The 57,671-nt window shown below is 58.1% G+C and carries 48 protein-coding genes, 1 tRNA gene and 2 pseudogenes (1 of these 51 running past the window's edge); 34 read left to right on the top strand and 17 right to left on the bottom strand.

The features are described from left to right. The 18 genes and pseudogenes from IPP88_15130 to IPP88_15045 form a co-directional block, all read left to right on the top strand. A protein-coding gene (locus IPP88_15130; GenBank protein MBL0123994.1) for an acetyl-CoA carboxylase carboxyltransferase subunit alpha crosses the window boundary here: on the top strand, nt 1-932 show its 3' portion. The gene continues 43 nt to the left of window position 1, outside the view; 932 of the gene's 975 nt are visible here — the last part of the coding sequence; the start codon falls outside the window, past its left edge; the stop codon is at nt 930-932. A 130-nt stretch (nt 933-1,062) separates the two neighbouring features. Continuing rightward, nucleotides 1,063-1,899: a tRNA lysidine(34) synthetase TilS gene (gene tilS, locus IPP88_15125; protein MBL0123993.1), complete on the top strand. Its 837-nt coding sequence runs from the start codon at nt 1,063-1,065 to the stop codon at nt 1,897-1,899. A gap of 218 nt (nt 1,900-2,117) precedes the next feature. Continuing rightward, the gene (gene ndk / locus IPP88_15120) at nt 2,118-2,543 is read left to right on the top strand and encodes a nucleoside-diphosphate kinase (protein MBL0123992.1); all 426 of its coding nucleotides are present in this window, start codon (nt 2,118-2,120) and stop codon (nt 2,541-2,543) included. Nucleotides 2,544-2,555: 12 nt separating this feature from the next. Further along, nucleotides 2,556-3,707 carry a 23S rRNA (adenine(2503)-C(2))-methyltransferase RlmN gene (gene rlmN / locus IPP88_15115; protein ID MBL0123991.1) on the top strand — a complete coding sequence of 384 codons (1,152 nt, stop codon included), beginning with the start codon at nt 2,556-2,558 and terminating at the stop codon, nt 3,705-3,707. Between the two features lie 10 nt (nt 3,708-3,717). Further along, entirely contained in the window at nt 3,718-4,530 is an 813-nt protein-coding gene (gene pilW, locus IPP88_15110; protein MBL0123990.1) for a type IV pilus biogenesis/stability protein PilW, read from the top strand. A gap of 38 nt (nt 4,531-4,568) precedes the next feature. Then, complete coding sequence (locus IPP88_15105; GenBank protein MBL0123989.1) at nt 4,569-5,684, top strand: helix-turn-helix domain-containing protein; 1,116 nt, start codon at nt 4,569-4,571, stop codon at nt 5,682-5,684. A 74-nt stretch (nt 5,685-5,758) separates the two neighbouring features. Continuing rightward, a complete protein-coding gene (gene ispG, locus IPP88_15100; GenBank protein MBL0123988.1) occupies nt 5,759-7,042 on the top strand; it encodes a flavodoxin-dependent (E)-4-hydroxy-3-methylbut-2-enyl-diphosphate synthase in 1,284 nt (427 codons plus the stop codon). 270 nt (nt 7,043-7,312) lie between these two features. Then, on the top strand, nt 7,313-8,608 hold the full coding sequence (gene hisS / locus IPP88_15095; GenBank protein MBL0123987.1) for a histidine--tRNA ligase: 1,296 nt from the start codon (nt 7,313-7,315) through the stop codon (nt 8,606-8,608). Nucleotides 8,609-8,676: 68 nt separating this feature from the next. Further along, the gene (locus IPP88_15090) at nt 8,677-9,378 is read left to right on the top strand and encodes a tetratricopeptide repeat protein (GenBank protein MBL0123986.1); all 702 of its coding nucleotides are present in this window, start codon (nt 8,677-8,679) and stop codon (nt 9,376-9,378) included. Beyond that, entirely contained in the window at nt 9,375-10,559 is a 1,185-nt protein-coding gene (bamB, locus tag IPP88_15085) for an outer membrane protein assembly factor BamB (protein MBL0123985.1), read from the top strand. Before IPP88_15090 ends, bamB begins: the two co-directional genes overlap by 4 nt. Before the next feature lie 23 nt (nt 10,560-10,582). Next, the gene (gene der / locus IPP88_15080) at nt 10,583-11,989 is read left to right on the top strand and encodes a ribosome biogenesis GTPase Der (GenBank protein MBL0123984.1); all 1,407 of its coding nucleotides are present in this window, start codon (nt 10,583-10,585) and stop codon (nt 11,987-11,989) included. A 236-nt stretch (nt 11,990-12,225) separates the two neighbouring features. Then, nucleotides 12,226-12,465: an RNA chaperone Hfq gene (hfq, locus tag IPP88_15075; GenBank protein ID MBL0123983.1), complete on the top strand. Its 240-nt coding sequence runs from the start codon at nt 12,226-12,228 to the stop codon at nt 12,463-12,465. Between the two features lie 155 nt (nt 12,466-12,620). Next, a pseudogene (hflX, locus tag IPP88_15070) lies at nt 12,621-13,924 on the top strand (GTPase HflX). 127 nt (nt 13,925-14,051) lie between these two features. After that, a complete protein-coding gene (gene hflK, locus IPP88_15065; GenBank protein MBL0123982.1) occupies nt 14,052-15,248 on the top strand; it encodes an FtsH protease activity modulator HflK in 1,197 nt (398 codons plus the stop codon). A 15-nt stretch (nt 15,249-15,263) separates the two neighbouring features. Continuing rightward, nucleotides 15,264-16,142, top strand: a complete 879-nt coding sequence (hflC, locus tag IPP88_15060; GenBank protein ID MBL0123981.1) for a protease modulator HflC — start codon at nt 15,264-15,266, stop codon at nt 16,140-16,142. Nucleotides 16,143-16,272: 130 nt separating this feature from the next. Further along, entirely contained in the window at nt 16,273-16,458 is a 186-nt protein-coding gene (locus IPP88_15055; GenBank protein MBL0123980.1) for a DUF2065 domain-containing protein, read from the top strand. Then, nucleotides 16,459-17,613, top strand: coding sequence for an ATP phosphoribosyltransferase regulatory subunit (locus IPP88_15050; protein ID MBL0123979.1), 1,155 nt, complete (start codon nt 16,459-16,461; stop codon nt 17,611-17,613). It begins immediately after the preceding gene. A gap of 27 nt (nt 17,614-17,640) precedes the next feature. Further along, nucleotides 17,641-18,933, top strand: coding sequence for an adenylosuccinate synthase (locus IPP88_15045; protein MBL0123978.1), 1,293 nt, complete (start codon nt 17,641-17,643; stop codon nt 18,931-18,933). A 102-nt stretch (nt 18,934-19,035) separates the two neighbouring features. Here IPP88_15045 and IPP88_15040 read toward each other — a convergent pair whose 3' ends face one another. Next, a complete protein-coding gene (locus IPP88_15040) occupies nt 19,036-21,336 on the bottom strand; it encodes a TonB-dependent receptor (protein MBL0123977.1) in 2,301 nt (766 codons plus the stop codon). A 259-nt stretch (nt 21,337-21,595) separates the two neighbouring features. Here IPP88_15040 and IPP88_15035 point away from each other — a divergent pair, with 259 nt between their 5' ends. The 10 genes from IPP88_15035 (at nt 21,596) to IPP88_14990 (ending at nt 31,178) form a co-directional block, all read left to right on the top strand. Further along, a complete protein-coding gene (locus IPP88_15035) occupies nt 21,596-23,284 on the top strand; it encodes a c-type cytochrome (GenBank protein MBL0123976.1) in 1,689 nt (562 codons plus the stop codon). 95 nt (nt 23,285-23,379) lie between these two features. Continuing rightward, nucleotides 23,380-23,967, top strand: a complete 588-nt coding sequence (locus IPP88_15030) for a NapC/NirT family cytochrome c (protein MBL0123975.1) — start codon at nt 23,380-23,382, stop codon at nt 23,965-23,967. A 56-nt stretch (nt 23,968-24,023) separates the two neighbouring features. Then, on the top strand, nt 24,024-24,917 hold the full coding sequence (locus IPP88_15025; protein ID MBL0123974.1) for a hypothetical protein: 894 nt from the start codon (nt 24,024-24,026) through the stop codon (nt 24,915-24,917). Between the two features lie 26 nt (nt 24,918-24,943). Next, nucleotides 24,944-25,276: a cupredoxin domain-containing protein gene (locus tag IPP88_15020; protein ID MBL0123973.1), complete on the top strand. Its 333-nt coding sequence runs from the start codon at nt 24,944-24,946 to the stop codon at nt 25,274-25,276. 233 nt (nt 25,277-25,509) lie between these two features. Then, on the top strand, nt 25,510-25,764 hold the full coding sequence (locus IPP88_15015) for a chaperone NapD (GenBank protein MBL0123972.1): 255 nt from the start codon (nt 25,510-25,512) through the stop codon (nt 25,762-25,764). Beyond that, nucleotides 25,761-28,307, top strand: coding sequence for a nitrate reductase catalytic subunit NapA (gene napA / locus IPP88_15010; GenBank protein ID MBL0123971.1), 2,547 nt, complete (start codon nt 25,761-25,763; stop codon nt 28,305-28,307). The genes IPP88_15015 and napA overlap by 4 nt, the downstream gene beginning before the upstream one ends. A 74-nt stretch (nt 28,308-28,381) precedes the next feature. Continuing rightward, nucleotides 28,382-29,251 carry a ferredoxin-type protein NapG gene (napG, locus tag IPP88_15005; protein MBL0123970.1) on the top strand — a complete coding sequence of 290 codons (870 nt, stop codon included), beginning with the start codon at nt 28,382-28,384 and terminating at the stop codon, nt 29,249-29,251. Then, nucleotides 29,230-30,141 (top strand): quinol dehydrogenase ferredoxin subunit NapH, encoded by a 912-nt coding sequence (gene napH / locus IPP88_15000; protein ID MBL0123969.1) that lies wholly within the window; start codon nt 29,230-29,232, stop codon nt 30,139-30,141. The genes napG and napH overlap by 22 nt, the downstream gene beginning before the upstream one ends. 59 nt (nt 30,142-30,200) lie before the next feature. Next, nucleotides 30,201-30,659 carry a nitrate reductase cytochrome c-type subunit gene (locus IPP88_14995; protein ID MBL0123968.1) on the top strand — a complete coding sequence of 153 codons (459 nt, stop codon included), beginning with the start codon at nt 30,201-30,203 and terminating at the stop codon, nt 30,657-30,659. Between the two features lie 141 nt (nt 30,660-30,800). Then, nucleotides 30,801-31,178 (top strand): nitrous oxide-stimulated promoter family protein, encoded by a 378-nt coding sequence (locus IPP88_14990; protein MBL0123967.1) that lies wholly within the window; start codon nt 30,801-30,803, stop codon nt 31,176-31,178. Nucleotides 31,179-31,261: 83 nt separating this feature from the next. On the opposite strand, the gene IPP88_14985 is transcribed toward IPP88_14990, so the two are convergent. Continuing rightward, complete coding sequence (locus tag IPP88_14985; protein ID MBL0123966.1) at nt 31,262-31,594, bottom strand: hypothetical protein; 333 nt, start codon at nt 31,592-31,594, stop codon at nt 31,262-31,264. A gap of 503 nt (nt 31,595-32,097) precedes the next feature. Here IPP88_14985 and IPP88_14980 point away from each other — a divergent pair. Then, entirely contained in the window at nt 32,098-33,852 is a 1,755-nt protein-coding gene (locus tag IPP88_14980; GenBank protein MBL0123965.1) for a c-type cytochrome, read from the top strand. A 16-nt stretch (nt 33,853-33,868) separates the two neighbouring features. After that, entirely contained in the window at nt 33,869-34,201 is a 333-nt protein-coding gene (locus tag IPP88_14975) for a cytochrome C (GenBank protein ID MBL0123964.1), read from the top strand. Nucleotides 34,202-34,624: 423 nt separating this feature from the next. Here the strand turns inward: IPP88_14975 and IPP88_14970 are convergent, their stop codons facing one another. The 12 genes from IPP88_14970 to IPP88_14915 form a co-directional block, all read right to left on the bottom strand. Beyond that, a complete protein-coding gene (locus tag IPP88_14970; GenBank protein ID MBL0123963.1) occupies nt 34,625-35,392 on the bottom strand; it encodes a Crp/Fnr family transcriptional regulator in 768 nt (255 codons plus the stop codon). A gap of 209 nt (nt 35,393-35,601) precedes the next feature. Further along, complete coding sequence (locus IPP88_14965) at nt 35,602-36,906, bottom strand: c-type cytochrome (GenBank protein MBL0123962.1); 1,305 nt, start codon at nt 36,904-36,906, stop codon at nt 35,602-35,604. A 92-nt stretch (nt 36,907-36,998) separates the two neighbouring features. Then, complete coding sequence (locus IPP88_14960; GenBank protein ID MBL0123961.1) at nt 36,999-37,835, bottom strand: hypothetical protein; 837 nt, start codon at nt 37,833-37,835, stop codon at nt 36,999-37,001. A gap of 3 nt (nt 37,836-37,838) precedes the next feature. Further along, entirely contained in the window at nt 37,839-39,308 is a 1,470-nt protein-coding gene (locus IPP88_14955; GenBank protein ID MBL0123960.1) for a cbb3-type cytochrome c oxidase subunit I, read from the bottom strand. Next, the gene (locus tag IPP88_14950; GenBank protein MBL0123959.1) at nt 39,301-40,884 is read right to left on the bottom strand and encodes a cytochrome b N-terminal domain-containing protein; all 1,584 of its coding nucleotides are present in this window, start codon (nt 40,882-40,884) and stop codon (nt 39,301-39,303) included. Before IPP88_14950 ends, IPP88_14955 begins: the two co-directional genes overlap by 8 nt. A gap of 6 nt (nt 40,885-40,890) precedes the next feature. Further along, nucleotides 40,891-41,412 (bottom strand): hypothetical protein, encoded by a 522-nt coding sequence (locus IPP88_14945; protein ID MBL0123958.1) that lies wholly within the window; start codon nt 41,410-41,412, stop codon nt 40,891-40,893. Next, nucleotides 41,405-43,357: a cytochrome b N-terminal domain-containing protein gene (locus IPP88_14940; GenBank protein ID MBL0123957.1), complete on the bottom strand. Its 1,953-nt coding sequence runs from the start codon at nt 43,355-43,357 to the stop codon at nt 41,405-41,407. The genes IPP88_14945 and IPP88_14940 overlap by 8 nt, the downstream gene beginning before the upstream one ends. Before the next feature lie 87 nt (nt 43,358-43,444). After that, nucleotides 43,445-44,314, bottom strand: coding sequence for an SCO family protein (locus tag IPP88_14935; protein ID MBL0123956.1), 870 nt, complete (start codon nt 44,312-44,314; stop codon nt 43,445-43,447). A 108-nt stretch (nt 44,315-44,422) separates the two neighbouring features. Beyond that, entirely contained in the window at nt 44,423-45,307 is an 885-nt protein-coding gene (gene cyoE, locus IPP88_14930; GenBank protein ID MBL0123955.1) for a protoheme IX farnesyltransferase, read from the bottom strand. Between the two features lie 44 nt (nt 45,308-45,351). Then, the gene (locus tag IPP88_14925) at nt 45,352-47,049 is read right to left on the bottom strand and encodes a cbb3-type cytochrome c oxidase subunit I (GenBank protein MBL0123954.1); all 1,698 of its coding nucleotides are present in this window, start codon (nt 47,047-47,049) and stop codon (nt 45,352-45,354) included. 10 nt (nt 47,050-47,059) lie between these two features. Beyond that, nucleotides 47,060-47,599 carry a cytochrome C oxidase subunit II gene (locus tag IPP88_14920; GenBank protein ID MBL0123953.1) on the bottom strand — a complete coding sequence of 180 codons (540 nt, stop codon included), beginning with the start codon at nt 47,597-47,599 and terminating at the stop codon, nt 47,060-47,062. Nucleotides 47,600-47,649: 50 nt separating this feature from the next. Continuing rightward, nucleotides 47,650-47,835: a hypothetical protein gene (locus tag IPP88_14915; GenBank protein MBL0123952.1), complete on the bottom strand. Its 186-nt coding sequence runs from the start codon at nt 47,833-47,835 to the stop codon at nt 47,650-47,652. Between the two features lie 209 nt (nt 47,836-48,044). On the opposite strand from IPP88_14915, the pseudogene IPP88_14910 reads away from it, so the two are divergent. Then, nucleotides 48,045-49,111, top strand: a pseudogene (locus tag IPP88_14910) (COX15/CtaA family protein). A gap of 16 nt (nt 49,112-49,127) precedes the next feature. Here the strand turns inward: IPP88_14910 and IPP88_14905 are convergent. From IPP88_14905 to IPP88_14895, 3 genes are all read right to left on the bottom strand, one after another. Next, entirely contained in the window at nt 49,128-50,339 is a 1,212-nt protein-coding gene (locus IPP88_14905) for an NnrS family protein (protein MBL0123951.1), read from the bottom strand. A 53-nt stretch (nt 50,340-50,392) separates the two neighbouring features. After that, the gene (locus IPP88_14900; GenBank protein MBL0123950.1) at nt 50,393-50,947 is read right to left on the bottom strand and encodes a hemerythrin domain-containing protein; all 555 of its coding nucleotides are present in this window, start codon (nt 50,945-50,947) and stop codon (nt 50,393-50,395) included. A 237-nt stretch (nt 50,948-51,184) separates the two neighbouring features. Continuing rightward, nucleotides 51,185-51,271 (bottom strand) — tRNA-Leu (locus IPP88_14895). Nucleotides 51,272-51,515: 244 nt separating this feature from the next. Here IPP88_14895 and rnr point away from each other — a divergent pair. The 3 genes from rnr (at nt 51,516) to IPP88_14880 (ending at nt 57,639) form a co-directional block, all read left to right on the top strand. Next, nucleotides 51,516-53,975: a ribonuclease R gene (gene rnr, locus IPP88_14890; GenBank protein MBL0123949.1), complete on the top strand. Its 2,460-nt coding sequence runs from the start codon at nt 51,516-51,518 to the stop codon at nt 53,973-53,975. Further along, nucleotides 53,972-54,718: a 23S rRNA (guanosine(2251)-2'-O)-methyltransferase RlmB gene (gene rlmB, locus IPP88_14885; GenBank protein ID MBL0123948.1), complete on the top strand. Its 747-nt coding sequence runs from the start codon at nt 53,972-53,974 to the stop codon at nt 54,716-54,718. The genes rnr and rlmB overlap by 4 nt, the downstream gene beginning before the upstream one ends. Nucleotides 54,719-54,888: 170 nt before the next feature. Continuing rightward, nucleotides 54,889-57,639 (top strand): insulinase family protein, encoded by a 2,751-nt coding sequence (locus IPP88_14880; GenBank protein MBL0123947.1) that lies wholly within the window; start codon nt 54,889-54,891, stop codon nt 57,637-57,639. Nucleotides 57,640-57,671 lie beyond the last annotated feature (32 nt).

Below are 57,671 nucleotides of genomic sequence, written 5' to 3'. Positions count from 1 at the left end.
TCGCCGAGCTGGAGGCGAAAATCGAGGAACTGCGCTACGTGCAGGACGATTCCGCCGTCGACATTTCCGCAGAAATCGACAAGCTGGCCCGAAAAAGCCAGACGCTCACCAAGGATATTTACGCCAAACTTTCCGCGTGGCAGATATCGCAGGTCGCCCGTCATCCACAGCGCCCCTACACGCTCGATTACATTGGCATGGTCATGACCGATTTCGAGGAACTGCATGGCGATCGCTCGTATGCAGATGATGCGGCCATCGTTGGCGGGTTGGCGCGATTCAACGGGCAAAGCGTGATGGTGATCGGCCATCAAAAAGGCCGCGATACCAAGGAACGCCAGTTCCGCAACTTTGGCATGCCGAAGCCGGAGGGCTATCGCAAGGCGCTGCGTATGATGAAGCTCGCCGAGAAGTTCGGCATCCCTATCGTTACTTTCATTGATACGCCCGGCGCATACCCGGGCGTCGGCGCCGAGGAGCGCGGGCAGTCGGAGGCGATCGGGCACAATCTCTATGTGCTGGCGGGACTGCGCGTGCCGATCGTATGCACGATCATCGGCGAAGGCGGTTCCGGCGGCGCCCTCGCGATTGCGGTGGGCGATGTGACCTACATGCTCCAGTACTCGACGTATTCGGTGATATCGCCCGAGGGCTGCGCGGCGATCCTGTGGAAGGATTCTGCGCGAGCGTCCGAGGCGGCCGAAGCTCTCGGCATCACGGCGCCAAAACTGAAGGCGCTGGGACTGGTCGACAAAGTATTGACCGAACCACTTGGTGGCGCGCATCGTGATCCACAGGCGATGGCCCTTACATTGAAGAAGGCAATTGCCGACTCACTCAAAACGCTTGCCGAAAAGACGCCGGACAAACTGGTACAGGATCGGCAGAAAAAGCTTCTTGAGATCGGGAAGTTCAAGGAGCTTTCGGATTAGTGCCACCTGATGATTGCCATCAAACTCTAGCGCGTGTGCGGTTTTCGGGAGGAAAATGTCTTGAAAGCCGCGCCAGTGCTAGGGTTTATTGTTCTGCTGGATTGCCGCGACATTTGTGTACGCTTGCGACATGAACTCGGCTCATTTGCTACCGGCAGCCATCGAAAACACCCTAATTAGACTTGAAGTGGCGGGACACCACGTCTGCATCGGTCTGTCGGGCGGCATGGATTCCGTCGTATTGCTTGAGTCGCTGGTGCGATTGCGTGAGGCACTTGGCCTGCAACTTTCCGCCATTCATGTCCACCACGGCTTGAGTCCTAATGCGGATCAATGGACGGCATTTTGCCAATCCCTTTGTGAGGCCCGGTCGGTGCCCTTGAAAGTTTCCAGGGTCGTGGTGGACCGATCGCGTCCCGGTGGCGTCGAATCGGTTGCGCGCGACGCGCGTTACGCCGCGTTTGACGCCGTCGATGCGGATTTCCTCGCGCTGGGCCAACACGCGGACGATCAAGCCGAGACCGTATTGCACCAGATTCTGCGCGGCACGGGATTGAAAGGCATGGCGGGAATGGGGGAGATCCGCCACCTGCGTGAAGGCTTGACGCTGATTCGCCCGCTGCTTGAAATTCCCCATGCTGACGTTGAAGCGTTTGCCAAAGCGAATGCACTGGAATGGATTGTCGATGAGTCCAACGCGGATACGGCGTACACCCGCAACTTCATTCGTCATACGTTGACACCGAAAATTTCGGAGCGCTTTCCTCACTATCGCGAATCGCTGGCACGTACCGGGCGGCATGCGGCGGAAGCCGATGAAATGTTGTCTGCGCTGGCCGAAATCGATCTGAAATGGGATGGGCGCAATGCCTACGCGGAAGCGCTCGACCAATTGCCGCTGCCACGACAAGTAAATGCCCTCTATCACTGGCTGCAATGGCAGCAAGTGCGTGGCGAACAGAAATAGTTCCTTGCCGTCACAGGCGCAGTTGGGCGAGTGGGCGCAACAGTTGTTCAGGCCATCTCCCAGGGACAAGCCGCATCAAGCTGGAGGGCATGATTTCGTCATTTTCCGGCGCAAAGATCTCCTCCTTGTCGAGTGGAAATAGCAGAAATTACCACCATCGTCATTGCCGTTCCGTGATAAAATTTAACGTTTTCATCAAGTTATCAAGGATTCCTCAAATGGCAATTGAACGCACACTCTCCATCATCAAACCCGATGCCGTCGCCAAGAACGTCATCGGTGAGATTTATTCCCGTTTTGAAAAAGCCGGCCTGAAGATAATCGCTGCCCGCATGACGCACCTTTCACGTGCTGAAGCGGAAGGGTTTTATGCCGTGCACAAGGCGCGGCCGTTCTTCAACGACCTCGTTTCGTTCATGATCTCCGGTCCCGTCATGATTCAGGTACTGGAAGGCGAGGGCGCTATCCTCAAGCATCGCGACCTGATGGGCGCGACTGACCCGAAGAAGGCGGCGCCCGGCACCATCCGCGCGGATTTCGCCGATTCAATCGATGCGAATGCGGTGCATGGTTCCGACGCGGCGGAAACAGCTGCCGTGGAGATCGCATATTATTTTCCCGCGCTGAACGTTTATTCGCGGTAACCAACTGAAACGATGGCCGTTCCCCAGCACGCCAGAGGCGAAAAGCCCAATCTTCTCGGCATGACCTTGCCAGAGATGACGGGTTTTTTCGCCGATTTGGGGGAGAAGCCGTTTCGCGCGAAGCAAGTGTTCCGCTGGATCCATCATTTTGGCGCGGACAATTTCGAGTCGATGACCGATCTCGCCAAGTCTTTGCGCGAAAAACTCCCTGGCGTGGCGACGATCACCCCGCCGATCCTGATGACCGAACAGGCATCGAAAGACGGGACGCGAAAATGGCTGCTGGATGTGGGTACCGGCAACGGCATCGAAGTGGTGTTCATCCCCGAGGACGACCGCGGCACGTTGTGCGTTTCTTCGCAGGTTGGTTGCGCGCTTGACTGCACCTTTTGCTCGACCGGCAAGCAGGGATTTAACCGCAATCTCACCAGTGCCGAGATCATCTGGCAGTTATGGTGGGCCAATAAGGCAATGGGCCGTGATCCGAAAGGTGAACGCATTGTCAGCAACGTGGTGATGATGGGCATGGGTGAGCCATTGGCGAATTTTGAAAATGTCACCGCCGCCATGGAGATCATGCTGGATGACCATGGATACGGCCTCTCGCGTCGTCGCGTGACGCTTTCCACCAGTGGTATCGTGCCAGCGCTGAAGCGATTGAAAGATCGTTGCCCGGTCGCACTGGCTGTTTCGTTGCACGCGCCGAACGACGCGTTGCGTAACGTATTGGTGCCGATCAACCAGAAATATCCGCTGGCCGAGCTGCTTGCCACCATTCGCGATTATCTTGATGCTGCGCCGCGTGATTTCGTCACGTTCGAATACGTGATGCTCGATGGCGTCAACGATTCGGTGCAACACGCGCATGAACTGGTCACGCTGGTGGGGGATCTGCCGTGCAAATTCAATCTCATTCCGTGGAACCCGTTTCCCGAAGCGCCGTACCGGCGTTCAAGCAATAACGCGATCCATCGTTTCCGCGAAGTGTTGCAGAATGCGGGTTTTGTGGTCACGATCAGAAAGACGCGCGGTGAAGATATCGATGCCGCCTGCGGACAGCTGGCAGGGCAGGTTGTCGACAAGTCAAATCGCACACAGGGCATGCCAGGTACGCAGGGTTCGCAGGTCATCAATGTGGTACATGTTGTGCGGGCCGCTGCGTGATCAACACAAAATGTTGACCGTCACTCGAAAGGACTTCGTGTTGAGAAAATTGTGGGGTGGATTAGTTGCGCTCTCGCTGGTTTCCGCGCTGCTGACGGGTTGTGTTTCGCAAACAACCGTGGAGGTGAAAGTCGCCGAGCAGGCAGGAAACAGCGGCCCGGCACAGCGTGCACAGATCCACACCGAGCGAGCCGGCGAGTATTATCGTCTCGGCAACCTGAGCGTCGCGCTCGATGCGGGTCAGCAGGCGGTGGCGGTATTACCGACGTATGCGCCGGCGTACAACATGCTTGGGATCATCTATATGCAGTTGCGTGAGGATGCGAAAGCCGCGCAGGCATTTGAGCAGGCGTTAAAGCTCGCCCCGAACGACCCGGAGACGCTAAATAACTTTGGCTGGTATGTCTGCCAGCGGCAAAACCCCGTCGAGGCGATGCAGTATTTTCGCGCCGCGTTGAAAGACCCACTTTACAACAGCCCGGAGCGGGCCATGCACAATGCCGGCGTATGTGCCCGCAAGGCCGGTGATATTGCGACGGCAGAAGCCCAATTCCGTGCCGCGCTTCAGCGGCAGCCTCGTTACGGTCCGTCGCTGCTTGAACTCGCCGAGCTCACGTTTGCGCAAGGCCGCGTCAAGGAATCCGAGGCATATCTGATTCGGCACATGCAGGTTATGCAGGCATCGAGTGCGGACGCGCTTCTGCTCGGCGTGCGTGTTGCGCGCGCCAACGGCGACAAGACCGCGGAAACAAGCTACTTGCAACAATTGCGTCGCCGGTTTCCCGATTCATCGCAATCCCGTGCGGCAACCGAAATACGCTAACCGAAGTTCGCAATATATTCATGCAGGAAAAACGCGCGATGTCCAACGTAACTGTAACGCCCAGTTCCGAAAATCCCGTGCCGGGCGGTTTGGAGGTGGTTGCCTCCAATGATTCGACAACTTCTGATGTGCAAGCGCGGGCGCTTCCCGCGTCAGCAGGAACCGCACCGGTTGCGCCCATGTCAGTGGGTGCGCTGCTGCGTGATGCCCGTGAAAAAGCAGGTCTTTCATCCGCGGACATCGCTACCAAATTGCGCATGGGCCTGAAGCAGGTTGTTGCACTCGAAAATTCTGATTACGCGGCCGTACCCACCGGCACCTTTCTGCGAGGGTTTGTACGCAACTACGCGAAGGCGGTTTCATTGAATGCGGATGAGGTGCTCGTGTTGCTCGAAAAGACACATAGCGGTGCCGCCGCCGTGAAGGCGTCGTCCGTGGTGGTACCCAGCCTGCAAAACATCAAGGTTCCGTCGCCGGGTGGAGAGCTGGCTACACCAAACGGTCGCGCGCTCGTTGTTGGCATCGTTGCGTTGCTGCTGCTGGCGGCCATCTGGTACTGGTGGGAATATGTGTTTCCGCATCGCAATGACGTTCAGCGCGCTAATGTGGATGCTGGTCAATCAATCGTTACGCCGTTGGCTTCACCGGCTTCGTCTGTTCCAGTCAGTTTGCCTGAAACGGTCGTCGTTGCCACAGGCACGCCGCAACCTGGCGTTGACAATGCGACACCAGTTCCGTCGCCGGAAATGCCACCCAAAGCGGCAGACGTTGCCAACGTCGCCACGACGCTTGCCACGGCGCCGCCGGTGGTAGTGGCAACTGTGGCCGCGTTGCCACCGCCTCTGACCATTGCCAATGAGCCGGAGCCCGCACCGGTTCGATCACTGCCACCGCCATTGCCGGCACCCGGTGCCCGCAGCGCAACCCTTGGTTTCACCTTCAGCGGTGAATCGTGGGTCGAAGTTGTTGATGCCAGTGGAAAAACCATTCTTTCGCGTCGATTCAAAGCCGGCGACGCCGAAGAAGTTTTCGGCCGCGCCCCGTTCTCGGTTATTGTCGGCAATGCAAAGTCCACTCGCATGGCGTTTAACGGGCGGGAATTCTCGCTTGAGCCGCATACACGCGTCTCGGTTGCGCGCGTGACCGTGAAATAGCCTGGCTCAATCTGGATCAGGCATCGCGCGCGCACTTTTGTAACAGCACCGCCATCGGCAGAGCAGGAATCAGCATGTTTGAGAACATTCTTCGTCGCCACTCGCGACAGGTCATGATTGGGCGAATCGCCGTCGGCGGCGGCGCGCCGATCATGGTCCAGTCAATGACCAATACCGACACTGAAAATATTGCGGCGACGATTGCGCAGGTTGCCGCGCTTGCGCGTGCGGGCTCGGAAGCCGTGCGCATTACTGTAAACACCTTGGATGCGGCCCGCGCGGTTGCAAAGATTCGAGTCGGTCTGGATGCAATTGGTGTTGACGTTCCGCTGGTCGGCGATTTTCATTTCAACGGTCACAAACTGCTCACGGAAGTGCCGGATTGCGCCGTGGCACTTGCCAAGCTGAGAATCAATCCGGGCAATGTCGGCCAAGGCAGCAAACGCGACAATCAGTTCGGCGCGATGATCGACGTGGCGATCCGCTTCGACAAGCCGGTTCGTATCGGTGTGAATTGGGGTTCGCTCGATCCGGAACTGATTGCGCGCATGATGGACGAGAATGGCAAGTCATCGCAGCCGAAGGAGGCCGACGCCGTGATGCGCGAGGCGCTCATTGTCTCTGCGCTGCAAAGTGCTGCCCAGGCAGAGGAGCTGGGGCTGGCGGGAAACAAGATCATCCTTTCCTGCAAGGTGAGTTCAGTGCAGGATTTGATTGCTGTCTATCGCGATCTTGCCCGGCGCTGCGATTATCCGTTGCATCTCGGGCTGACAGAGGCGGGCATGGGTTCAAAAGGTATTGTGGCTTCAACTGCTGCCTTGTCGGTGCTGTTGCAGGAAGGCATCGGTGACACGATCCGGATTTCGCTCACGCCGGAACCCAACGGCGATCGCACGAAGGAGGTGATCGTCGCCCAGGAAATCCTGCAAACCATGGGACTGCGCGCCTTTACGCCGATGGTGGCCGCGTGCCCGGGCTGCGGTCGCACGACCAGCACTTTTTTCCAGGAGCTCGCGGAAAAGATTCAAACCTACCTGCGTCATCAGATGCCAATCTGGAAGACGCAATTTCCCGGCGTGGAAGACATGCACGTGGCGGTGATGGGTTGTGTGGTGAACGGTCCCGGTGAATCCAAGCTGGCCGATATCGGCATTTCATTGCCGGGCTCGGGCGAACGACCCGTCGCTCCCGTATTTATCGACGGCGAGAAAGCGGTCACGCTTAAGGGTGACCGCATTGCCGAGGAATTCCAGGCGTTGGTGGATGACTATGTGAAGAAAAATTACGCTGCCGGCATGGCGCGCAAAGCCAAATCGCGCAAAAAGGAAATTCCGATCAAAGCCGTGGCGGGCGCGTGACGCCGCGACATTGTTTTCGGATTCACGGCGCGGAAGACAAATCCATTGAAACACTAGCGCTGACGCGCATCACAGGCTGAAAATAGCTGGAAAGTCGCGCCAATGCTTGAGTTTGGTGTTCATCTCAATATCCCGCTTTCACGCAACTTGGCACTCGACTTCCACGCGAAAACGCGCAATTCAGATAGCGGCCCAACACTAAAGCCCTGTAAAATAGCGTGTTTTCCCCGCACAACGCTATTTTTTCGCCGGCACGACAATCCGCATTAAATGAGCAAATCCCCGCAAACCCTGCAAGCCGTCCGCGGTATGAACGATCTGTTGCCGCAAGACGCGCCGCTTTGGCAGTTTCTTGAGGACACGACCCGTGAGGTTTTCGAGCAATACGGCTACCGCCTGATGCGCGCACCCGTGGTCGAGCCGACGGCATTGTTCGTGCGTTCGATCGGCGAAGTGACGGACATCGTCGAAAAGGAAATGTACTCCTTTGAAGACAGCATGAATGGCGACAGGCTGACGCTGCGCCCGGAAGCGACGGCCGGCTTGGTGCGCGCGGCCATCGAGCACAATATTCTGTATGAAGGCCCGAAGCGTATCTGGACTTGGGGGCCGATGTTTCGGCATGAACGCCCGCAAAAGGGAAGGCTGCGGCAATTTCACCAGTTCGATGTGGAAGCGATGGGCTTCGCCGGCCCCGATGTGGATGCCGAACAGATCGTGATGCTGTCTCGTTTGTGGACGCGCCTCGGTTTCAAGGACGTCGCGCTGCACCTCAATTCCATTGGTGATGCCGCCGCCCGTCAGGCGCACCGTGGTGCGCTGGTCGCGTATTTTGAAACGCATCAGGATCAGCTTGATGCCGATGCCGTTCGCAGGCTGCACACCAATCCGCTACGAACGCTGGACACAAAGAATCCTGCCATGCAGGAATTGGTCAATGCGGCGCCGAGGCTCATGGACTTCCTGGGTGAGGCGGAAAAGCTGCATTTCGACGGCGTGAAACAGAGGCTCGATGCTGCCGGGTTGAAATACACTGTGAATCCACGTCTGGTGCGTGGCTTCGATTACTACAATCGCACGGTCTTCGAGTTCATCGCCAAAGGCAGCAAAGGCGGTGAGTGGGAACTGACCATCGCGGGCGGTGGTCGATACGATGGCCTGATGGAACAACTGGGTGGCAAACCGGCGCCTTCCTGTGGATTCGGCTTCGGCGTGGAGCGTGTCATGATGCTGCTGGACGAGAACCCTCCGCCCGCAGTCGAGACGCTGGACGCCTATGTAATATTTTCGGATGGCTTCGAGCAGCAGGCATTTCGGACGGCGGAGCAATTGCGCGATCACGGCCTTGCCATTGCATTGCACGGTACGGCGGACGGGAAGGCGGCGAGTTTCAAATCGCAGATGAAGAAAGCCGATGCCAGCGGTGCGCGCTTTGCTATTATTCTGGGCGCGGATGAAGTGGCGGCAGGCAAGGTCAGCGTCAAGCCTCTGCGTGAGGACGGTGCGCAGGCATTGTTGACCGTCGACGAGGTAGTCAGCAAATTGTGGGATGGGGCAACCGCCTGAAGTGCGTGCTCCTTCGATGCAACGCGAAATCAATTTTGATCAAGCACAAACAGACTGGATAGAAAGTCATGACAGCTTACGATTTGGAAGAACAGGAACGCATCGACGCGCTCAAGGACTGGTGGGACAAGTGGGGCAATTGGGTTTATGCCGGCGTTGGAGCGTTTGTCATTGGCGCCCTGAGCATTCAGGGCTGGCGCTATTATGAAGCCAGGCAGAACGCCGATGCCGAAGTGTTGTTCAGGAGCGTTGAAAAGACTGCGCAGGAAGTGGCTGCCAGCAAGGAAAGCAAGAAGCTCTCTGAAGCCGCGACCGCGATGGCGGACGCCTATCCACGCACGTTCCAGGCAACTGATGCAAAGTTGCTGGCGGCGAAAGCGGCCTTCGATGCGGGCGACCTCGCATCGGCAAAAGCGCACCTGCAGTGGGTGGTCGACAATGGCCGCGATACGTTCAAGCCAATTGCACGAATTCGCCTGGCGGCTGTCCTGCTTGATGACAAGAAACATGATGAGGCGTTGAAATCACTGGAGCAAGTGAAAGACGAGGGCTATGCCTCGATGGTGGCTGATTTGCGTGGTGATGTATTGGCAGCACAGGGCAAGAAGGACGAGGCCCGGGCGGCATACCAGATCGCTGTTGAAAAAGCGACGGATCGTAGCCCGCTGAAGGCGATTTCCCAGGCGAAACTTGACGCCTTTGGTGGCAGCCCGCCCAAACAGGTCGACGCGAAAGTTGACGCGAAAGACAACAAAGGAACCAAGCAGTGAATCCCATGAAAACATCAGGTGTCCGGCCTGCAAACCGCCTGCTGGGCGTGAGGCGTGCGGGCGCGATTGCGCTATTGCTGAGCGTCGGGGTTCTGTCCGGATGCGCGTGGCTGGGATGGGGTGGCAGCGGCAAGAAGCCCGCAGTGCTCCCGGCAATTCCGGGGGTCAATGCCGCGACGGTTATCTGGTCGGCCAGTGTGGGTAAGTCTGGCGGATACCTGTTTACACCGGGCTTCGGTGACAAGCTGGTGTACGCAGCGGGTCGCGACGGTAGTGTTTACGCGTTGTCAGAAGAGGGTGGACGCGTCGTTACGCGCCTTGAAGCAAAGTCGGCGCTGACCGGTGGCGTGGGCGTCAATGACGACACCGTTGTGGTGGGTTCGGGAAAGGGTGAAATCATTGCGCTCGATTTCGCTGGCCGCTCTTTGTGGAAGACCTCGGTGTCCGGTGAGGTGCTGGCGCCGCCCGTGGTTGCATCCGGCAACGTGATTGTTCGCACGGCCGATGGACGCATCGTTGCCTTGAACCGGATCGATGGCAAGCGCAAATGGGTGTTCCAGCGCGCCGCACCGGCCCTCACGTTGCGCACCAACGCGAGCGTACTCGTTAACCGCGGCGTCATCTACGCGGGCTATCCCGGCGGCAAGGTGATTGCGATTGAACTCGACAGCGGTAAACCGATTTGGGAAACCACCATTTCGGTCGCGCGCGGCGCGACCGAACTTGAGCGTATCGCCGACGTGTCCGGTCTGCCGGTGCTCGACGACACGCGCATCTGTGCGTCGGTTTATCAAGGCCGCACGGGTTGCGTGGAAACACTGAATGGAAATGTACTGTGGTCGCGGGAAATTTCCAGCGCGGACGGGGTTGCGATCGATACCAAATATGTCTATGTCGCTGACACGGCAGGCAATGTTTTCGCGCTCGACAAAACCAACGGTGCAACGGTATGGAAGCTGGAAAAACTGCAACTGCGTGATCCGGGAACCCCCATCGTCGTCAAAGGCAAGATCCTGATTGGCGACAAGGATGGGCTCGTTCATGTCATGTCTCCGGAAAACGGCACGTTGATCGGGCGCGTGCTGACCGATGGCAGCCGGGTGATTTCACTTTCCGCAAGTGGCGATCGTGTCATCGCGCAAACCGACAAAGGTGGTGTGTTTTCCATCGCCGTAAAGTAGAAATCTCGCTTAAGCCCGGCTCAATGAAACCCACCATCGTCATCGTCGGTCGTCCCAACGTCGGCAAATCCATGTTGTTCAATCGCCTCACGAAGACGCGGGATGCAATCGTCGCCGACTTGCCCGGCCTGACGCGCGACCGCCATTATGGCCATGGTCGCGGCGGCTCCAAACCCTACCTCGTAGTCGATACAGGCGGCTTTGAGCCGGTTGTAACCGAAGGCATCATGCACGAGATGGCCAAGCAGACCCTGCAGGCCATCGCCGAGGCTGACGCCATTATTTTTGTGACTGATGGCCGCCAAGGGTTGACGCCGCAGGACAAGATCATCGGTGAGCGGTTGCGCAAAGACACGCAGTCGCGCGGTATTCCGCTCATTGTTGCCGTCAATAAGGCCGAGGGCATGGCCGAGGACGTGGTCTCCGCCGAATTCCACGAATTGGGATTGGGCAATCCCGTCGCGATTTCCGCGGCGCATGGTGAGGGCGTGCGGCAACTCCTTGAAGACATGCTCGCGCATTTTCCCGATGCGGTCGATGAATCCGAGCCGGATCATCCGAAGATTGCCGTGGTCGGCCGGCCCAATGTGGGTAAATCCACGCTGGTGAATCGTATGCTCGGCGAGAATCGAGTGATCGCCTTCGATGAACCCGGCACCACGCGCGATTCAATCTACATCCCGTTTACCAAGAACGACAAGCAATACACCATCATCGACACGGCCGGCATTCGGCGCCGGGGGAAAGTATTTGAGGCGGTCGAGAAATTCTCAGTCATCAAGACGCTGCAGGCAATCGAAGACGCCAATGTCGTGCTGCTGTTGCTTGACGCCCGCCAGGAGATTTCGGATCAGGATGCGCACATCGCCGGGTTCATTCTGGAGTCGGGCCGCGCGCTGGTGATCGGCATCAACAAGTGGGATAACCTTGACGAGTACACGCGAGAGCGCACCAAGTCAGAGTACGACCGCAAACTGCATTTCCTGAAGTTCGCGAATTTTCATCTGATTTCCGCGAAGGACGGCATGGGCGTGATGCCGATGTTTGCCTCCATTGATCAGGCATTTGCGGCTGCGATGGTCAAACTTTCCACGCCGAAACTCACACGCGCGCTGATCGCGGCCACGGCCAAGCATCAGCCACCGATGAATGGGTTGAATCGCCCCAAGCTGCGTTACGCACATCAAGGTGGACACAATCCACCAGTGGTGATCGTCCATGGAACGGGGTTGGCCAACTTGGCGGATAGCTACAAGCGCTACCTCGAAAGCGCCTTTCGCGATGCGTTCAAACTGAAAGGTACGCCGCTACGGGTCGATCTGAAGCAGGCGGCAAATCCGTATGCCGACAAGAAACCGCAGAAACTGACCGCCAGCCAGGAAAATCAGCGACGCCGCGGCCGAATTCGCTCCAAGAAGATGTTCAGTTAAGCTTTTTTTCAGGCTTTTCGACCGTGTGCGGTTGGTAGCCCTGCAAATTTGACAAAATTGCGCCGCTACCGTGCCGCATACCGGAACCCGGCGCAATTTGTGCTGTCTGTCATTAAGTAAAACTTGGCGCAATCGCAGGATTACGCTAAAGTAGTTTTTCGAACACCAATTTCGACCGGTTAATCGAGCCTGCTGGCTCGGGGCTTACGGTCAGGATGCAACTGGAGAATAAAAATATGAGTGCCAAAGGGCAATTACTACAAGACCCGTTCCTGAATGTTTTGCGCAAGGAACACATCCCCGTCTCGATTTACCTCGTGAACGGCATCAAGCTCCAGGGCCAGATCGAGTCATTTGATCAGTACGTGGTGCTGCTGAAGAATACCGTGACCCAAATGGTGTACAAGCACGCCATTTCAACTGTGGTTCCTGCGCGTGCGGTGACGATTCCGTTTGAGACACCAGCCGACGGTTAATCGCGTCGCGCTGATCGTCATGCGGCGCGTTGGACGCGCGCGGTCCGCGCATTGCCGGCTTGGCTTGTGAAATCACGGCAAATCCCCATTTGAGAGGTAAGCGATCAGATTCCGCCGGACATTTCCGTCGGCGGTGATTACGCGACCGATCATTCATGAAACCACAACATACCTCGAATCAACCTCTGCGCAGTCAGGCGATCGTGGTCGGCATGGATATCGACGATCCGTTATTCGAGGAACGTATGGCCGAAGCGATCGAACTCGTCACCAGCGCTGGCGCGGGCGTCGCGCAGACCATAACGGGCAAACGTGCGCGACCTGACGCCTCAACTTTCGCCGGCAGGGGCAAAGTCGAAGAAATCGCCGCAGCCGTTGTCGCGCATGATGCCAATCTGGTCGTGTTCAATCACCAGCTTTCGCCGATCCAGATTCGCAATATCGAAAAATCGTGGGCGTGCGGGTGATCGACCGCACCGATCTCATTCTCGACATCTTCGGCCAGCGTGCGCGCAGCGCCGAGGGTAAATTGCAGGTGGAGTTGGCGCAGATGCAGCACCTGATGACGCGTCTGGTAAAGGGCTGGACCCACCTGGAGCGGCAGCGCGGCGGTATCAGTGTGCGCGGTGGCCCTGGCGAGACCCAGCTTGAGCTTGACCGCCGCCTCGTCGGCGAGCGCATCAAGCGGCTGAAGGAAAAACTCAAGAAACTCGAACGCCAGCGCAATACGCAGCGTTCCAGCCGCCGTCGGGCGGGCGTATTCAACGTGGGCATCGTCGGTTATACCAATACCGGCAAATCCACTTTGTTCAATCGCATGACCCGTTCAGGCACGTACGTGGCGGATAAACTGTTTGCCACACTCGATACGACCACGCGCAAGCTCTACATTGAGCCGGGTATTCATGTGACGATGTCCGATACCGTCGGCTTCATTCGTGACCTGCCGCATGGGCTGGTGGCGGCTTTTCACGCCACGCTGACCGAGGCCATGGAAGCAGATCTCTTGTTGCATGTGGTCGATGCCGCAAGTTCAATGCGCGAACAACAGATTGCGGATGTCAATCTGGTACTGGCAGAAATCGGCGCGACAACCATCCCGCAGGTCATCGTTTACAACAAGATTGACATGCTTGAAGGCTTGCCGGTCGCGGCGACCCTGCGCAATGAAGATGGTAAAATCGCTGAGTTACGAGTTAGCGCGCTGGTGGGTATTGGCATCGATTTGGTGCGCGAGGCGATCAAGGAACATGCGATTGAGTCCGGCTTCTCTGCGTCGACTCAACAGGTCAACGAGCCCGTCAAAACTTTTGCCTCGGACGGGGCGGCAATAAACGAAGCACAAGAGAGTTCGATGTTCTCTCCTGCCAATCGGCATCGGGCGCCGGAAAGCGGGCTGGAATCACCGAAGAACCGAGATACTGATATCACCCGGAGTGAATTGAATGCGGTCAATTGATCGAAATGTATTGCTTGTATGGCTAGCGCGCCCTTTGGCGATTGCGGCGTTTCCCTACTACTTGGTGAAATATGGATTCAATCATCAGGCTGGCCAAAACGCAGGCATATCATCCGGCGTGTCAGAAATGGCCGAGGATCCTCAATGGGGCAAGCGCGGCAACAAAAACGACGGGCCGCCTGATCTCGAGGAAATTGTCAGGAAGTTCAAGCAGACGCTCGGCAACATATTTGGCCAGAAAGGCAGCGGCAATTCAGGCAACGTTCCAGGCGGTAATTCCGGCGGATCCGGTGGGCCCTCGGCGGCGATGATGGGTAGCAGTTTTGCGCTGGCGGCAGGATTGGCCATCTCGGTTTGGTTGGCGAGCGGCTTTTATATTGTTGAGCAGGGCAGCAAGGGCATTGAACTTCGGTTGGGCAGATATACCCAGACAACTGAGGCTGGGCCGCGCTGGCACTGGCCCTATCCGTTTGAAACCGCGGAAGTCGTGAATGTGCTGCAAGTACGCGCGATCGAGGTCGGTCATCGCAACAACCAGAAGACCAAGGTACGCGAAGAGGCGTTGATGCTGACCGAGGATCAGAACATCGTCGATGTGCAATTCGCGGTGCAATATACCCTCAAGTCTCCCGAGGAGTTCCTGTTCAATAACCGCAGCCCGGACGAAGCGGTGCGTCAGGTCGCCGAAACCGCGATGCGCGAAATCGTCGGCAAAAGCAAGATGGATTTCGTGCTCTATGAGGGGCGTGGGGATATCGCCGCGCGCGCCAAAGTACTGATGCAGAGGATTCTCGATCGGTACAAGACCGGCATCCTGATCTCGATCGTAAATTTGCAGAATGCGCAGCCACCCGACCAGGTGCAGGCAAGTTTCGACGACGCGCTTCGCGCCAAGCAGGATCGCGAGCGGCTCAAGAATGAAGGTGAAGCCTATGCAAACGATATTCTTCCCAAGGCAAAAGGCGCGGCCGCACGATTGATGGAAGAAGCCAATGGCCACAAGCAGCGGGTCATGGCGAATGCGCAGGGCGATGCGTCGCGGTTTACGCAGGTGTTGGCGGAATACGAGAAAGCACCTGGTGTGACCCGCGAGCGCCTTTATCTCGACATGATGCAACAAGTATTGCAGAGCACCAGCAAGGTTGTCGTGGACCAGAAGGGTGGAAATAGCCTGCTCTATCTGCCGCTCGACAAACTGATTCAGGCAACAGCCGCGCAAACGGCGGTCACGTCCGCTCCAGTGGACAGTTCCCCGCGTGCGGCAACCGTCGTTGAGCCCGCAGTCCCGCCGGTTGAAGCCCGTCGCGATCTGCGCAACCGCTAAACAGGGATATAAACCATGAAAAAGAACCTCCCTGCGATCATTGTCGTCAGCCTGCTTATCCTGCTCACACTGGTCTTCGCGGCCTACACGGTGGATCAACGTCAGGCAGCCATCCGTTTTCGCCTGGGTGAAGTCGTTGCGATCCAGACCGAACCGGGGCTGTATTTCAAAATTCCGCTGATCGAGAATATTCGCTTTTACGACACGCGTATCCAGACAATGGATACCAAGGACGCAGAACGTATCCAGACCAAGGAAAAAAATAACGTGCTGGTGGATTCATTCGTCAAGTATCGAATCATTGACGTCAAGCAGTTTTTTGTTTCAACGCGCGGGGATCAGACTGCCGCGGAAGTCCGTCTTGCGCAGTCGGTCAACAACGATTTGCGTGATGAATTCAGTCAGCGAACGCTGACCGAGGTTATTTCGGGTGAACGCGACAAAATCATGGAGAACCTGCGCGCCAAGACCGATCGTGATGCGCGAAGCATCGGCATTGAAGTGCTCGACGTCAGATTGAAGCGGGTCGATCTCGTGCCGGAAATCAGCGCGGACATCTATCGCCGGATGGACTCCGAGCGTAAACGTGCCGCCAACGAACTGCGCTCCACCGGTTCAGGGGAGGCCGAGAAAATCCGTGCCGATGCGGAGCGGCAGCGTGAAATCACCTTGGCGGAAGCCTATCGCGATGCGCAAAAGATCAAAGGAGAGGGTGATGCCGGTGCGGCGCGCATATACGCGCAGGCGTTCACCAGGAATCCGGAGTTCTATTCCTTTTATCGGAGCATGGAAGCCTACCGAAACAGCTTTCGCAACAAGAGCGACGTGATGGTGTTGGAACCCAGTTCGGACTTCTTCAAATACCTCAAGAATCCAAACAAAGGCGGGAAATAGTCGGAACCGGGCGGGGCACACAGAGAAATCCGGCAATCCCCGCTGACTTGCGTATAATTCGTCAACGGCGCGTCCCAAATTTGGGCGCGCCGTTTTTTGTTGCCATTTTTCTCTTACCGGGCGCCCGATCTTGACCGACATTCTGCTGGCAGGGTTTGCATTAATGCTGATTTTCGAAGGTCTGCTCCCATTGTTTGCGCCGCAGGCCTGGCGGGAAACATTTCGGCGCATCATCGAATTTAGCGACGGTCAGTTGCGCTTCATTGGTCTGGCTTCAATCGGCGTTGGAATTGTGCTTTTTCTACTGGTTAACTAATTGAGAACCTGGACGCTTCCCGAACACATCGAAGACCTGCTGCCGGCTGACGCCAAGAAGCTGGAACGGTTGCGCCGCATCGCCCTCGATCGCTTCGAGCGTTGTGGCTATGAGCTCGTTATGCCACCGTTGCTTGAGTATCTGGAGTCGCTGCTGTCGGGTACCGGGCATGATATGGATCTGGCGACTTTCAAGCTTGTCGATCAGCTGACAGGCCGCACCATGGGCGTGCGCGCCGACACGACGCCGCAAGTGGCGCGCATGGATGCGCATCTGCTGAACCGGCAAGGTGTCACGCGGCTCTGTTATGCGGGTAGCGTGTTGCACACCTTGCCTGCCGGCTTGGGCAAGAGCCGCCAGCCTTTTCAGGTTGGTGCCGAGATCTACGGTCACGCAGGAATCGAAGCGGATATCGAGATCCAGCAACTTATGGTTGATGTATTGCGCGAACTTGGCGTGGCCGGCGTGCAACTGGATATTGGTCACCCGGCAATCTTTCGTGCCTTGATCGAATCCGCCAATGTGACGCCGGAAGTGGCCGATCAGGCGTTTATGGCGACCGAAGCGAAAGACCTGCCGGCATTGCAGGCGCTGGCGCCCAATTTCGGTGTCGCAGCGAAGGCACTAATGGTACTGCCAAATTTGTATGGTGATGCAAGCGTGTTCAAAAAAGCCGCGACCATGCTGCCAAATGATGCGCGCATCGCGGGGTCCCTTGCGCAACTGGCGCAAATTCACGCGCATTTCTCAGCCCAAGGGATTGACGTGAGCATCGATCTGGGTGAACTGGGCGGATTCAATTACGAAAGTGGCATCACGGTTTCCGCGTATGCGACCGGCGCTTCGGATGCGGTCGCCCGCGGCGGGCGTTACGACGAGGTGGGCAAGGCATTTGGTCGCGCTCGCCCGGCCACGGGATTCAGCATGGATCTGAAGGTTCTTCTGCCGTTGACGGCTGATCTCCCCGTGCGCGCCGGTATTCTCGGCCCTGTTGATGCTGATTCGGCGGCGCTTCTCGAAATCGAGCGACTGCGCAATCTTGGCGAAATCGTCGTGGCGCGTCTGCCGGGACATGATGCGCACGCCGGTGAGCTCGGCTGCGACCGCGAACTCAAACATATCGATGGCCGGTGGGCCGTCGAATCACGAAAATAACTCTCCAGAAATCTCGAAGGAAACATCATGGCAAAAAATGTCGTCGTCATCGGCACCCAGTGGGGCGATGAAGGCAAGGGCAAGATCGTCGATTGGCTCACCAATGAAGTTGCCGGCGTGGTGCGTTTTCAAGGGGGGCACAACGCTGGTCACACGCTGGTCGTCAATGGCAAGAAGACCATCCTGCGCCTGATTCCGTCAGGCATATTGCATCCCCACGTCACCTGCTATATCGGCAATGGCGTGGTGTTGTCGCCGACCGCACTGCTGCAGGAGATCGACGAATTGACCGCTGCCGGACTCGATGTATTGGGACGCATGCGAATCTCGCCGGCCTGCCCGTTGATCCTTCCATACCACGTCGCGATCGATCAGGCGCGCGAAGTCAAGATGGGCAATATGAAAATTGGTACTACCGGGCGCGGTATCGGCCCGGCGTACGAAGATAAAGTTGCGCGTCGCGCGATCCGATTGCATGACCTGCTGTTCCCGGAACGCTTCCGCGAAAAACTGGTGGAAGTGCTCGATTTTCACAACTTCGTGCTCACAAAATATCTTGGCGCCGAAGCAATCGCCGTCGATGCGGTTTATGAGCCAACACTGGCGATGGCGGAACGTTTGAAGCCGATGATTGGCGACGTGTCGGCGGAGCTGCACAAGCTCATGAATGACGGCAAGCAATTGCTGTTCGAAGGCGCGCAGGCGGCGATGCTCGATGTCGATCACGGCACTTATCCGTACGTCACTTCCAGCAACTGTCTGGCGGGACAAGCCTCCGCCGGTGCCGGTGTCGGCCCGCAGGTGCTGAATTATGTGCTGGGTATTACCAAGGCCTATGCGACGCGCGTCGGTTCGGGGCCCTTCCCGACGGAACTCGAGGATGAAATCGGCGAACAATTGCGCAAGCGCGGCAATGAATTCGGTTCGGTCACCGGCCGCCCGCGACGCTGCGGTTGGTTCGATGCGGCGGCATTGAAACGCGCCGCGCAGATCAACGGCCTTTCCGGCCTCTGTGTGACCAAGCTCGACGTGCTCGACGGCCTGAAGACATTACGAATCTGCACCGGCTATCGGGTCAACGGCGCCGTCACGGATGTATTGCCCTATGGGGCCGATAACATTGAACGTTGCGAGCCAGTTTTTGAAGACCATCCGGGATGGAGCGAGAGCACCTACGGGGTGAAAACATGGGACGGGCTGCCGAAATCCGCGCAGGTCTACCTGAAGCGCATTGAAGAGTTGGTGGGTACGTCCATTGCGCTGGTTTCGACAGGCCCGGATCGGGAAGAGACGATCGTATTGCGGCATCCGTTTCGGTGATCGCTTGAATAGCAAACACTAGCACTGGCAAGGCTTTCATGGCATAAAGTGCCGGAACGCCGCGCCAGTGCTCGTGTTTGGTTACCTATCCCACAATAGCACTTAGAACTTCACCACCACTTCCGCCAGCGCCGTCGTTCCCGGCTGCTTGGAGAAATCGAAGTACTGCCGGTTCAGCAGATTGTCGACGGAGAGCGCAACGGTCACTTGCGGGCTCCAGCGGTAGGCGACCTTGGCATTCACCACCGTGTGCCGGTCGTAGGAGCCGAATACGCCCTGTGCTGTATTCGCGTTGATGTCATCGCCGGAACCGTAGATCGGGCCGACATGCGAGCCGATCAGCGATCCCGACCAGGCGTTGTGCGTGACTTCCACGCCGGCATTGAACATCACACCGGGCACATCAGTCAGCTTCTTGCCCACGCTCGCGGGAATAGCGGAATTCTCTGTCACCTCGTAGCGGGTCAGTTGCGTGGCGTTGGCGAACAGCGTGAGCGCCTTGTCGAATAACGGCTGGCGAATCGACAATTCCACACCTTCGACGCGGGCGCGCCCGGCGTTGGTGGATTGCGTCAGCGTGGTGGATTTCCGGCTGCGGTAAATGAGATCGGAAAGTGTTTGCGTGAACGCCGCGGCGCTCAGCGTCGCATGGTTCGGCAATTGCGCTTCAAGGCCAAGTTCATAGGCGCGAATGCGTTCGGCCTTCAGATCCGGCGAAGGTTCATTGACGCTGAAAACCCCCGCGACGGTGGTCGGAGAGACGGTGCGCGAATACAGATCCAGCAGTGTCGGAGGACGAAAGCCGCCGCCGTAGCTCGCGCGCAGCGTCAGCGTCTTGTTGACCGCATATACCACTGCCAGTTTCGGGCTGAATTGCTGTTCGCTGCGTCGCGAATAATTCGACACAAAGGCAGGAGCGGTCGTTTGGCTCACTACTCCCGACGTGCTGAATCGGTCAAAGCGCACGCCGGCGTGCAGTGTCAGCGTATCGATGGGAGCGTATTCGGCCTGACCGAACCATGCGGCCGTTTCGCTGGCGCCGAGGCCGCGCCCGGTTTGCGTTGTCCGCGAGTCAAAGTCACGCCAATTCGATGCTGTAAGGTTGCCGCGATCGAGGTGCTGCCGGTTGTAGGCCAATCCCGTGGTCAGCCAGAGCGAATCGCGCGCCATCCAGCGCACATGAAAATCGGCATCCGTGCGCCAGTTGGGTTGATCCGTCCAGTCGCCCGCGCCGCTGTCATAGCGCGCGCCCGCGCCAGGTTGTGCAAAACGAAAGCCGTGATTCATGTGGCCGACGTTGGCCACCAGCTTGGCTCCGCTGACGAGCCTTTTTTCCCAATGCGCAAAGCCGCGCCAGTCACGCTCCTGCGAGGGCGTGAGCGTGTAGAAATCAGTTTCGGCGAGTGTGACGCGCGCGAGCCCTGGCAATCCCGGCGCAACGCTGCCGGTTGTTACGGGCTGTCCGGCAGCGTTGTTGAGAAATGATTCGGGCGGCTGGTAGCCAACGCGATAGCCCGCGAAGGCGAGCCCCCCGGTAAAGACACCAGCTTCGCCGCCGTCGTGCATCATTTTCAGCTCGGCATTGCGCTGATCCCATGGCCGATTGCCTTTCACGCCGACCCACGCGGCTAGTCGATTGTCGGTGGTCGTCGTTGGCCGTGCGCCAGTGACCGGAATACCGCCGGTTCCGGCGCTGATGGTCTTGACGACGTAGTCGCTATCGTGCCATCCGCCGCTTTCGCGATAGCCGAGCGCCAGTGACCAGCTGAAGCCATTGTCCAGGCGATCACGAAACACAATTGAGCCGGCGGATGAGGACACGTCGCCGAATCCGCCTTCGATCTTTCCCTGAAATTCTCGTTGAATCGGTGTTTTCGTCAGGATATTGATCACGCCGCCCATTGCATTGCCACCATAGAGTGCGGAATACGGGCCGCGAACGATTTCCACCCGCCGCACGTTATCCAGCATGACGGATGAGAGATTGATGCCACCGGAAAGGGCATTGTTGATGGGCTGCCCGTCTATCATCACGAGTGCGCGGGTCGTACGAGGTACGCCGCGTATCGAAATACTCGCCTGGCCGGAAGAGGGAAATTGCGCGCTGCGGGTGTTGCTGCGGACGTAAAGGCCGGGCACTTCGCCGAGCACGTCGCCAATCCGTGCCGCGCGCCGCTGCTCGATCTGCGCCTCGTCGATGATAGTGACGCTGGCTGGCGCGTCGGAGACCGCGATGCCTTCGCGCGTCGCAGTGACCACGACGGGCAAGACAGCTTGCGAATCGAGCAATTCACCCGGTGTCAGGGCAAAAGAAGAGGTAGCGGTTGTCAGCAAGGCGAGGGCACCTGCCAAGCGGCGCGTACGCGTGGCATATAGGGGTTTACGGCGTTTGGGATAATTCAAGAACGACTCCAATTGAATACGGCCTGTGCGGCGATTGGCCCAGTCTATCGAGGCAGAAAGTGCAATCCTTAACCTGCCTTAAGGATTGCTGCACCGCAATGAAGGATGCTCTCACTGTTTGAGATTGGATGAAAAGCAATGGTTGGCGGGCGTGAAGCATACCAGCCTCAACGCGGTGAGCGCAGAGGTACGCTGTTGTAGTCATGGGGCGTCAACACGGGCCTAACACGGGATCACTCAAGACCAAAAGGAGAGAAGTATGAAACGGAAGTTAATGGGAATTTTTGCAGTATCTGCGATGGCCGCTGCGATGGGGAGTGCCTTCGCGCAAGATGCCGCACCTGCTGTCGCGCCGACGATGACCGCGGGTGAAAAAGAGACGGCCAAGAAAATTTACTTTGAACGCTGCGCGGGTTGCCATGGCGTACTGCGAAAAGGCGCCACCGGCAAGAATCTCGAGCCGCACTGGACCAAGGCCGGCAAGGATGGCGCAAAGACCGAAGGCGGCACGCTCAAGCTCGGCCAGTCGCGCATCGAAAAAATCATTGGCTACGGTACTGACGGCGGCATGGTGAATTTCGACGACATCCTGACAAAGGAAGAGATCGCCCTGATGGCCAAGTACATCCAGAACACACCGGATGTACCGCCCGAGTACAGCTTCAAGGATACGATGGACTCGTGGAAAGTGCTGGTGGCGGTCAAGGATCGTCCGACCAAGCAGATGAACAAATACAATCTGAAGAACATGTTCTCCGTCACACTGCGCGATACCGGCGAAGTTGCCCTGATCGATGGCGATACCAAGGAAATCCGCAGCATCGTCAAGACTGGTTACGCGGTGCATATTTCGCGCCTGTCGAAGTCAGGCCGTTATGTGTACGTGATCGGTCGCGACGGTCGCCTGTCGCTGATCGACCTGTGGATGGAAAAGCCCTCCGTGGTGGCGGAACTGAAGATCGGTTTCGACGCCCGCTCGGTGGATACCTCCAAGTTCAAGGGCTTTGAAGACAAATACGCCATCGCCGGTTCCTACTGGCCGCCACAGTACGTGATCATGGACGGTGACACGTTGAAGCCACTCAAAGTGGTCTCGACACGCGGCATGACCGTGGATGGCGAGTATCATCCCGAGCCGCGGGTCGCCTCGATTGTCGCGTCCGAGATCAAGCCGGAATGGGTGGTGAACATCAAAGAGACCGGCCAGATCCTGCTGGTGGATTACTCTGACATCAAAAACCTGAAGACCACCACGATCCCCTCAGCCAAGTTCCTGCATGATGGCGGGTTTGACGCGTCCAAGCGTTACTTCCTGGTGGCGGCGAACGCGTCCAACAAGGTGGCCGCGGTTGATCTCAAGACCGGCACGCTGGCGGCCCTGATCGACACCGCCAAAATTCCGCACCCCGGCCGTGGCGCGAACTTCGTACATCCGAAGTTCGGTCCCGTTTGGGCGACCGGACACTTGGGCGCCGATGTCGTGACCTTGATCAGCACGCCGTCTGACGAGGCGAAGAACGCCAAGTACAAGGAGTTCAACTGGAAAGTTGTCCAGGAAATGAAGCACGTTCCGGGAAACCTGTTCGTCAAGACGCATCCCAAGTCCAAGCACTTCTGGGCCGACGCACCGCAAAATCCCGACAAGGAAATCGCCGAATCCGTGGCGGTATGGGACATGGCTGACCTGTCGAAGCCGAAGAAGATCATCAATGTCGCCAAAGACTCCGGCCTGCCGGTAACCAAGGCAACGCGTCGCGCCGTTCATCCTGAGTACAGTGCGGACGGTGGCGAGGTGTGGATCTCGTTGTGGGGCGGCAAAACTGACCAGTCGGCGATCGTCGTGTATGACGACAAGACCTTGGCGCTGAAAAAAGTGATTACCGATCCGAAGATGATCACCCCAACGGGCAAGTTCAACGTCTACAATACGCAGCACGATATTTATTGATTTGGCGAATCAATGCGCGATAACGATAAAGGGGCGAAAGCCCCTTTATCAAAATAGCCCAAAAAGTAACATTAGATAAACTAGGGGTAGGGTTCATGACAGACAGTAAGTTATTCCGGTTCTTGGCGGCGATCCGGCGGCCCAGTGCCAAGTATTCGTTGTTCACCCTCGTGGTCGTAGGTTTCTTAGGTGGCGTTCTCTTCTGGGGTGGCTTCCACACCGCGCTGGAAGCGACCAACACCGAAACATTCTGCATCGGCTGCCACGAGATGCGTGACAACGTTTATGTGGAATACAAGAAGACTATCCACTACCAGAACCGAACCGGCGTGCGTGCCACCTGTCCGGATTGTCATGTCCCCAAGGAATGGGGCCCGAAGATGATTCGCAAGATTCAGGCCAGTGGAGAAGTCTGGGGTAAAATCACCGGCAGTATTGACACAAAAGAGAAGTTCGCGGCCAAGCGTCTGAAATTGGCCGAGAGCGAATGGGCGCGGATGAAGGCCAACGATTCGCGCGAATGCCGCAACTGCCACAGCTTTGATAGCATGGATATCGAAAAGCAGAAGGTACGCGGCGCGAAGTTGCACAAAATTGGGCGGGAGGAAAAGAAGACCTGCATCGATTGCCACAAGGGTATTGCCCACACGAAACCCCCGGGCATGAAGGAAGAAGACGATTAGTCGTCGAATTGACTGGTGTCCCCAGCATTGAGTCCAATTTCTGAGAGGAGTATTAGATGAAGTTTTCCATATTACCCAGCACCGTTGCCGGCATATTGCTTGCGATTGGCTCCCACACCGCGATTGCCGCACCTGACTGGAGCAAGGTGCCTAAACGTGATATCCAGGTTTTTCATACCGGCATTACGTCAATTGAATGGATGACCAAGAAGTCCTCTCACAGTGGTTCGGCTGGCATGCGCAAGGGCGAAAGCTGTGCGGGTTGTCACGAAGAAAAAGGCGCACTGAACGTTAATTTGAAACGGCTGGCGGACAAGGAACTGGAGCCAGTTGGCGCACCGAAGACCATGAATTTTCCGGTCAGCGTTCAGGCGGCCTATGACAAGGAGCACGTTTATATCCGCCTGAGCTTCAAGCCGCCCGCGGATGCCGCGGCTGGCGCAACACGCGAAGACAAAGACCCCAAGCATGAGGTCAAGGCCGCGATCATGTTCATCGCCGGCAAGGTGCCGGATGGCGACAAAGTCGGCTGCTGGGCGACCTGCCATAGCGATGTGCGTTCGATGCCGGGCGCCAATCCGGACAAGAAGAAATATGTCACTGGCGCGAATCTGGGTGGTGACATCTACACCGACTATATCCAGTGGAAAAGCGGCGTCGGCGGCAAGGGTTCGTTGCATCTTGATGGCCACGTCGCGGAAGCGCGCGTAAACAAGGATGGCAAGGCGCTCGAAAAAGCCGAAGGCGAAAATAAGGGCGGCATGTACACCGTTACATTCAAGCGCAAATTGGTGGGTGGCGCTGGCGACCTGACGCTGGCCGAGGGCAAGACCGTGCCATTCGGCATCGCGATCCACACCGACAAAACCGTATTTCGTTTCCATCACGTTTCCCTTAACTACAATCTGGGCATCGGTGCTGATGGAGACATCAAAGCAACCAAAATGTAGAAATTTTCCCGGTTTGGCAAGAGTGCATTTTGCTTGACTGGTCGCGGCAATCGAAACGAGTGCTGGCATTGCTGGCACTCGTTTCTTTTTCTGCCTCCGCACAAAAGGTGGTGGAAGTTGCGATCCGGGATTATCGTTTTTCCCCGCAGGAGGTTCGCGTCAAGGCGGGTGACACGGTGAAATGGACCAACCGCGAGAAGCGCACCAGCCATTCCGTGCTCTTTCCAGCCGAAGCGGGGCTCGAATCAGAGCGGCTATTTCCCGACGAGAGTTGGCAGCGCACCTTCAAACTACCTGGCACTTACCGGTATCGCTGTGGGCCACACGAGGAAATGACGGGTACTGTTATTGTCGAGTAGACACGTCTTCTATCCTGCCCGCCGCAAAATTGGCCAACTGCCTTTTTTGAAGCCGCTGTGGCGAGAAAGGTCCGCCTCATGGCCATGAATTTCCGTTCGGCTTAACAATTATCAAGGAAAGTTACCGCGCCGCAGCATAGGCTATGGGTTGAACCTTGAGTGCTTGTTCCTGAGTCCCGAGCCCGAAGTCATTCACCAGTTCCCTCCGCACTAAAAAGTGCCCGCGATACCAGATGAACATCTCCAGCGTCATTGTCAATGCACAGCCCGCCCGGGCATCCGTGGTGAGCGATGCAATTGAACAGATGGCCGGTGTGGAGATTCATGCCGCGACCGAGGAAGGCAAGTTCATTGTCACCATTGAAACCGGTACCGACGCCGAGACTGTCGATGTGTTCAACCACATCAATGCGATGGATGGTGTCATGTCCGTCGCGATGGTATTTCACCAATTCGAATCCGACCCTGAAGGGAGTGTCTGCACATGAAGCTGACCCGACGTGATTTCATCAAAAGTAACGCCGCCGCCGCCGCTGCATCGGTCGCCGGTGTATCGCTCGCCGCGCCCCAACAAGCGAAGGCGCCCGCGCCGCGAGCAGACGGTGTGCGTTGGGACAAAGGCGTGTGCAGATATTGTGGTACCGGCTGTGGCGTACTGGTTGGCGTCAAGGATGGGAAGATCGTCGCAACCCAGGGCGATCCCGACGCCCCGGTGAACAAGGGGCTGAACTGCATCAAGGGTTACTTCCTGGCGAAAATCCAGTACGGCAAGGATCGTCTCACCACGCCGCTGCTGCGCATGAAGGATGGCAAGTTCGACAAGGACGGCGAGTTCGCGCCGGTCACCTGGAAACAGGCCTTCGACATCATGGAAGAGAAGTGCAAGGCTGCACTGAAAGCGAAAGGTCCGACTTCGATCGGCATGTTCGGCTCGGGCCAGTGGACCATCTGGGAAGGTTATGCGGCGGTCAAACTTTTCAAGGCCGGTTTCCGCACCAACAATATCGATCCGAACGCGCGTCACTGCATGGCCTCTGCCGTCGCCGGCTTCATGCGCACCTTCGGCATCGACGAGCCGATGGGTTGCTATGACGACGCCGAGCACGCGGATGCGTTCGTGCTGTGGGGTTCCAACATGGCCGAGATGCACCCCATCCTCTGGTCGCGTATCACCAACCGCCGCCTGTCGGCGAAGCATGTCAGGGTCAATGTCCTTTCCACCTTCACACATCGTTCCTGCGAAGTTGCCGACTCGGAACTCATCTTCAAACCGCAAACCGATCTGGCTATCCTCAACTACATCTGCAACTACATCATCCAGAACAACGCGGTGAACGAAGACTTCGTCAAGAAGCACGTCAATTTCACCAAAGGCGTCACCGACATCGGATACGGCCTGCGTCCGAATCATCCGCTTGAACAGGTAGCCAACAATAACGGCTATCCCGGCGCGGATGGTAAACCGAAGGGCGCGCCGGACAAGATGAGCCCGATCAGCTTCGACGAGTTCAAACAGTTCGTGTCTGAATACACGCTGGAATACACGTCCAAACTCTCTGGCGTGGCACCGGAAAAACTCTTGGAACTGGCGAAGATCTACGCGGATCCGAAAACCAAAGTTACGTCGTACTGGACCATGGGCTTCAACCAGCACACTCGCGGCACCTGGGTGAACAACATGATCTACAACGTGCACCTGTTGGTGGGCAAAATTTCCGAGCCGGGTAATAGCCCATTCTCGCTGACCGGCCAGCCTTCAGCCTGTGGTACCGCGCGCGAGGTCGGCACGTTTTCGCATCGCCTTCCGGCTGACATGGTGGTGATGAATCCTGCCCACCGCGAAGCCACCGAGAAAATCTGGAAACTGCCGCCGGGCACGATCAACGGCGTGCCGGGCTATCACGCGGTATTGCAGAGCCGCATGCTGAAAGACGGCAAGCTCAATTTTTACTGGACCACCACCACCAACAATATGCAGGCGGGGCCGAACATCAACGGCGAAACCTATCCCGGTTTCCGTAATCCGGAAAATTTCATCGTCGTATCGGATGCCTATCCGACCGTGACGGCCCTCGCCGCCGATCTGATACTGCCTTCCGCCATGTGGATGGAAAAGGAGGGTGCCTTCGGTAACGCCGAGCGACGCAGCCAGTTCTGGCGCCAGCAGGTCAAGGCGCCGGGCGAATCCAAATCCGATCTGTGGCAGTACATGGAATTCTCCAAGCGCTTCAAGGTTGAGGAAGTCTGGCCGGAGGAACTGCTGGCCAAGATGCCCGAGTATCGCGGCAAGACGCTTTATGACGTGCTGTATGCCAACGGCCAGGTCAACAAATTTCCGCTCGACGAACTCGAGAAAACCAACGGTCACGCCATCAAGGGCTATCGCAACGACGAGTCGACAGCGTTCGGCTATTACGTGCAGAAGGGCTTGTTCGAGGAATACGCGGGCTTCGGGCGCGGTCACGCGCACGATCTCGCGCCGTTTGACTCTTATCACAAGACCCGCGGTATGCGCTGGCCGGTGGTCGACGGCAAAGAAACACTGTGGCGTTTCCGCGAAGGCTATGACCCATACGTCAAGAAAGGCGAGAGCGTCAAGTTCTACGGCAAGCCGGACGGCAAAGCGCTGATTATCGCGCTGCCCTATCAACCCGCCGCCGAAGAACCGGATGCTGAGTACGACTTGTGGCTTTGCACCGGGCGCGTGCTGGAGCACTGGCATACGGGCACCATGACGCGCCGCGTGCCGGAGCTCTACAAGGCCTTCCCGGATGCCGTCGTGTTCATGAATCCGAATGATGCGAAGAAGCGTGAGTTGAAACGGGGCGACGTCGTCAAGGCCGTCACGCGGCGCGGTGAGATCCAATTGCGCGTCGAAACCAAGGGCCGCAACAAGATGCCCGATGGGCTGGTATTCATCCCGTTCTTCGACGAGCACCGTTTGGTGAACAAGCTGACACTGGATGCGACCTGCCCGATTTCGAAAGAGACGGACTTCAAGAAGTGCGCGGTCAAGATCGTCAAGGTTTGATCGCATAGGAAATCTGGATGTGCGTGGGCGGGCAACGCAGGTTGTCCGCTGACAAACGAGACCTGGCATTCATCATGAAAGCTGAGAAAAAAGGCCAAACTGCCGCCGCGTCGCAAGCGGCGCGCCGGCAGTTCCTGCTCGATGGCGCGCGCATGACCTGTGGCGTGGGCCTGCTCGGGCTGGGCGTTGGCCTTTACGCCAAGCAGTCGAAAGCGCTGCCACCGCAGGCCCTTCGCCCGCCAGGGGCGCTGGCGGACAAGGATTTCCTCGGCGCCTGCATCCGTTGTGGTCTGTGCGTGCGCGATTGTCCCTACAAAATTCTCAGCCTCGCCAAACCAGAGGAAGCGGTCGCCACCGGCTCGCCCTACTTTATCGCGCGCCAATTGCCTTGCGAGATGTGCGAAGACATTCCGTGCGTCAAGGCCTGCCCGACCGGGGCGCTGGACCATCAACTGACCGACATCAACAAGGCGAAGATGGGCCTTGCGGTGCTGGTGGACCAGGAGAACTGCCTCAATTTCCTCGGCATGCGCTGCGACGTGTGCTATCGCGTTTGTCCGGTGATCGACAAAGCCATCACGCTTGAGCAGCAGATCAACCCGCGCACCGGCAAGCACGCGCTGTTTATTCCGGTCGTGCATTCCGAACACTGTACCGGCTGCGGTAAATGCGAGAAATCCTGCGTACTGGAAGCGGCCGCCATCAAGGTATTTCCGATCAGTATCGCCAAGGGCGAGCCGGGCAAGCATTACCGCCTGGGTTGGATCGAAAAAGACAAAGAGGGCGCCAGTCTGGTCGCGCCGGATATCGAGCATCACTACAATCTGCCCGAAGGCCAGCGCTACGAATCGGGGCGTGGGTTGAATCCGACTGGCGACACCGCGCCGGCGGCGCCCGGCACAAAGCCGCCGATGCCGCGTGCATTGCAAGGAAACAAGCTGTGAGCGCCGGCGCTGACGCCTTGGCCGCCAAGGGCTGGTGGGGCGCCCACAAATGGCTGGTGTTGCGGCGCGTGTCGCAGGTGTCGATACTCGGCCTGTTCCTGCTCGGCCCGTTGCTGGGCGTGTGGATCATCAAGGGCAATCTCACCTTCAGCTACACGCTGAATTTCCTGCCGCTGGCGGATCCTTACATCCTGCTGCAATCGCTTCTGACGCGGCATGTGCCCGAAACGAAGGCCTTCATCGGCGCGGTTATCGTGCTCGTGTTCTACATGCTGGTGGGCGGACGTGTGTTTTGCTCATGGGTATGCCCGGTGAACATGGTCGCCGACGCGGCGGGATGGTTGCGCGAGTGCTTCGGCATCAAGGGTGGTGCGCACATATCGCGGCAAACACGCTACTGGATTCTGGCCATGACGCTGGTGCTGGCATTGAGCACCGGCACGATCGCGTGGGAACTGGTGAACCCGGTCTCGATGTTCCATCGCGGCGTGATCTTTGGCATTGGTGCCGCATGGGCGGTCATTCTGGCGGTGTTCCTCTTCAGCCTGTTCGTGGTGAAGGATGGCTGGTGCGGTCGCTTGTGTCCGGTCGGCGCGTTCTACAGCCTGCTCGGAAAATTTAGTATCGTTCGCGTGACAGCCGCAAATCGCGCCGCCTGTAACGATTGCATGGACTGCGTGGTGATATGCCCGGAACCGCATGTGATCATGCCCGCATTGAAAGGGCTTAAGGGCGCGGGCCCGGTGATTCTGGATGTCAACTGCACCAACTGCGGACGATGCATCGACGTATGCTCGAAAGACGTTTTTACATTCGGCACGCGATTTGGCAACAGGGTGATAAATGTTTCACGCCCCGCGCAGGCGATGGCGCCGGTGGCGAGCAAATAGGAAAGTTTTCTTTGTGTCTTTTTCGAATTTCAACTTTTACGATGTGAAGGGAGACGATCATGAACAGGTCCGTCACGATTATTCTGGCCGCAGCACTGGCCGCGATTTCGGGTTGGAGTATTGCCCAGCAACCCGCCAGTGTCCAAACCCTGCGCGGCGAAGGCGCGGCGACGGTCGACAAGGCGCCCGTTGAAAAAGTCTATCCCGGCAAAAAGCCCGGCATGCAGAAACTCATCGTGCGAACCTTCAAGGGGCAGCCGCCACTGGTGCCGCATGCCACCGATAATTTCGATGAAATTACAGTGACGGAAAACCAGTGTCTCGATTGCCATGGCTTGGAAAATTATGTGGCGAAGAAGTCCCCCAGGCTTCTCGACAGTCACTTGACCACCAGCAGCGACGGCTTGAAGAAAGTCACCTCGATGGAACGCTACCAATGCAACACCTGCCACGTTGCGCAGGTCGATGCCAAGCCGCTGGTGGCGAATACGTTCGTTGGCAATATGGCGAAGAAGTAGGCGTTGATTTCACGACGTATTGAAGCCGTGGCCGGCGCGAGCGGGTTGCGGCTTTTTGTATTCTTGGCGCTTGAATCCAGGCGGATGCCACGCGGCCCCGGCGCATAATAATCCGCGAAAGACCGGGAACAGGACACATTCATGACCAATCAGATAATCGAATTCACCACCGATAAGCGCTTGGAGCGCCGTGCGCGCGAATTGAAAACGATAGACGCCATGCTGCGCATGTACTGCCGCGCCCACGAACACGAACACGAGCCGCGGGCGCCGCTTTGCGCAAGCTGTAATGAACTGCGGGAATACGCGAGCCGCAGGCTGGAGCGCTGTGTCTTCGGCGACGCCAAGCCGACTTGCACCAATTGCCTGGTCCATTGCTACAGCACCGGCATGCGCGAGCGGGTAAGGGTCGTGATGTGCTGGGCAGGACCGCGCATGCTGCTGCGTCACCCCATTCTGGGTGTCCTGCATATCATCGATGGTCGGCGTCCTTCGCCTCGCCTGCCGGCAAAGCCGTAGAAGGGCAAACACGCCAAGGCGTCAAAGCCAAGGATGGTCCGATCAAGGTCGAGCGGGTCAAAGCCCCGGAAGCCTGGCGCCGGTCAGTTGACGAAACGCTCGTGCATCACGCGCGAGTTGAGCAGCAGGCCCGTCAGCAAGCTGTACAGCGCGACCGCGCCGAGTATCGCCGCCGCGAGCGTCCAGCTCTGATTGAGTGACTGGCGCGTCTGAACCAGCTGCCAGGCGGTGTATAACCAGTTGGCGGCTGCACCGTAGGCGAAAGCCTGCAGAAAAACGAGGCTGAGCTTGCGCCGGTAGAGAAAGGTAAACGGTGCAGCGAGACAAATAACCACCAACACCCAGTTGCTGGCGCGCAGAAAATGCGCACCCAATAGCAGCGCAGCCAAAATGTACATGACGATACGAATTAACATGGACAAAGCAATCGAGGTAGTTGGCGCCGGCATCCGCCCGGTTATTGCCGAGGATCGATATTACACGGTTGGGGATAGTTACCGCTCAACCGCAGTTGAGCTTGCAGAATCAGGTCCCAGTACTGTTTGCTTAGTCACGGTTCGCCCTGAGATATCGAAGGCCTACCGGCTCAAATGCCCTTCGAATCTCAGGGCGAACGGAAATGTTGTCTCGAGAAGTATCGTAAACACAAGCACTGGTGCGGCGGTTGGGGCGAAAAGGCTTGAAACGGCGCGCCAGTGCTAGAGATTGCACATTCATTACCATCGTCCCTGCCTGCACTGAAAATACGAATTAGTGAGAACGCGCGAACCTTAAGGCATCTCAAGGTGAGCGCGCGCGCGATGAAGGATGCTTTGCCTCCGCGCGGCGATGTTCTTGGCAGTAGAAATTGAGACGGTTAACGCAACCGTTGACGCAACGGAAACGAAATTCCACTCACCACCCAATCCAGGAAGCCAATATGCCCAGCGTATTCAACCTCATGAAGTTCGCGCCTCTCGCATTCGCTGCGGCAGTCGCCGCCGGCGCCGCATTCGCGCAAGCGCCTGCACCCGCTCCGGCGGCCGATTCATCGAAAGGCCATGTATCACCCGCCGAAGTGAAGTATCAGGCTGGCGGCTCGCCATTGGCCGATGCCGACATGCATCAGAACGTCAATCCAAAAGCGCCGCAAATGACCAAGGCGGAGTTCGACAAGGCGCGCAAGATTTACTTCGAGCGTTGCGCGGGTTGCCACGGCGTGCTGCGCAAAGGTGCGACCGGCAAGCCGCTGACCACCGACAAGACGCTCGCCTCGGGTACCGAGTACCTCAAGGTGTTCATCAAATACGGCTCACCCGCCGGCATGCCGAATTGGGGAACGTCGGGTGAGTTTACCGATGATGAGGTTGACCTGATGGCGCGCTACATCCAGCAGGAACCACCTACACCGCCGGAATATGGCATGCCAGAAATGAAGGCGTCGTGGAAGGTCCTCATCGCTCCGGAAAAACGGCCAACCCGGAAATTGAACAAGTTCGATATCGACAACATTTTCTCGACCACGTTGCGTGATACCGGCGAAGTCGCGCTGATCGACGGCAACTCAAAGAAGATCATCACCATCATCAAGACCGGGTACGCCGTGCATATCTCGCGGATGTCCGCCTCGGGCCGCTACTTGTTTGTGATCGGTCGCGACGCGAAGATCAACCTCATTGACTTGTGGATGGAAATACCCGGCACCGTCGCCGAGATCCGCATCGGCCTGGAAGCGCGTAGTGTCGATACGTCCAAGTACAAAGGCTACGTGGACAAATACGCCATCGCCGGTGCCTATTGGCCACCGCAATTCGTGATCATGAACGGCAATACGCTCGAGCCGCTGAAGATTGTCGCCACCCGCGGCATGACCGTGGATACGCAGGAATACCATCCCGAGCCGCGCGTGGCAGCGATCGCGGCCTCGCACTTCAAGCCCGAGTTCATCGTCAACGTGAAAGAGACCGGCAAGATCCTGATGGTCGATTACTCCGACCTCGACAATCTGAAGATGACCGAAGTGCCGGCCGCGCGCTTTTTGCATGACGGTGGCTGGGATTCCACCAAGCGCTACTTGATGGTCGCCGCCAACCAGTCGAACAAGATCGCGGTCGTGGATGCCAAGACCGGCAAGCGCGCGGCATTGGTGGATGTGGGCAAGATTCCGCATCCGGGACGCGGCGCGAATTTCATTCACCCGAAGTTTGGTCCGGTGTGGTCGACGGGACACTTGGGTGACGAGACCATCGCCCTGATCGGCACTGACCCGGAGAAGCACAAGCAGTATGCGTGGAAGATGGTCGCGGAACTCAAAGGTCAAGGTGGCGGTTCGCTGTTCCTGAAGACCCATCCGAATTCGAAGAACCTGTGGGTCGATACACCGCTGAATCCCGATCCGAAAATCAGCCAGTCGATCGCGGTGTACGACATCAATAATCTCGACAAGGGGTTCAAGGCATTGCCGATCGCCGAATGGGCGGGCGTGACCGACGGCGCCAAGCGCGTGGTGCAGCCCGAGTACAACAAGGCTGGCGATGAAGTCTGGTTCAGCGTGTGGAGTGCCAAGAACCAGCAATCGGCCATTGTTGTGGTGGATGACAAGACACTGAAGTTGAAGGCCGTCATCAAGGACCCGCGCCTGATCACCCCGACCGGCCACTTCAATGTCCACAACACGCAGCACGACATCTACTAGCCTTCAGGAGTTACCAATGAAAAAAGTATCATTCGTCGCCGCACTGGTGGTGGCACTCGGCGTGAGCGCCAACACCTCCGCGGCAATCGATGCCAAGGCGGCCACTGCCATCATGGCGAAAGCCGCCTGCAACGCCTGCCATCTGCCGGACAAGAAACTGGTCGGTCCCGCGTACAAAGACGTATCGGCCAAATACAAACCCAATGCGAAGGCGGTTGACCTGCTGATGCAAAAGGTGCGGACCGGGGGCGCGGGTGTGTGGGGTCCGATTCCCATGCCGCCGAACCCGAAAGAAAAAATCAGCGACGAAGATCTGAAGAGCCTGATTGGCTGGATCCTGACGCTCTGATTGACGTTGAAGTGAGTGATTTGGAAGCAATCGGCTCTCCCGCCGGTTGCTTCCATTCTTTTTGTGTGCCGAGGCAGCGCGGCAGTATGTCGTCCCTGCGCAGGGTAAGACAGGGGTTTCGCGTCCCGTGGGACGTGCCTGACGAACCGGAAACAGATGCAGCGGTTTCCGTGGCAGGACCCAGTCCTCCCAAGATCTTGACGAGACAAGCGGACTGGACTTCAGCCCGCGCTGGAATGACGAGCTTATAAGTTTTCCAATGAAACTCAAGCACTGGTGCGCCTTTCGGGCATGAAACGGCCTGAAAGCCTCGCCAGTGCTAGTGTTTTGTAATTGCACGCAATTTCGTGCGCTACATTTGTTGCGTGGCGCCGGAGGGATTTGCTGCAGTCGCCGCCTGCAAACGATCGAGAAATCCCGACGTCAGCCCTGGAAATCGCGCAAGCGCTTCAAATCAGGCACGTGGATCGTTTTTCCGCTGACCTCGATGAGCCCGGCGGCGGAAAGGTCGTGCAGGATGCGCGAGAAATGTTCCGGTGTCAGATTGAGTCGCGAGGCGATGGTCACTTTGCTGGCGGGCAACGTTACCGTGGCCTCGTTGCTCTCTTCATCGTTTTCACTGGTGTCGTTACGCATCAGGAAGCCGATGACCCGCTCGGTACCCGAACGCATTGAATACGACTCCACATCGCGAATCAGGCCGTGCAACCGGCGGCTCAGGCCGGCCAGCATTTTTCGGGCGAAAGCCGGATTGCGCTCAAGCTCGGCAAACACGGTTTTCTTCGAAACATGCAGTAGTAGCGAATCGGCCAGCGCGTGCGCGTTGACCACGCAAGCGGTCTCGGTGAACATGATGGCCTCACCGAACGTCAGGCCCGGGCCGACGATTTCGATGACCTTTTCCATTCCCTGTGGCGAGGTGACCAACAGCTTTATCTGCCCATAAAGCACAATCCAGAAGCCCTCGCAAGGATCGCCGCGCCGGAACAGCGCTTCGCCTTTTTGCGCGTAAACGCGCCGGGTGCCGGCGGCCATGCGCTCGATCTCTTCTGGCGACGCATCTCGCAGCAGCGGAATATTGGCCAGAAAGTCATGGACGGGAATTTCGGGACTGGTGGTCAAATGCGCTCCGGTGCAGTGTCGCTCTTCGGGCTGGATTGCGGTGTGGACGACCGCTATTTTCGGGGACATTATGCCTCATTGTGGCGTATAAGACGGCGGTCTGCCGGTGGCCACGTCAATTTGACCGGGTTCACGTCGTAGTCTTCATTTCCACCGGACGTTCGCGTTGGCCATCCTTGCGATGTCTTCCGGGTTGGGATGCGAAATGAAGCTGGCTCCCATTGCGGGAGCCGGTGAGAACATTGTCGGGCAAATACTGCTGGTGGGTAGTTCGTGGACTAGCGGCTTTCCGGAAACCCCTGCACGTGCGCGAGGATATCCAGCAGCAATGGCATGCCCAGTTCTCTCAGCGCGGGCATCTTTTCGTCGGGATGACCGTTGACGATCGTGTGCAGGCTTCCCCACGGATTCGTCTTGACCGACCGGCCAAGAGGCCGTGTGGCGATAAGGTAGCCATCGACGCCGTGGCAGTTGGCGCAGAGGGTAACGTACGGCGCACCGCCACGCGCGGCGTCGCCGCGTATACGACGGCTCTGACGGTCGATGGCGGCATTCATGTCGACCTGTCCGGCACTGACGAAATTCGCCAGGTCCTGCAGGTCGCGGGTCTTCAGCACGGCGCCATATTGGTGTTTGGGATCGCGCAGGATAGTGGCGATTCGTGCCGGATCGGCGCCCACCATGCCGCGAATTCCTTTGATGCCGGTGGCATGGTTTCCACTCGCATAGTCGCCTTGGTTACCCTGGTAGTCAAAACCATGGCATTCCTTGCAGCGCCAGGTAAGCTGTGCGTCTTTGGCAAAGTACGCAGTCGCGGGATACGCGGGATGCGGCAATGACTGGCGCCGTGCGCCCGCTTCGACCTGCCAGTCGTCGTACAAACGGCCTCCGCGCGCGATTGAGGCGGGCAGATTTACCGACGGCAACGTTTGCACGTATGCCAGCATCCGCGTTGCGACATCCGGCCCCAATGCGCTGAGGGCGGGCATGGCGCCGCCGGGATGCCCGTAAAGGATTACATGCAGCACTTCGTAGGGTCGCTGCCGCGCAGAATCGCCGATCGGCATGGCCTCGCGCAACTGCGCACCGTCGAGGCCGTGACAGCCCGCGCAAATCGTACTATAGGTCTTCACCGAGGACGCGTCCGGTGTTTTTCCGCGGCGCCCTGACTCGATGGCGGCCTTCAGGTCGGTCTGTCCGCGGCTGACGAATTTCGCCAGGTCAAGCAGATCACTTTCGCGCATCAGGTCTGCGTAGCGGTGCGTCGGGTTTTTCATCACCGACACAATCGCGGCGGGATCACTGCCGACGCGGGCGCGAATGCCGACGAAGCCATGATTGCCCTTGTAATCCCAGCCGTGGCATTCGGTACAACGCCACGTGTCTGAGACATTAGGGACGACGCCGGGTTTGGTGGCGAAGCCCGGATGCGACTCAGCGGGGAGTTGTTCCTTTGCCTCCCGGATCCAATTGTCGTACAGGCGCCCACCGCGCGCAATCGACGCTTCGTCGATTGGTGCTGCGTGTGCCGCCACAAGATTCCCCATCAATGCCGCCAATGCGGCCAACGCCAGCTTTTTCATACGTCACCTTCCTCAAAGACCCTCGTGATCGTGCATTTCCTGTCGTTACATCTCGACTCTATCTACTTGTTTTTCCGCTACCTTGCGTTGCATCAAATGCCATGCTCGTTTTTCGGCGAATCGCGCGCCGCCATTGATGCAAGGGGGATCGCGAGTAACGGCGAAAGCATGCCATGCACAAAAGCCAGCCAGGTCGGCCGCGCGCCAAGCCACATCATTAGAAAGCCGAGCATCAGCAGCGTTACCGTCAACCATGCGGTCACAGCGACGCGCCTGGCCATCAATCGATCACACCGCCTGTACCACAATGTAGCGCCAATGAACATTGTCGATAACAGGGCGGTCCCAAGATGCAGGAAAGCGAACCAGCGTATGCCGTGCATTTCGCTGGCGCTCGCGGCGGCACCGGTGGCGACATGCAGCAAGAAGACGAAGATAGTGGCGCGAAGCAGGGGCTCGATCGGCTTGCGCGGCCGTGGATCGAAACTCACTGACTCCCGTAGCCACACGAACGCCATCAGCAGTACCATGCCGCCCACCACGTTGCTGACCGTCACCGCGGTGATCTGGTAGCCCGTTGTCAGTGGGCCAATCACGGCGAGGAAAACCGTTGCAGCCACCATCCATGCGATCGGCTTGACCAATTGCGATGGTAACGGCCGGCGAGTCCAGCACAGGATCACGGTATATATTGCCAGCAAACCAACGCCGGATGCAGTCAGGCGGTGCGTCAAGCGCAATGCCCCCTCAAGTTGCGGCGACAACGTCGTAATTGAATGGCCATCGGTGCCGAAAAAAGTCGCGAGGCGCAGCAGCATGCTGGTACCGAGAATGGCCAGCGCCAGCAATGCGCCAATGGTGCCGGTAGTCCGAAGCCCGCGCGTCGACGATTCGCCGGTTGGTGCTGAAGATGCAGGTAATGTCTCCATCGCTCAGCTCGCTTCCTGTCGGCGCAACGAACGCAGAACGATGAGCAGGAACATCACGCCGCCTATGATCGCAATCAGGCCGCCGAGTCCCATCAGCCCCATGCCAAAGGTCTCCTGCGTGGTACGCAATACCTGATCGGCACCGGCGACCTTGCGCTGCACGCCGTAGCCACCCGACCAGACCAAGCCGACAATGTGCATCAACTGGCCGGCGCCGTAGATGACGGGCTGCCAGATCGCGGCCAGCGACTTGGGCGCCGCAAAACCGAGACGCGGCAGCAGGTGATAGACAACTCCCATCATCGCCAGTGTGACGCCGACGATACAACCATGATAGTGCGCGGGAATGCGTACGTTGTTACCGGTGATCAGGAATCCGATGATGCCGCCCGCGGAAAACAACACCAGCGAGGCAATGAGGGAGGTGCGCAACGGGCGCATTTCAACGGACATGCCCTGTGCCGACCGCAGGGACCACAACACCGCCAGCGCAATCGGCGCAATGACCAGGCCGCCGCCGAAGCGCATCAGCAAAGTCTGCATGCGGTGGTGCTCGACGGAGGTAACGTCGTACGCAAGATAGGTGATTGGCGTCAGGAACACGGCAAGCAATGCGATGGCAAATAGCAAGGTTACGACCCGCGGAGACAATGGAAAACGCGTGGAAAAACGCATGGATAAACGCGAGGTCGCGCCTGTATCAAGGGCCGATGCAAGCCAGACCCAACTCACCAGCATCAGCAATGTGTAGGCGAACTGGAGTACGTGGCCGCCTCCCCAGAACACCAGTTCATAGTAGATCCGCGCATCCAGTTCCCGCGGGACCACGGCCCAGGACCAGGCAAACGCGAACGCCGCGACCGCGCATGACACCAGTGCCGCATTGAGCCCGAAACGAAGTGCACCGTCCCCGCTGATTCGCAACCCCACCGGTGCGGCTGCCAGCATAGAGCGCAGGCAGAGCAGCGCGATGCCTGCGCCGAACAATATGAGGCCGGCGAGAAACACCGGCCCATCCAGTACCGGCACATAGTTGGCCATTACCGGCGTGGCGCGCTCGACAAACGGTGCCGCGCTCATGGTGATCGTGCCGAGCGCCGAGAGGGCGAACGCACACCAGGCCAATGGAGTGAAACGTGGTGTGCCGCTCATGGTCCAGAGCGCGCCGCCGAAAGCGAGAAACCACACCAGCACCGAGAGATCGACGTGCACGACCAGCGCCACACGAAAAAAATCGGCCACCGGAAAAAGCGTCTGCAACTGTGGTGTGCGCGATAGCACCAGCAGGATCGAGAACAGGCCGGAGGCCAGCAGCGCCAGCATGCCGAGGCCAAGCCAGGCCATCGCCATCGGTTTTCGCGAATCCTGCGGCATGGCAAGATCGAAAAGAAAATTCGCCTCTGATGCTGCGAATGTATTTGAAGCAGTGGTTCCGTTGCCGAATGCCGCCTGGAGTGATCTGGGGTCAATCATGCTGTACCTCGTTGAAGGCAACTGCAGGGCCGGTCGCTGGATTCATTTTGGCGGGATTCAATCGGGCGTCGGCATGCAATGTTGCAATGGCGGCTTTGACGCGATCGATCTCGCGCCCCGCCCAGACTACCGCAAAACGGTCGCGCTGCGCGGCGGCGCGCAGCCTCGGCGCGCGAGCGCCCCTCAAGCGCTCTTGCACCCATAGGTCGCCCAGCCGATATTCGCAATCAGCTTCCCGGCAGCCTGCTACCACCGTGCCTGATGCGCCCATGCGGGTGGCGTATTCGAAGAACGATGGCGGCAACATGCCGGCACACTCCAGCGGTATCACTGTCGTCGAGGTGTCGGCCAGCGATTCGAAGTTCGCCGCCAATCGGCAGGCGAAAACCACGACCTTGCTACTTCCACTCAGGCCGGCAAGTTTCTGCTGCAGTTGCTGACGCAGACCGGCGATCGGCATATCGGGCATCTCGATGCCGGAAACGATATCTTCGATGCGCCGGAATGGCGTTGACGAGGGGCACGCACCCACACAGATGCCACATGCCGCGCATAGATCGCTGATTACTGACGCCTGTTGCGGGTGGTTGCGCTGATCCTGCCGCGGAATCATCACCACCGCGCCAAATGGACAATCCGCCGCGCAGCGCGCACAACCGTTGCAATTGGCCAGGTCGACGCGGGCGGCCCGGGCCAGCAATTCCTTCTTCGCGCCAGGCCGGCGAACCCACGGCAATATGGCTAGCGCGACAGTCAGTACTGCGGCCAACAGCCAAACCCATTGCGCGGAAATCGCATCGACCAGGGGATGGGGGAAGAGATAAAACCAGTCAAGCGAGAGCTGCGCGACCGCGTGACCGGTATCGGCTGGACCCAGGCTTTCCGCAGGCACCGACAACGCAAGCAGTGCGAGCATAACGAGGCTCCCCGTCGTCAGAGAACGGGGCGGCCAAATGCGCGGCAGGGAGATGCGCTCCACATGTACCCATACGGCCGCGAGTAACAGTAGCGGTACGCCGATATGCACAAACAGGATTAGCGAGAAGAAGCGATCGTTGAGGGTGTCCGCGGTGAGAAAGTTTCGGGCCAGCAGATCCGATGAGAGTGGCAGCGCCTGAAGCCACTCGGCCGCCGCGGTCACGCTGTAAAGCGCGCGTTCATCCCAAAGCAGCCACAGGCCGGTAATGCCGGTAAGCCACAGCATCCATAGCAAAGGAACGCCCGTTAGCCATGAGAACCAGCGGACGCCGCGATAATGCCCGCGCAACGCTTCGCGCACGAGGTGCAGTACCGTCAACGCCATGAACGCATCGGCCGCATATCGATGCATACCGCGCAGCAGCCGGCCGAGCAGTAACGGATCGTTTTGCAGTCGCAAGCCTGAATCGTATGCGCCGGCGACGCTGGTGTCGTATAGCGCAAAGGCAATGATTCCACTGACCACCGAGATGACCAGGCAAAGAAATGCCAGGGCGCCCAGATGCCGCCACGGGTTGTTGGCGGGTGCAAAGGCGCGATCGAATACGCCGGTCAGGCCTTCATCAGCGATGCGCAGTGCGGAAAGAGCGGTGGCCATCGCCACTCATTTTCCGTGCGTAAACACGAATCCCCCACTGCCGGTCAGAAAATCGACGATCAGCACCTGGCCGGGCGCCAATTCCATGGTGGCTTCGTGACGATGATCGAATGACCCGGTCGGCCCGTCGGCAAGTCGTGCAAGGAATACGTGCCGGCCCGCGGGAATGGACAGGCGGCGGTAGACCGTGGCGGCGCCATCTTTGTGCAATCCCGAGGGCGGCGTGTCGATGCGATAAAGCGACTTGCCGTCCATGTCGAGTTCGACCGCCACGTTGGCCCGTTCGCGCGGGCAGTCGAGCTTGGTTCGCATATTTGGCGCAAGCTTGGCCAGTTCCGCCTCGCTTCGCTCGCGGCAAACCTGTTTCAATTGCGCGGAGTGACTAAACGAGAGCTTCACCACCGCTTCGTCGTCGGCAAGTTGTCTATAAACAGGCGAGGTTGAAAAGTAGCCGATGAAGGCAGCAAATGCGGCATAGGCGAGCACCTGCAGGAGATAGCGTACTGGTGCCGGTAACGGGCTAGACATTCGAGCCTCCGAGTTTCACCATTTCCGCGTTGCCGGCATTAAGCGGACGCTGAGGGGCCAAATGAAAAGCATCCGAGAAACAATCGTCGCTTGAAATGCCACGTTTGACAAAGGCCGGGTACGCGGCTTCGACCATCTGTACCGAACCGCATGCATATACCTGGTGCCTGGAAAGATCCGGGAAGTCGGCGAGGATCGCCTCATGAACCAGACCGGTACGGCCGGTCCATTGGTCTTCGGGATGCGGCTCGGACAGCACCGGCACGAAGGTGAAATTGGCGTGCTCGCGTGCCCATTGTCCGGCCAGTTCGCCGAGGTAAAGATCGCGCCGGCTGCGCACGCCCCAGTACAGGATCATTTGGCGTTTCAGATCGATTTGGAAGGCATGTTCGAGCATGCTCTTCACCGGCGCAAATCCGGTGGAGCCGGCAACAAAAACAATGGGCTTGTCGCTGTCTTCGCGCAGCGTGAAGGCACCCATCGGCCCCTCGAATTTGAGCGCGTCGCCGACCTGCATCGTCGCGAAAACCTGTGTCGTGAATCGGCCGCCGACAACCCGCCGCACATGCAGCTCGATTTCTCCTGCACGGGTGGATTCGGGTGAGGTCGCGAACGAGAAGCTGCGTTTTGCGCCATCGGCAAGTACGATGTTGATGTACTGCCCGGCGTGGAAATTAAGTGGCGTGCCGCCTTCAATCTGCACGCAAAGGCGCATGACGTCTTCCGCGAGAAGTTCAAGCTTTGTTACCCGGGCGACATATTGTCTGACCGGCAATGCCCTCGCACCGGCCTGCGGCACATATTCAATCTCGACGTCACTCAACGCCTCGGCGCAACAAAGCAGCGTCTTGCCAGCCGCGCGCTCGTCTTTGGTCAGCACCGATTCCTGATACGGTTGCAGGGCAACCTTGCCGTGCAGCAACGTACATTTGCAGACACCGCAACCGCCATTGCGGCATTCGAACGGCATCGGCAACCCCTCGCGCAGTCCGGCATCAAGCAGGGTCTCGCCGGTGCGCACGGCGATAATGCGGTCATCAGGATGCAATGCCAGGTTCCATTGCTTTTGCTTGCCGGCAAACCGCGGGGGCAGCCACGGCAGCGCAACCAGCAACAGCGTGCCGCCGATGGCGAGCAGCCAGGTCTTTGTCGGCCCCCAGCCATCGATGAGTGCATACGCAGGCAGATAGAACCAGTCGAATTCAACCAGGGCCGGCATGGTCGACATATCCGCGTGGGGCAGGCTGACCGCGGGCTTGATAAAGGAAAGGACGATCATGGTGGCGACAATGCCGTACATGAGCGGGCGCGGCGGATTGGTCCTGGCGCCGGGAACGCGCTGCGTGTGAATCCAAAGGACAGCCATCACCGTGAGCGGGAGTCCGATATGAATAAACGAAAGCAGTGAAAACAGCCGGTCGCTGACATTGGCGTTGGTAATGAAATTGCGTGTCATCGAGCCGCCAATCACTGGCAATACATCGAACCATTCCGTGGTGACGGTGACCACGAACTGCGCAAGACGATCCCACGGCAGCATGTAGCCGTTGACGCCCGAGGCATAGGTGAGCCAAAGCAACGCCACACCGGAAACCCAGGAAAACCAGCGGAATCCGCGGTGGTGATCAAACGTGAAGTGGCGGAAGAGGTGCAAAACCATACCCAGCACCAGTGCGTCCGAGGCGTAGCGATGAACGCTGCGCATGACGCCGCCGATGTAGCGCTGACCGTGGGTCAATGCCTCCACCGAGGCATACGCGTTGACTACGCTGGTTTCAAAGAAAGCGTACAGATAAAGGCCGGTAACGATCACGATCCAGAGCAGAAAATAGGTGATCGCGCCGAGGTAGTAGAACGGGTTCAGCCGTTCACCAAAGAATGCGTTAAAAATTCGTTCAACGGTGAGAAATGCGCGCTGCGTGACGGACTGAAGTATGTTGAGCATGGCTGATTTGATTGCCGGTCGGAAACCCGACCGGGATGACACGCTACTGAAAGCCGTGATTGATTTAATGGGTCAGATTGACGGGCATCAAGCTGGCGCTTCAGTTTTTGTTACGCGCGGATTGCGTTGCGCGCGCCGCGCAAGCCAGCGCGCACGCCATTCGGCGAGAAAAAACCAGAGCATTGCCAGCGCGAAGGTGACGCCGCCCGCGATTTCGATGATCAAATCGTATTTGTATCGGTATTTGCCGGTCTTGGGGTCGTACACGGTGCACAGAATACGCACACGATCGATCAGGTCTTCCAGCTTCAGTTGCTGCGCGACCGGCGCATTGCGCATCAATTGCACCAGCGGTTCGCCCAATGAATCGGCGTTGAGCTCTTCGCCATAGATCTGCCGATAAACTCGACCTTCTGCGTCAAGCATGGTCACCTGGAGCACATGATCAAAACCGGCAGGGGTTGCCGCGTAACTGAAACCGAATTCGCGCGCGAGTGATTCGACGATTGAGGCGTGGGGACTCAGAAACTCCCAGTTGGGTTGATTGATGCGGTGCTGGAGGGCGAAGGCCTTCAGGGCTTGGGGTGTATCCGCGGGCTGATTGAAACCGATACTGACGATGTTGTACTGATTGGTGCCGAACACATCGCGGCCGGCTTCGACCGCGCTTTGCAGCGATCGGGTGGTGAGAGGACAGACTTGAAAGCACGCAGTGTAGATAAAGCTCACCAGCAGCGGTTTGCCGCGATAACTTGACAACCGGACCGGCCGGCCTTCACGGTCGAGTAACGTGAAATCGCTGACCTTGCTGCCGATCGCCGCCTGGCTCATGCGCAATGCGGCGGTCTGCTCGAGTCCGACGGTTGCGGGAGTTTCCCCTTTGGTTGCCGAAACGGATGCAGAATCAGGGACCGCACTGCCATTTTCTGACGGCGCGCCATGGGCGGGACAGGCCATGAAGGCAATGGCCAGCAGATTCATTGCCAGCAGTCTCGCGCATATGAATCGCGTACCCTTGCGAGCCGCGTTGAGCTGAACTGACATGGCCGCTGTCTTGCCGCGCGTTTAGCGCAGGAGGCTGTCGAGCGTCGCGGCGGCGAGCAGCAGGCTCAACTGTACCAATGAGGCAAAGAATGACCCCATCGCGGTCTTGCGGGTCGGCGCATGCGCCAGCCGCCACGCTTTGTGAACGAAGTGTCCGCCGCCGACGAGTGCTCCGGTAAAGTAGATCACGCCTGCACCGAAAAACACCGGTAGCAGGGCGGTCACGGCGAGTGCGATTGTGCTCCACAACACGATGCGTGCGGCGCGTGCGGTACCCACCACCACCGGCAACATCGGCACGCCCGCGGCTTCATACTCGGCCTGATTGGCAATCGCGAGACTCCAGAAATGTGGTGGCGTCCACAGGAACAACACCGCCGCGAGCAGCCACGGAAGTGGGCCGAGCGCAGGATTGACCGCCGCCGCGCCGGCCAGCACTGCAAAGCTGCCCGCCAGTCCGCCGATGACGATATTCCAGCAACTGCGGCGCTTCAGCCAGACGGTATAGACGATGGCATAGAAAAACGCGCCAAGAAAAACGAATGCCGCCGAGACCGGATTCAGCAACAAGCCGGCGGCGCCGACTGCAACTGCCAGGAGCAGCGCAATCAGTACCAGCCACGCGGGCGAATGCGGCAGCGCACCGGTGACAAAGGCACGGCCCCGCGTTCGAGCCATCAGGCGATCGCTATCGTGTTCGTAATATTGATTGAACGCTCCTGCACTGGCCGATGAAACCATCACGGCCAGCGCTTTCGACAGCCCCAATGCTTCACCCGGTGTTACCGCCAGGCCGACCAATGCGGTAATCATGATCATGAACCCGATGCGCAGCTTGAACAGTCCAAGCACGTCGCGGGCGATGCGAATTGCGGATGCCTCCGTGACATTCTTTGTGCTCAGCATCGTGTTCATGGTCGTGGGTCTCCGGTTGGTGTGAGGCACAAGACCTAGCTAAGGCCCCAGACCTGCGACAGATATTTCCAGTTGATGAAGTAGTAGAGCACGAACGAGACCAGGAACACCATCGCCATCACGAAGGTGCCGGGTGCGGCAAAGCCGGCGGAACCGTACGATTGCGCAACAATAGTTGGCGCGGTTGGCGGGATCGGCGTGAACTTGGCGCTTACCGCACCGGTGTCCAGTTTCTTGCCCCAAAGCAGCGAGCCGACCGTGATGTAGATGTAGATGGCGCCTCCAGCAATGGCGGCAATACCTGCCACGCCAACCAGCCCCATCATCAGGTATGCCGCGCCCGGCCACTCGTATGCCATGGCGGCACCGCTGAAGGCCATATCCCAGTGGCGCCGCGAAACGCCCAGCGTACCCGCACCCATCATGACCAGGCAGAAGAAGTACATCGACAGGCCGAACATATAGGGCTGGAACTTGGCGAGACCAGGATTGATCATTTCGCGCCGGAACAGCACCGGGATCAGGAAATAGGTCAGGGCCATGAACGACAGCGTGGTGCCGATAACGACGGTGGCGTGGAAGTGCCCCGGCACGTAGATCGTGTTGTGAATGATCATGTTGAGCTGCTCGGTACCCATCATGACGCCCGAGATACCACCCAGGAAGCCGAAGCCGATAAGCGATATGAACATGCCGGAGAACACCGGATTGCCCCATGGCGCTTTGCGCAGCCATTCGAACAAGCCGTTGTTATAGCCTTTCGCGCGTTGCGCAACTTCGATGGCGCCCGGAATGGTGAGGCCATGGATCATCGATGCCAGCACGGCGAAATACATGAAGTAGCTGGTGTTGACGACCTTCCATGCCGTGCTGACACCCGGATCAGCGAGCAGGTGATGTGCGCTCGCCAATTGCAGGAACAGGATATAGAGCAGGAACGCACCACGACTCACGCGCTCGGACATCGGCTTTGCGCCAAAGGCAATGGCGGCGACCGCGTACCAGATCGATATGTGCGCGGCAACATTGATCTGCTGCGAAGAGTGGCCGAACGCCCACCAGATCGTCCGATATACCAGCGCATCCACATGCTGGATCACGCCCACTGACATCAGAAATGTCGGAATGAGGATGATGGCACCAGAGGTGATTGTAAATACTGCGATGATGGCAGCGGTGATGGCGCCGAAGGTCACGAGTGGCACCGAGCCCTGGTAGGTTTTCTCACGCTTGGCGATAACCAGCGTGCCGAAAAAGATGAAGCAGGCAACCAGTGCGCCAACCGCAAACAGGATCAGACCGAGATAAAAGGTGGGTGCGGCCATCATCGGCACATAGGACGTCATCATGACGCTCGAACTGCCCTGGAACACGGCAATGTTGTTCATTACCGCGCCAACCAGCATCAGCACAAAGGCCAGCCAGGCAATCCTGGGCGTGGCAATTCGACATCGAAGAAGCGTGGATGAGCAGAAATACAGTACCGCGACCTCAAAGAAAATGATCCAGAAGATCAGCATGTCGATGCCATGCGCGGTGAGCACCATGTAGAAAGTGTCCGCCGCCAGCCAATGGATGGTCGGCCAGCGTGTGAGTACCACGCCAACTGCCAGAATTCCGCCGACCAGCAGCGCCACAACGGCGGTCACGGCATTCACAATCATCAGTTTTTCGGCTTGGGACTCAAATTGCAGCCCCGAACGAGGGCAGGTCCGGTAAGTGGTTGTTGTCATGTTTACCCCCTTATTTCACGTAAATCCGGCTCACCATCGTATGATGGTTGATGCCGCAGAACTCGTTGCACACGATCGTATAAGTACCCGACTGGTTTGGCGTGATCTTCACCACATGTTCATAGCCGGGCACGATCTGAATATTGATATTGACAGGCTGTAGCGAAAAGCCGTGGTTATAATCCATCGAGGTCAGGTGCAGGCGGTAGGTTTTGCCTTTTTCGAGCTCGATCAGCGGCCAGAAACTCCATAGCCTGGCGATAAGATAAACATCGCTGCCCGGCGGTGGCGCGACCACCGGAATTTTCTGGTCGGTCTCGGTGCGCACGGTGTACTTGTCGACCATCGCCTGTGTCTTGTTCGAAAATTGTTCCGGCGTGGTCTTGTAAGTCTCGGTGGAAAGATTCTGCTTGCCGTAGACATGCCAGCCGACCATCATCGTAAACATCGTCAGACACCACACCAGTGAGATGACGATCCAGGTACCTTCGACGCGATCAAGCGGGTGCTTCCACCACAGCCGTTCGGATGGGGGCAATATTGCACTCATGTTTTCTCCTCCGTGTTTGGCGCGGTTGATTCCGGCCGGATGGGTGAAACTTACTTGGCGAGCGGGACGGTCAAGATGTCGATGACGCCCCAAAGCGAATAGACGACCATCGGAATCAGCACGCCGAGGAACAACAGCAGGAATGGGTTGTCCAGCAACTGTTGCATCATTGGCACCGGTTCATTGGGATCGTCGGATTGGTGCGGTGCGGCACCGGTGATGTTGGTCTCTGACATGGCGTTCTCCTTGGACGAAATATCGTCGGCCTCCATGCTGAAAGCGCGGGCCGGCGTGTGCCCACACTTTAGGGAGATGGGTGCGGGATTTACTTGATGTGCCTTAAGAAAACCACAGTTCCACTGTGATTAACTGGCTTCATGCAAAATGCCGGTCTTGGCGCGGATTGGCGCAAATTCCCACGGCGTTGTTTTCGACGATTGAAAAAATGAACAATTCCACTGTTGTCAATAAACCGCTTTCACCTTCTGGCAGACTTGGTGCCGTGCCCGCATCCCGGGCAGTCGCGATCTGGCTGCTGCTTTGCTGTGCCATGTTGTTTGCCATGGTCGTCGTGGGCGGGGTAACCCGGCTCACCCATTCAGGGCTTTCGATTGTCGAGTGGCAGCCGTTTGTCGGTACGATTCCGCCACTCAATGATGCCGAATGGCAGGCGACATTCCAGAAGTACCAGCTGACGCCGGAATTCAAGCAGCGCAATTTCAACATGGGCGTCGAGGAATTCAAGGGCATTTTCTGGTGGGAGTATTTTCACCGCCTGCTGGGGCGCCTGATCGGCGTGGTGTTCTTCGTGCCATTCGTCTATTTTCTGTGGCGCGGTAATGCGCGCGGCACGCTGGCATGGAGGCTTGGCGGCATTTTCCTCTTGGGTGCTTTGCAGGGGGGAATGGGCTGGTACATGGTCAAGAGCGGGCTGGTGGACGAGCCGCGGGTCAGCCACCTACGGCTGACCGCGCATTTGGGCTTGGCCTTTGTGATATTCGCGGCGCAGTTCTGGGTGGCGATGGACCTGCTGTTTCCGCGTCATTTGCGCGAGCAAGCGCCCAGAACCCTAGCCCGATTCTCGCAGTGGCTCGCCAGCCTCGTTTTTCTGATGGTGTTGTCCGGAGGGTTAGTGGCCGGTTTGCGGGCGGGACTGGCGTACAACACGTTTCCACTCATGCATGGCCACTTCATCCCCCCGACATGTTTGTCATCGACCCCTGGTACGCAAACTTCATCGGCAACATGGGTACCGTGCAGTTTGATCATCGCTTGATTGCCTGGGCGCTGACGATACTGGTCCCAGTATTGTGGTGGCGCGTGTCGCATTCAATGGTTTCCCGGTCGGCGCGTATCACTTCGCATCTGCTCGTCGGTGCGCTGGTCATTCAGTTTTCGCTGGGTGTCGCAACACTGCTGATGTTCGTACCGGTCGCGCTGGGTGCCGCGCACCAAGCTGGCGCGCTGGTGCTGTTTGCGGCTGCGTTAGCGGTGGCGCACGAGTTATCTTAAGGTCTCGCGCGGCGCACTAGCCGGGCATGCCGTCTTCCCTTGGTGCAAGATAAATCCGCGCATTTCGCCAAACCCATGTGCCGAAGCAGGCGCACCAGATTGCTGACGCAATGACAATCAAACCCGTGTAGTAGCCGGGAAATGCTTCCGCCGCGACCCGAGAGATGGTCGCTAACTGGAAAACGAGAAACAAGCCCCACGTGATATTGTCGGCTGCGAGCATGCGACCGGAGTGTCCGCAAGTGACACGGGTCACCATGGCGATGGTAATTGAAGCGAGAAAACCGATCGATACCGCATGCATCGGGCCCAGGCCGAGTACGTCAATGCCCGCGTGCGCGAGTGACGCTTGCACGAACGACAGCGTGTAGGCAATGGCCAGCCATACGAAGCTCAAGTGGAGCATGGCAAGCAGCCGGTTGCGCAAACTTTGAATCAGGCCCCAGCGCCACACCATGGTGAAACATATGAACGCCATTGGTCCGTCAACGATCCAGAGCCAGCGTGACGCACCCGAAAAATCCAGTATGCCGTGCAGCCACGATCCTGAAACCATGGCGCCGAGCAGCCACCAAGGGCGCCAGAAAAAGTGACTATCCAACGCCGATGCGGTGAAGAACGGCAGCATGCGGTGGCAGACGGTGCAAAACAGCGGCACCAGGAATCCCCAAACACCCGCGCTGCGCACGGCATCGCGCCACTCGTGGCCGGTCGCAATGCCTGTGATGGCGTAGAGCAATGTAGTGCCGCCAATGGCGAGGCTCAGTTGCACAAGGCGTGCGTGTACCTTGTCCATCGTACGGCTTTTTGTGATCAGGGTGCTGAAGCGCAGCCACAACATGCCCGCGCAGGTTGCATAGAGCGCGAGCGCAAGACCCACCGCGCGGTCGCCCACGAGCATTGCCGGGTACATCAGGAAGAGCGCAATTCCCATTCCCGCACCCGGCACAAGGTAGACACTACGGGCGGGCGGCGGAACCTGCAGCCAACGCGGGCCCGCCGTGTAGGCAAAACCGAAGATGAAGAATGGAAAGAATCCGTAGACCATGACCAACGGATGCAGGTGTGACGACATGCCGGCGGTGGACGCCAACCATCCGGAAGTGGCCTGGCGCAGCAACAGTACGAAAAGCCACCAGATGCTCGCGGCAATCAAGCTTAGCGTGCCGAGAAAGAAGAACAGGCGGTGGGGTGCATCCGCCAACCGGCGCAATGAATATGGGATCAAAAGAGGACTCGAACGAAGGCGGCTTCATTGCCGCGGGGATTGATAAATATCGGCTATGCGCCGGAGCCGGGGAAGGGGAGATCAAGCCCGCGCCGCTTTGCCATTGCGTTTCCCAGCGCTTCAAGTTCCTTTGGCGTCAGAACCCGCTTGGCCAGCGGCAATAACTGGTTGTCCTCGCGATCGATATGGCTTGCATAATCACGGGTGAACTCCTTGCACAGTTCAAGGTCGAGGCTTCCAATTTCGCCCGGTTTCAATTTCTCCAGTTCCTCACGAACTCGACTCCAACGCAGTTCCATATCGCGGTGTTCGACGAGCAGGTGCGAGACGAGTTCGTAGGCAAGTGCGTGATCCGCGGTAGCCTGCGCGGCCCGCAGCAGGCGTGGGAACAGGTCGGACTCCTCGTCGGCATGATGGTTGGCCGCCGCCTCGAGGAAATAACGCAAGATGCCTGTTGCCGTCGAGATCGCTTCCTCGTCGCAGACGTGCCTGGTCAGGTGTTTTTGTAGCTGAGAGAGCGTCGCCAGTTGCTTCTCGATGCGTCGATGGCACGCAAAGAGTGCCGCGAGCGGTTCGTCGAACCCGGCAGGGGTGTTCCGTAGTTCCATCGCCGAAGCGTATGCTTGTCGAAAGGGGCAATCCTTAAGAAGCGTCAAGGAAAGGGGAAAGGCATTGATCTGACATGCTTCGCACGCTGTGGACGACGGACTCGGTCTCACTTCGCTTCGCTCGCGCGACCCCGGCCCGCCCTGCATGGCGGGCCTTTCTCGTCCCCACGCAATGCCGCAGGGCATTGCTTTTCGGGCGAGAAACGAAAAAAAACCGCCGAAGCGGGTTTTTCAATTTGGTGCCCGAAAGAGGACTCGAACCTCCACACCGTTGCCGGCGCCAGGACCTGAACCTGGTGCGTCTACCAATTCCGCCATCCGGGCGATGGTTGCGAAAGCCACCTAGCTATCCGGTGCTTCGCGTAAAATGAGGCCGAATCATAGCGAATTCCGCCGTGACTGTCCACCCTGAGAGAATAATTTCAACTTTGTGCCGAAAGCCATCTTGACCAAGAAGAACAATAAATCAGCAGCCTCCGCCAAGCCCGCCGGGAAGTCGGCCCGTCGGGTTGATCCGCATCATGCGCGCGAGCAGGCCAAGTACGAAAACCCGATTCCCAGCCGCGAAATGATCCTTGAAGTGCTGGAAAGTGTCGGCGTGCCGATGAATCCGGCCCAGCTCGCGGCGCATTTGCATATAAACGACGCGGAAATGGAAGGTTTCCAGCGGCGTCTCGGCGCCATGGAGCGCGAAGCGCAAGTCATGAAGAACCGCCACGGCGATATCTGCCTGGTGGAAAAGCTCGATCTGATACCGGGACGCGTGCAGGGGCATCCGGATGGTTTTGGCTTCCTGATTCCGGATGACGGTTCGGACGACCTGTTTCTGGGACCGAAGCAGATGCAGAAAGTCCTCGACGGCGATCGCGCGATGGTGCGCGCGGTCGGAATCGATCGACGAGGACGCCGGGAAGCGTCGATTGTCGAGGTCATCGAGCGCAAGAACAGCAAAGTCGTGGGACGGCTGTTCATGGAACACAACGTGCTGTTTGTCGTCGCCGAAAACAAGCGCATCAGCCAGGACATTCTGGTCGAGCCGGGATTCGATGGCGGCGCCAAGCCGGGGCAGGTTGTCACCGTAGAACTGGTTGCTCAGCCCGCCAAAAATTCCGAGCCGGTCGCGCGCGTGATCGAGGTGCTGGGTAACTACGCCGACCCGGGCATGGAAATCGAGATTGCGTTACGCAAGCACGATCTGCCGCACGTCTGGCCGCGCGAGGTTGAGGCGCTGGAAAAGAAGGTGCCGAAAAAAGTTACTACCGCAGATATCAAGGGGCGCCAGGATTTGCGTGACTATCCTTTTGTCACTATTGACGGGGAGACGGCCCGGGATTTCGACGATGCCGTGTTCTGCGAGAAGCAGGGCAAGGGCTTTCGGCTGCTGGTGGCTATTGCCGATGTCTCGCACTACGTGAAAACCGGCGATGCGCTCGACATGGAGGCGCGAAACCGCGGTAATTCGGTCTATTTCCCGCGGCGTGTGATTCCGATGCTGCCAGAAACGTTGTCCAATGAAATGTGTTCGCTGAAGCCGGATGTCGATCGGCTGGCGCTGGTGTGCGAAATGTCCATTTCTGCGAGTGGCGAGATCAAGCGCTATCAGTTTATGGAAGCGGTATTTCATTCTGCAGCCCGGCTGACCTACACCAATGTCGCCAAGGCGCTCTATGCCTTTGAAACCGACCATGGCATCGAAGAGAACTTGCTGCAGCATTTGCGACAACTCGACTCGGTATTCCAGGTGCTTCTGGCGGCGCGCAACAAGCGCGGCGCCATTGACTTTGATACCGCCGAAACCGTGATGATTTTCGACGATGTCGGCAAGATCGAGAAGATCATCCCGACACTGCGCAATGATGCACATCGGCTGATTGAAGAATGCATGCTGGCGGCCAATGTCTGCGCGGCAGAATATTTGCTTGAGAACGAACAATCCGCGTTGTATCGCATCCATGCGAGTCCAAGCGAAGAAAAACTGGAATCGCTGCGGACCATGCTGAAAGATTTTGCGTTGCAGTTGCCGGGAGGAAGTGAGCCGAAACCGGCCGACTATTCTGCGTTGCTGAAAAAGATCAAGGACCGCCCCGATGCACCGCTGCTACAGACGGTGCTCCTGCGCTCGATGAAGCAGGCAGTCTACAGCCCGGACAACATCGGCCACTTCGGTCTTGCGTATGACGCCTATACGCACTTCACGTCGCCTATTCGCCGCTATCCCGATCTTCTGACACACCGCTCCATCAAGGCAATCCTCGCCGGTACGACATACGACCCCAAGGTGCCCTGGGATCAACTGGGGCTGCAATGCTCGGCGACCGAGCGCCGCGCCGATGAAGCAACGCGGGATGTCAATTCCTGGTTGAAGTGCTACTACATGAAAGATCGCCTCGGCGAGGAGTTCCCCGGAACGATCAGCGGCGTCACCGGCTTTGGCATTTTTGTCACGCTCGACGATGTTTACGTCGAGGGACTGGTGCATATTTCAGAGCTCGGACAGGACTATTTCCACTTCGACCAGGCCAAGCACCAGATCGTCGGCGAGCGCAGCAACAAGCGCTTCCAGCTCGCGGATCGCGTCAATATCAAAGTTGCGCGGGTTGATATCGAGACCAGCAAGATCGACTTTGTGCTGGCCAGCGAGCGGCTGAAAAAAGCCGTCATGGTTGCGGATGAAGACAACGTGTCTTCGCCGTGGGCCCGGGGTGGCAAGAAGGGCGACAAGGGCGTAATTGGCAAAGGCGCGCTGGAAAAGGGCGTCAAGCGGCCTACTCCGCCGCCACAGATTTCTCCTGAACCGGTTCGTGCCGCCAAGACGGAAAAGAAGATCATCACCGTTGACAGCGCGCATCCGCCGACCACGCCAATGCTGGGCTTTGCAGAAGGATCAAAGGGCAAGAGTGCTGCAAGCACTAGCAAGAGCCGTACTACTATTAAGTCGTCCGCTGCCGCCGTCCCGACCAGTCCCGGGACCCGCAAGAGCACCACGAACAAAGGCCCCGGCGCGCTGCTTTCCCGAAAGAAGAAATGAAGCCGCAGATTATTTTTGGCTTTCATGCGGTTGGCGCGCGTCTTCGTACCCGGCCGGAAAGCGTCCGTGAAATCTATGTCGATGCCAAGCGTGATGACAAACGCATGCAGGCAATGCAGGAGATCGCGAAGGGCAAGGAACTGCGAATCATGGCGGTGGACGGCAAGCGGCTGGATGGCATGTGCGGCACCGTGCGTCATCAGGGCGTGGTGGCGATGGTAGAGCCAACAAAGCTGCCTCAGTTTGTGGACGACGTGCTGGATGCGCTGACGGTGCCGCCGCTGTTGCTGTTGCTCGATGGCGTGACCGATCCGCATAACCTGGGGGCCTGTTTGCGGGTGGCCGATGCGGCAGGTGCGCACGCGGTGATTGCACCGAAAGACCGCAGCGTAGGGCTTACCGCCGCGGCGATGAAGGTTGCTTCCGGCGCCGCGGAGTCGATTCCCTATATCACTGTTACGAATCTTGCGCGTACGTTGCGTGAGTTGAAAGACCGCGAGATCTGGATTGTGGGTGCGGACGAAGATGGCCAATCGTCCCTGTTTGAGGCAAAACTCCAAGGCCCGCTGGCGTGGGTTCTTGGTGCTGAAGGCGAGGGCCTGCGGCGCCTCACGCGCGAGAACTGCGATCAGATCATCAGCATTCCGATGTTCGGTGCAGTTGAAAGCCTGAATGTCTCGGTGGCCTCGGGCGTGTGCCTGTTCGAGGCCCGTCGCCAGCGCGAAGCGTCAGCGCAGAAATAGAAAGCCCCTAGCACTGGCGCGGCATTCGAGGCAAAAATGCCTGGAAATGCCCGCCAAATGGCGATCTGCATCCGCTACTCCACAGTGCGGACGCCACACATTGCTACAACCCTTCCCGTGGCGGAAGCTAAAATTACCTATCACGTCGAATTACATCCCGAGGCAGAACCTTGAAAAAACTTCTCCTGGCTTGCACGGCACTTTTTGTATTCCTTGCCGCCGTTCCGGTCATCGCACTGGAAAAAATACCGCCCCTGCCCAAGGGGGTCAGCAAAATTACCTCCGTCGAGGGCATTACCCAGTATCGGTTTGCCAACGGCCTGGAAGTACTGCTTGCGCCGGATCCCTCGAAGCCGCAAATAGTCGTGAACATTACCTACCTTGTTGGCTCGCGTCACGAAAACTACGGCGAGACCGGCATGGCGCATTTGCTTGAACACATGCTGTTCAAGGGAAGCAAGAAGCATCCGAAGATTACCGATGAATTTACCCAGCGCGGCGCGCAATGGAATGCCTCGACGTCGAACGACCGCACCAACTACTACGAGACGTTTACCGCCTCGGACGCCAACCTCGACTGGGCCTTGGGAATTGAAGCGGACCGCATGCTGAATTCGTTCATTCGCAAGGAAGATCTGGCCACGGAAATGCCGGTCGTGCGCAACGAGTTCGAGATCGGCGAGAACGATCCGACCAATATCCTTACTGAACGCATCATCTCGACGATGTACCTGTGGCACAACTACGGCAAGGCTACCATCGGTGCGCGTTCGGATATTGAGAATGTGCCGATCCCGCGTCTGCAGGCGTTCTATCGCAACCATTACCAGCCTGACAACGCAGTGCTGACGGTGGCCGGTCGCATCGATGAGGCGAAAACGCTGGCAATGATTTCCAAACATTTCGGCCGCATCGCCAAGCCGGCACGCAAGCTTCAAAATCTTTACACGCAGGAACCGGTGCAGGATGGCGAGCGCGTCGTTAAACTCGAGCGCGTCGGCGACATCCAGGCCGTGATGGCAGGTTTCCATGTCCCATCCCTGGCGCACGCCGATTACGCGCTTACGGTGCTGTTGACCGACGTATTGGCCAATACGCCTTCAGGACGCCTGCATAAGGCGCTGGTGGAAACGAAGATGGCCACGAGCGTGTCCAGCTACAGCCAGGAATACCGCGATCCCTCGGCGCTTCTGTTGTGGGCGGAACTGCGCAAGGAACATTCTCTGGACGAGGCGCGCGCGCTGTTCGTCAAGACGCTTGAGGGCTTCGCCGCAAACCCGGTGACCGCCGAGGAAGTTGAGCGCGCCAGGTCAAAGCAGCTGAAGTATATTGACCTGACCATGAACAACTCGGTAAACCTCGCGATGCAGTTATCCGAGGCAATTGGCGCGGGTGACTGGCGCTTGTTCTTTCTCAACCGCGACCGCCTTCGCAATGCGACGGCGGGCGACGTACAGCGTGTGGCGCTGACATATCTGAAGCCGTCGAATCGCACGCTCGGCGTCTTCGTGCCCATGCAGAAACCCGACCGCATCGAAGTCCCGGTGGTTGCCGATGTGGGCGGTGTGCTGCAGGATTACAAGGGCGAGCCGCCGATCGCCAAGGGGGAAGCGTTTGACCCGACCCCGGAAGTTATCGAGAAGCGTGTGAAGCGCACTGAACTGCCTGGCGGAATGAAGATGGCGTTGCTGGCGAAGAAGACGCGCGGCGAAACCGTGAGCGCACAACTGGTATTTCGCTATGGCGACGAAAATAATCTCAAGGGCCAGCGCACCAATGCGCAGATGGTCGGCGGCCTGTTGATGCGTGGCACCAAAGGCAAGAGCCGTGAGCAGCTTCGCGAGGCCATCGACAACCTGAAAGCCAGCATAGCGGTCGGTGCGACACCGACACGTGCTTATGCCAACATCACGGCCAAGCGCGACACACTAGTGCCGGCGCTAAAGCTAGTTGCTGAAATGTTGCGCGAGTCCACCCTGCCGGAAAAGGAATTCGATCTGCATAAGCAGGAGCTACTGGCGGAACTTGAGGCCGCGCAGTCCGATCCCGCCTCACTCGCCGACGAAGCCGTCGGCCTGCATTTCAACATCTACCCGCCGGATGATGTCCGCGCATCGGTGTCATTGAAGGACAGCGTTGCGCGCGTCAAAGCGGCGAAACTAGACGACGCGAAGGTTTTCTACCGGGATTTCTTCGGTAGCAACAACGCACAGATTGCGATCGTTGGCGACTTCGATGAAAAAGTGATCAACGCCGTGCTGCCGGAGCTTTTCGGCAACTGGAAATCCGGCAAGAACTTCAAGCGCGTAACGGAAGAATTTCGTGCCATTCCCGCAGCGGTCAGAGCCATCGAGACCCCCGACAAGGAAAGCGCTACTTTCATTGCCCGCGCCAACGTCAATCTTAGTGAAGACGACCCGGATTATGCGGCGTTGATGCTGGCCGACTGGATGCTGGGCGGGGGTGCCGACTTCGCCGCGCGTCTGGTGGCGCGCATTCGTGTGAAGGAGGGCTTGAGTTACGCCGTTTACTCCAGCCTGGATATCAATTCACTTGATCCCGCCGGTAGCTGGAGTGCCAGCGCGCAATTCGCGCCGCAGAACAAAGCCAAGGTCGAAACGGCCTTTCGCGATGAAATGGCCAGGATTGCCAACGAAGGATTTCTGGCTGCCGAAGTGGCGGCGGCGAAATCAGGCTATGCGCAGGTACAGCAGCTATCCCGCAGTAACGATGCCCGGCTTGCGGCCGCACTGGCGACGCATCTGTTCGTCGGGCGCACGTTTGCGTGGAACGCCGCGCTGGACAAGAAAGTGCAAGTCCTGAAACCGGCAGACGTGCAGGCAGCAATGAAAAGACATCTTGATTTGGCGAACTTCACCATTGTCAATGCAGGAGACTTTGCCAAGTCAACCGGAAAGTAGTCAACAACTCAAGCCAACTTGACGGGCACGAC

The organism is Betaproteobacteria bacterium, assembly GCA_016720925.1.
GTDB lineage: Bacteria > Pseudomonadota > Gammaproteobacteria > Burkholderiales > Usitatibacteraceae > UKL13-2.
The sequence above is the reverse complement of the archived record's forward strand: the minus strand, read 5'-3'. Positions and strand labels throughout refer to the sequence as shown.

Bases quoted from the DNA above. Each gene is read 5' to 3' on its own strand.
- IPP88_14945 (MBL0123958.1), bottom strand. From the start codon at position 41,412: ATGTCTAGCCCGTTACCGGCACCAGTACGCTATCTCCTGCAGGTGCTC.
- cyoE (MBL0123955.1), bottom strand. From the start codon at position 45,307: ATGCTGAGCACAAAGAATGTCACGGAGGCATCCGCAATTCGCATCGCC.
- pilW (MBL0123990.1), top strand. From the start codon at position 3,718: ATGTTGACCGTCACTCGAAAGGACTTCGTGTTGAGAAAATTGTGGGGT.
- IPP88_14990 (MBL0123967.1), top strand. From the start codon at position 30,801: ATGACCAATCAGATAATCGAATTCACCACCGATAAGCGCTTGGAGCGC.
- IPP88_14925 (MBL0123954.1), bottom strand. From the start codon at position 47,049: ATGACAACAACCACTTACCGGACCTGCCCTCGTTCGGGGCTGCAATTT.
- IPP88_14975 (MBL0123964.1), top strand. From the start codon at position 33,869: ATGAAAAAAGTATCATTCGTCGCCGCACTGGTGGTGGCACTCGGCGTG.
- IPP88_14920 (MBL0123953.1), bottom strand. From the start codon at position 47,599: ATGAGTGCAATATTGCCCCCATCCGAACGGCTGTGGTGGAAGCACCCG.
- IPP88_14995 (MBL0123968.1), top strand. From the start codon at position 30,201: ATGAACAGGTCCGTCACGATTATTCTGGCCGCAGCACTGGCCGCGATT.
- IPP88_15015 (MBL0123972.1), top strand. From the start codon at position 25,510: ATGAACATCTCCAGCGTCATTGTCAATGCACAGCCCGCCCGGGCATCC.
- IPP88_15035 (MBL0123976.1), top strand. From the start codon at position 21,596: ATGAAACGGAAGTTAATGGGAATTTTTGCAGTATCTGCGATGGCCGCT.
- ndk (MBL0123992.1), top strand. From the start codon at position 2,118: ATGGCAATTGAACGCACACTCTCCATCATCAAACCCGATGCCGTCGCC.
- IPP88_15105 (MBL0123989.1), top strand. From the start codon at position 4,569: ATGTCCAACGTAACTGTAACGCCCAGTTCCGAAAATCCCGTGCCGGGC.
- IPP88_14915 (MBL0123952.1), bottom strand. From the start codon at position 47,835: ATGTCAGAGACCAACATCACCGGTGCCGCACCGCACCAATCCGACGAT.
- hfq (MBL0123983.1), top strand. From the start codon at position 12,226: ATGAGTGCCAAAGGGCAATTACTACAAGACCCGTTCCTGAATGTTTTG.
- IPP88_15030 (MBL0123975.1), top strand. From the start codon at position 23,380: ATGACAGACAGTAAGTTATTCCGGTTCTTGGCGGCGATCCGGCGGCCC.
- napG (MBL0123970.1), top strand. From the start codon at position 28,382: ATGAAAGCTGAGAAAAAAGGCCAAACTGCCGCCGCGTCGCAAGCGGCG.
- rlmB (MBL0123948.1), top strand. From the start codon at position 53,972: ATGAAGCCGCAGATTATTTTTGGCTTTCATGCGGTTGGCGCGCGTCTT.
- rnr (MBL0123949.1), top strand. From the start codon at position 51,516: ATGATCCTTGAAGTGCTGGAAAGTGTCGGCGTGCCGATGAATCCGGCC.
- IPP88_14970 (MBL0123963.1), bottom strand. From the start codon at position 35,392: ATGTCCCCGAAAATAGCGGTCGTCCACACCGCAATCCAGCCCGAAGAG.
- IPP88_14955 (MBL0123960.1), bottom strand. From the start codon at position 39,308: ATGATTGACCCCAGATCACTCCAGGCGGCATTCGGCAACGGAACCACT.
- tilS (MBL0123993.1), top strand. From the start codon at position 1,063: ATGAACTCGGCTCATTTGCTACCGGCAGCCATCGAAAACACCCTAATT.
- napA (MBL0123971.1), top strand. From the start codon at position 25,761: ATGAAGCTGACCCGACGTGATTTCATCAAAAGTAACGCCGCCGCCGCC.
- hflK (MBL0123982.1), top strand. From the start codon at position 14,052: ATGGCCGAGGATCCTCAATGGGGCAAGCGCGGCAACAAAAACGACGGG.
- IPP88_14900 (MBL0123950.1), bottom strand. From the start codon at position 50,947: ATGGAACTACGGAACACCCCTGCCGGGTTCGACGAACCGCTCGCGGCA.
- IPP88_14940 (MBL0123957.1), bottom strand. From the start codon at position 43,357: ATGCTCAACATACTTCAGTCCGTCACGCAGCGCGCATTTCTCACCGTT.
- hisS (MBL0123987.1), top strand. From the start codon at position 7,313: ATGAGCAAATCCCCGCAAACCCTGCAAGCCGTCCGCGGTATGAACGAT.
- der (MBL0123984.1), top strand. From the start codon at position 10,583: ATGAAACCCACCATCGTCATCGTCGGTCGTCCCAACGTCGGCAAATCC.
- IPP88_15045 (MBL0123978.1), top strand. From the start codon at position 17,641: ATGGCAAAAAATGTCGTCGTCATCGGCACCCAGTGGGGCGATGAAGGC.
- IPP88_14950 (MBL0123959.1), bottom strand. From the start codon at position 40,884: ATGGCCACCGCTCTTTCCGCACTGCGCATCGCTGATGAAGGCCTGACC.
- ispG (MBL0123988.1), top strand. From the start codon at position 5,759: ATGTTTGAGAACATTCTTCGTCGCCACTCGCGACAGGTCATGATTGGG.
- IPP88_15025 (MBL0123974.1), top strand. From the start codon at position 24,024: ATGAAGTTTTCCATATTACCCAGCACCGTTGCCGGCATATTGCTTGCG.
- IPP88_15090 (MBL0123986.1), top strand. From the start codon at position 8,677: ATGACAGCTTACGATTTGGAAGAACAGGAACGCATCGACGCGCTCAAG.
- rlmN (MBL0123991.1), top strand. From the start codon at position 2,556: ATGGCCGTTCCCCAGCACGCCAGAGGCGAAAAGCCCAATCTTCTCGGC.
- IPP88_14960 (MBL0123961.1), bottom strand. From the start codon at position 37,835: ATGGAGACATTACCTGCATCTTCAGCACCAACCGGCGAATCGTCGACG.
- IPP88_14985 (MBL0123966.1), bottom strand. From the start codon at position 31,594: ATGTTAATTCGTATCGTCATGTACATTTTGGCTGCGCTGCTATTGGGT.
- IPP88_14935 (MBL0123956.1), bottom strand. From the start codon at position 44,314: ATGGCCTGTCCCGCCCATGGCGCGCCGTCAGAAAATGGCAGTGCGGTC.
- IPP88_14965 (MBL0123962.1), bottom strand. From the start codon at position 36,906: ATGAAAAAGCTGGCGTTGGCCGCATTGGCGGCATTGATGGGGAATCTT.
- IPP88_14980 (MBL0123965.1), top strand. From the start codon at position 32,098: ATGCCCAGCGTATTCAACCTCATGAAGTTCGCGCCTCTCGCATTCGCT.
- hflC (MBL0123981.1), top strand. From the start codon at position 15,264: ATGAAAAAGAACCTCCCTGCGATCATTGTCGTCAGCCTGCTTATCCTG.